We start from the raw sequence: 51,769 nt of genomic DNA, 5'->3' as shown, positions 1-51,769 counted from the left end.
ACGCGACCCCCGCAACTACCTGGCCTTCCTCGGCCTCGCCGCCGCCCTCTGCTGCTACAAGCGACTCGTCCGCCTCACCACGTAGGACACGGTCTTAGAGTCCCGTACGGGGACAACCTGGCAGGAATCGACAAGGTTGGTCGCTACTGAGACGCAAGCGCCACCGTTGTTGCTGTAGCTAGATGTGAACCATCGGGGGGTGTCTATCACGACGTGGCCTCTCGTATCGTTCTGATCATGGTCACAGAGTCGGGCTGCGACAATGAGTCAGCCTGCAATTGATAGTAGGCCCGCAGGAGCGGCGCTACGAACGTGTTGTCCCGGTGCAAGTGCCCTCGGGTGGCAGACTTGGCGTACGCCATGACAGCCCGGTCGGGCATGGTCAGGACGTACAGCGGCAGATCGAAGGTACGCCGAACTCCCATGCTGAACGGTGCCACTTGGAAGACTGTGTTGGGCTGATCGGCGAACTCCACCAACCGATCTAGCTGTGCAGCCCATTCGTTGGCGGTGCCAATCGGGCGTTGGATGCAGCTTTCATCTAGTACCACCATGACAGTCGGGGCGGGTGTGCGGCGCAGCGCTTCCTGCCGTTCCGCAACCACAGTGATCCGTTCACGGGCCTGCTCGGCGGAGATGGTGCCTTGACGAACCGCACTCTGTGCCAGCGTCTCCGCGTACGTCTGAGTCTGAAGCAAGCCCGGGATGATGCCCGTTTCAAAGAGCCGGATCTCCACCGCGCGCCCCTCGCTGCCCACGTACTCGGGGAACCCCTCCAACAGGGCACCGCTCTTGATGCGGTGCACATCGTTGACCAACGTCTCGCTGGTGCCCGTGAGGTTGAGGGCAAGGTCAGCACGTTCCGCAAATTTGATAGTTGGCGAACGCTGCGCGTTTTCCACGCCCGAAATATGTGAGGCGGAATATTCCGTTCGCGCACCCAACTCGTCTAGGGTCCATCCACGTTCCTCGCGCAACCTGCGGAGACGAGCGCCGAAGGCTGCACGGGGGTTCGCTGCGGGCCTCAACTCGTTCCGGTTCAAGCGCCCTTCACCAACTTTCAATCACAGTTTGGACAGTTGAAACCTCTCCGAGCCTAGGCCACGCTGAATCTCCCGACAGCGGGTTCACGGGAAACAGACGTCGGAGCGTAGGCCCCACGTTCGCCCATCGGATCGCCGAACTCGTCACGCCGTTTGGAAGCGCGAGACGCAGGAGGGACCAGTCAATGAGAAGCGCAGCGCGGGCAAGGCTCGCGGACCCCATGGCCGAGCACGGACCGGATGGTATCCACCACATCAAGCCCGCACCGGTCGAGAGCACCGCCGGGGACGACGACCAGGCCGACGAGCCGGCGAGCGTGCTGGACGCCGAGCGCTGCCACGCCCCGCTTGACGTACCGGTGGCGTGCATGGAACTCGCTATCGCCCTGTCTGCCCGTACGGCTAACGCCGGGACCAGCTCTCTCGCCGTCCAGTGCGAGTTCCTGCCGCACTCCGAGGGTGACCATGGGGTTCACGTTCTGTACGTGAACGAGCAGACCGACACCGCTGCATGGGTGTTCTGGCGTGACGGCAAGATCGACGTACAAGTCAACCCCCCCTGTTCGGTGCAGGACTCGCGCGGGAAAACCTGTCTTCTGTGCGTCGACCACCCTGGTGACCATGTGTGGCCCTACGCGCCGACGAGACCGGCGGGTGATCCGGCATGACGCGCCCCCGCTTGCTCGTCGCAGGCACTTTCCGCTGCACGGTCATTGCGCACGGTGCCGTTGAAGGCAAGCCCGTAGAAATCGCACTCGGGGAGCACCAAACACCCTCACCGGTTCTCGCCTGTCAGTGGCTCCGGGACCGTGCCCGGTGGATGGCCGATCGGCTCGACCCGGACCCCGAGACCGGCCCCGTACCGGCGGCGTCGATACACGTAGTCGCCCCCACGGTCCCGGACGCTCCCACCGCCTTACGCGACTGGTGCCGGGACGTCCCGCGGCAAGGGGCCGCCGTGGTCCAGCTCGACCAAGGGCAGGGTGTCCGGTTCATGGCACGCGATGACACGACGATCTACGAACTGTCCGCGGTGCCCGTGGCCGTGCCCGTGAAGGGAGAACCGAGTGTCGCGCGCCGGACGGGACCGGGTCTTGTCGGCTAAGGCAGAGATCCTGCGGAAGTACCGGGAGGGAAGGGGACTGCGTCCTCTTGCGCGGGAGTACGACGTAAGTCACCCGTGGTTGGCAGCCCGGTTCGACGAGTGGGGCGAGCCGCGCCGTTCCAAAGAGGAATCCGACGAACTGAACCGTGCCAGGTGGCGGGGCGACCCCTTCTAGCACACCCCCCTAGACCCTCCGCCCCGGTCTGAGTCCATGGCCCTGACTCACCTACAGGACCGGACGGAGCCAGCACCACTCAGTTGTTCCGACGAGAAGGAGTGAAAGTGACCACTGTTGAACTCCCCCGCATCGAGGATGTGGCCGAGCGTGCGCGGGGCATTCTGACGGCTGTTGCAGCCGACCCCGAGTTTCCCGCGTTCCGGGCCGCGAGCCTCCGTTACGACGAGGACTGGACGTGCTTTTCCGGCGGACCGGTCATCAGCGAGTACGACCAGTCCGAGGACGCTGCCCCGCTGTTCATCGAAGGGCTTCGGGCGCTCTGCCTCAAAGCCGCTGTGTTCGAGATGACCAGCGACGAGCGCGCGGCAGAAATCTCCGTCGCTGTGCCCGTGGACGAGATGACGCACGCCATGATCGCGCAACCGCAGATTCTCGCCCGGATCACGGAACGGGTCGGTGCGCAGATCATCCACCAGACCGACCAGGAACACACCGACTGGTCAACGGGCGACTACACCCACCAGGCATACCGTGCTGCGTGGGGCGAGCCGCCGTCCCGGTACTGGATCACACAGCAGGAGGTGACCCGCCGGCTCGGCGTCCTGCGCGAGAAGTATGAAGCGGCGGGCTTCCACCGCATGGGGCTCTCACACAGCATCACGTTCGAGCCCGTCCCCGCGTGACCCCTAGCTGAGCGCTTGCCGCATCACGGTAAGCGGGTCCAGCTCGGGGAAGCGCTCCCGGACCTGGTGCTGTGCCTGTGAGATCAGCTCGTCAAGCAGCACCGGAGCCGCGCCGTACAGCACGCCATGCAAGTACGGCACCACTTCGGAAGGGTCGGGCGGTAGCACCAGCTCGACAGTCAGCGGCACGTTCTCGCTCTTGTAGCGTCCCGCCGGCAACCCGACCTTTTCGGGGTGGACGCAGACCGGTGTCCCGTCACTCAAGTACCTATGTCCATCTGCCTTGTTGAAAGGACATTCCGCGGTTGGCCGCTCGAACACATCGAAGCTGCCGACGGGATGAAACCGAGATGGGCAGATACCGCACGCGCGGTGGTGAACGTCGCCGTTCACGAAGGGCTCGGGCATGACCGGAGCCTAGCTTCCCCGCACCGCCACAGACGCCCGTTTCAGACCGCACCACCCCCGCCCGGGGGATGACGCGCCGAAGCGGGGAGCAAGACCCGTTGCCGTGCCGCTGGGCGTGTTCAGCAACGGATGAGGGACCCGCCCACGGTGCGCACCGTCCACGGTCCCGCCCGCCCCGCCCGTGAGCTGCCCCCGTGGCGCATGGGCGGGGCGTCCCCATCACCCCCAACCACCGCAAGGACGATTCCGCGTGCCCGTGCCCGTCCCCTACGTCGCTGCCTACAGCAACGAACAAGCGCCATTCGAAAGTGATCTATGCGTGGAATTCCCGCGCAACGGGGTGCCCCACCTCGCCTACCTTCACCCGTCCCCGGCAGATCGGGACGCGCACGGGAATCTGTGGACGCGCATGACTGAACCGCCCGAGGACGAGCGAGGACGCGTCCTCTTTGACTCCATGCACCCCGTGCGGCAGCGCGAATGCATGGAAGCGCTCTTGTGTCAGGTGTGTGCGGAGCCGGCAGAGCGCGCGGACGGAACACTGTTCATCGAGTGGCAGCACGCCGACAAGCCCCCGATTCGCCTGGACCGGATCATCACCGACATGCCGCCGCTCTGCCCGCCGTGCGTCCCGGTATCACTCCGGTACTGCAAGTTTCTGCGGGAAGAGAAGACCGCCGTGGTGCTACTCGTCCGCAAGTCCGTGCCGAGCGGCGTTGTCGGAACCATCTTCCGCGCGGTCGGCAGCCCGCTGCGGTGGAGTCAGGCCGAGAACGATGTGTATTGCAGCTTCAACAAGCCCCGGCAGCCCGGACTACTCGCCCACCGGCTGCACCGGAAGTTGCGGGGTGTGACCGTAGTCGACCCGGACAGCCTGCCGACCCGCTAGCCGCTCTGTGCGTCGCCCTGGTCGTCCTTGGGACGCTCGGCCACGAAGCTGCCCATGCCCGGCGTGGTAGTGATCCAGCCCGCTTCCCGAAGCGCACGTGTCGCCTTCCGGAGGGTGTCCCGGTTCACGCCGAATTCCTCCGCCAACCGAACCTCTGAAAGCTGGTGGTCGGTCGGGTAGTGCCCGCTCGAAATGCGGCGGGTGATCACGGCGGCAATCTGCTGCCACTTCGGCTCTCTCGGGTTGAACTCCACACGCGGAGGTTACCCACCACGCGTACCAGCCGCACAGTGGCGGATATGGGCCCCCAGGGGTGGACAGGGGTGGACAGGCTAACTACCGTCAAAAACGAAAACGCCCCGGCAACCGCGTAGGACCGGTCACCGGGGCTCGCCGAAACAGCTTTCAAGGAGCTGAAACGACATGCGCGACTCTATCGCCCGAATCGTCGTGTGGGTGCTGCGGCTGCTGCTGCCCGCCCACGGACGCCACCAGGCGCACACGCGCCCCGAGCCTGCCCCCATGCCCGCAGAGCCCGCAGTGAGCCCGTGGTCCCGCCCGTGGACCGGACCCACCAAAGAGGAAGCCGCCGCGTACTTCCGGCAGCAAGCCGAGACGACCATGCCTCTCACCCAAGTACAGAAGGAACGGCGTACGGCGCTGGAGTTCGCGGCCCTCGGGCGTGACTACCCGTACAGCTACCCGGGTGCCCCCTTCCCCCGCTCTGCGTTCTCCGGGGCGGTGTCGGCATGACGCGCGAGTGGCTGAACGGGATGCTCCCCGAGCCCACCCCGGCACTCTGCATCGGCTGTGACCGGCTCACTGAAGCCCCCGTAGCCGTCCGGTGGATAGAGAGCATGAGCGGCCCCGGAACGACCCTGTACGCCTGCCCCGACCACGCCGGGAAGTTCACCCCCGGCCCCCTCCCGGGAGAACTCTCGGGGACGTTGCCAAGCCACCCGAACTACGATCGCCCCATGAGTTACGACAGCTCCGGAGAGTACGACCGGGACGCAGATTTCCGGCGACGCGTGGACGACGCGATTGACGCCCTGGACAAGCTCGGGCAGCCCTACGACGCGGAAGACGTGGCGGAGTACGTAGAGGACGAAGCCCCCGCCACGCTGCACCCCACAGCACGGGACGGCAGCCCTCGCGCCGAGTACGTACGGCGTAGGGCTACGGAAGTGCTCGGCTGGAGAGAGCGCACCAGGAACTAGCGCGCAGACAGCAAAACGCCCCGTGCGGCTCAACTGCCGTGCGGGGCTTCTGTGTTCTCTGACATGCGCGTATCCTCAGAACTACGAGTGCGGTTCGTTGGGACACCGGGTGTACACCAGGTACTGGTCCGTCCCCTCCACGGGCCGCAGCAGCTCGAACCACTCGAAGCCGTCGGAGCCCTCCACGGCCCCGGCCCGCGACGCGAACCGCTTCTCCAGCACCTCCCGCTGCTCGGCGGGCACGGTCAGTGCGTTGATCTTCACGATGCTCATGCGTCCCATCCTGCCGTACGGGTCCGACGGGGCGACCGGCGACCGGCGGCCCGGCCGCGCCGGGCGTGTGCCTGGGCCGCTCGTCACCGCTGTTTATTGCGTGGCAGGAGGGGGTGCCGAGGGGCTAGAACGGGGGCTTCGGTTGCCGGAATGTCGTGGGGCGGGAGCGGGCGCGTGGCTGGTCAGGGTGTCGAGGCGTTCTTCAGGGACGGGCGGCTCACGTCCGTACCGCGTAAGCCGGGCCGGCGGGAGGAACTGCTCGCGCACCTGGCGCGGACGCTCTTCGAGGAGGGGCGGGCGTACACGGAGCGCGAGGTCAATGACGTGATCCGCACCGTTCATGAGGACTGCTCGGCGCTGCGGCGGTACTTGGTGGAGGGCGGCTTCCTGTCCCGCACGAAGGACGGCAGCGAGTACCACCGCGTCCCCCGCTGAGGGCTTGCGGCGCCTTGCCGGGGGTGCGGGGAACTGTGCGCCCAGCGACGACGTTCCCGCACGGCGTGCTTCCGGGGGTGCCCCGTTCAGGGGCGCGGGGAACTGCGCGCCCAGCCACGACGCACCCGCACGGAACCGTTCCCCTTGGCCGCGCGGCGAGCCCTTTAGGTGGAGGGCCGGGTCCGGGTCCTCTCTGCCCGAGCAGGGCGGGGCTGACGCGTCCGGCACGGGGCTGGGGTCTCGACCTTGGCGGAGGAGCGTGCCCGGCACAGGCGCTCGGGCAGGGGCGGCACCCGGGTGGGCCGGGAGCGGGAGGGGCCGCCCCCTCGCCCGCCCGTCCCGCCCCCTTGGGGCGGCCCCGTCGCCCAAGGGGGCGGAACGGGCGGGGCGGGCTGCGAAGCCCAGGGGACGGGGGCGGGCCGTGATGCCCAAGGGGGCGGGTCGCGGGGCGGGCTGTGAAGCCCGAGAGGGCGGGGTGAAGTGGGGGAGGGAAAGGGAAGGGCGGAACCGTTCCGCGGAGGGTCAGGACGCCGAGGGGGAAGCCGATTCCCTGCGCGCGTCCGCGCGGATCTGCTCCGCCTCCTCCTCCGTCTCCACCGCCGGCCCCGACCCCGGCAGCGGTCGCCGCGCGCTCTCCGTCATGAAGAACACCGCGATCCCGCCGATCACGGCCGCGCCCATCATGTAGTACGCGGGCATCATCAGGTTGCCCGTCCAGCCGATCAGCGCGGCGACGACCAGCGGCGTCGTACCTCCGAACAGCGACACCGAGACGTTGAAGCCGATCGACAGCGAGCCGTAACGGGTCTTCGTCGGGAACAGCGCCGGCAGCGTCGACGGCATGGCCGAGGTGAAGCAGACCTGGAGCAGGCCGAGCACCAGCAGCCCCGGGACGATCGCCGCCAGGCTGCCCTGCTGGATCAGCAGCAGCGCCGGGACGGACAGCACCAGGAAGCCCGCGCAGCCGACGGCGATGACCGGGCGGCGGCCGAAGCGGTCGCTGAGCAGGCCCGCGAAGGGCTGCACGCACATCATGAAGGCCATCACGCACAGGATGATCAGCAGGCCGTGCGTGGGGTCGTACTCGAGCTGCTCGGTGAGGTACGTCGGCATGTAGGACAGCAGCATGTAGTTGGTGACGTTGAAGACGAGCACCAGGCCGACGCAGAGCAGCATCGTGCGCCACTGGCCGACGACGGTCTCCTTCAGCGACGGCTTCTCCCGCTTCGGCGCGGCCGTGCTCGCGAGCTTCTCGTCCTCGGCGGCCTGCGCCGCGAAGGCGGGAGTCTCCTCCAGCTTCAGCCGCAGGTACAGGCCGATGAGACCCATCGGGCCCGCGACCAGGAACGGAACGCGCCAGCCCCAGGACTCCAGGTCCGACGTGCTGAGCAGGGCCGTCATCAGGGTGACCAGACCGGCGCCGCAGAGGTAGCCGACCAGCGTGCCGAACTCCAGCCAGCTCCCCAGGAAGCCGCGCTTCTTGTCGGGGGAGTACTCGGCGATGAAGGTGGACGCGCCGCCGTACTCGCCGCCGGTCGAGAAGCCCTGGACGAGGCGGGCCAGGAAGAGCAGGGCCGGCGCCCACATGCCGATCGTCGCGAAGGACGGGATCAGGCCGATGCAGAAGGTCGCCGTCGCCATCATGATCATGGTGATGGCGAGGATCTTCTGGCGGCCGACGCGGTCGCCGAGCGGGCCGAAGACCATGCCGCCGATCGGCCGGACCAGGAACGCCGCGGCGAACGCACCGAAGGTCGACAGCATCTGCGCGGTGGGGTTGTCGCTCGGGAAGAAGACCTTGCCGAGGGTCACCGCGATGTAGCTGTAGACGCCGAAGTCGAACCACTCCATGGCGTTGCCGAGGGCGGCGGCCTTCACCGCCCGCTTGACCTGCGCCGGGTCGGTGACGGTGACGGGGGCCTCGTCGGTCTGCCGCTCGGAGTTCTTCGCGACGGACCCGGGCCGGGGTGCGACGGGGACGGACGTCGACACGTGCTCGCTCGCCTGCTCTTTCTGGGGGAAGGTCGGCTTCTGGGGGAGATCGGCGGTCGCATTCCAGGACAACCGGCAAGGGAATGGACAGGGGCCGTCCCATGGTGCGAGACGACCCAAAACCGACCATAAACTTTTAGTTGCCCTCTGCACTTAGCGCAAAGTTGATCACCCGATGGCGCTTATACCCCCTTTCACCTGGTCAAACGGCCCTTCCGAAGGTCCCGCGTCACTCGGCCTCCTGTGAGTTAAATCGCAGGGAACGCGCGGTGCGGACGGACCTCGTCGCCGCGATGTGCCCCGGCAGGGGCACGTCGCCCGGCAGCGCGGAGTCCGGTTGCGGAGCCCCGTGGGCGGTGTGCATCGGGATCACCCCGGCCCACCGGCCGAGCTCCGCGTCCGGCCCCGCGCCGTCCTCCGGCGGCCCCGCGGCCACCTTCACCGAGGCCTCGTCGAGGAGGAGGGCGAGGAGCGGGGTGGCGGCCGGTTCCTTGGGGTCGGGGCGGCGGGCGTGGTCCCACTGGCCGGGGGCGCTCCGCTCACTGAGCACGCGCAGCCCGTGCGGCAGGGCTTCGGGGGCGGAGCGGTGCGTGATCAGGCGCGGGGCGCCGTAGGCCATCGCGGAGCGGTGGTTCAGGCCGTGACCCGCAGCTCCTTGATCCCGTTGATCCACGCCGAGCGCAGCCGCCGCGGGTCGCCCGCGAGCCGCAGCTCCGGCAGCGTGTCCGCCAGGGCGTTGAAGATCAGGTCGATCTCCATCACCGCGAGGGACTTGCCCAGGCAGAAGTGCGGGCCGCCACCGCCGAAGCCGAGGTGGGGGTTGGGGTCGCGGGTGATGTCGAAGGCGCCGGGGTCGGTGAAGACCTCCGGGTCGTGGTTGGCGGAGGAGTAGAAGATGCCGACGCGGTCGCCCGCCCTGATCCGCTGCCCGCCCAGCTCCAGGTCCTGAGTTGCGGTCCGCTGGAAGGACACCACCGGCGTCGCCCAGCGGACGATCTCCTCGGCGGCGGTCTTGGGGCGCTCCCTCTTGTACAGCTCCCACTGCTCGGGATGGGTGAGGAAGGCGTGCATGCCGTGGCTGATGGCGTTGCGGGTGGTCTCGTTGCCGGCCACGGCCAGCAGGATCACGAAGAAGCCGAACTCGTCCGAACCGAGGTTGCCCTCGTCCTCCGCCGCGACCAGTTGCGAGACGATGTCCTTCGCCGGGCACTCCTTGCGCGCCGCGGCCAGGTTCATCGCGTACGAGACCAGCTCCATCGCGGACTCCGCGCCGACCTCCTCGGTGATCGCGTACTCGGGGTCGTCGTACGCCACCATCTTGTTCGACCAGTCGAAGATCCGGCTGCGGTCCTCCTGCGGTACGCCGATCAGCTCGGCGATCGCCTGGAGGGGCAGCTCCACCGCGACGTGCGTGACGAAGTCGAAGGTGCCGTCGCCCTTCCGCGCCGTCGCGGCCGCCGCCTCGACGATCGTGCGCGCCCGGTCCCGCAGGGTGTCCGCCAGGGAGCGGATGGCGCGCGGGGTGAAGCCGCGCTGCACGATCTGCCGGACCCGGGTGTGCTCCGGCGGGTCCATGTTCAGCATGATCAGCTTCTGGGCGTCGATCTGGTCCCGCTGGATGTGCTCGTTGAAGCGGACCACGGCGGTGTTGGTGTTCGAGGAGAACAGCTCGGGGTGCGTGGAGACGTACTTGACGTCCTCGTGCCGCGTCACCGCCCAGTACCCCGCGTCGTCGAACCCGGAGATGCCGTGCCGCTGGGCGCACCACCGCACGGGGGAGGTCCGGCGCAGAAGCGCGAACTCGGGGAGCGGAACGCCGGACTGCAGGACGTCGGGGTCGGTGAAGTCGAAGCCTTCGGGAAGGCCGGTCCCCTCGGGCAGCGCGGGGCAGGTCATCGGCAACTCCTTCTCGCTCACACGTACCTGACGGCCCATCAGAAGGTGTCCGCAAGGTAGTGACGTGTTCTACAAGTGGCAAGACCCTTGCGCAGTCGGGCCGTTGTTCATGAGACTTGCCCAAGAACTAGAACGCGTACTAATTCTGGTGAGAAAACCTGGTGAGAAGAGGACGAGCTCATGGCCGCGGAACCCGTCATCGTCGAAGCCGTACGCACCCCCATCGGCAAACGCGGGGGCGCGCTCGCCAACCTGCACCCCGCCTACCTCCTGGGCGAGACCTACCGCGAGCTGCTCGCCCGCACCGCCATCCCCGCGGACTGCGTCGAGCAGGTGGTCGGCGGCACCGTCACCCACGCCGGCGAGCAGTCCATGAACCCCGCGCGCAGCGCCTGGCTCGCGATGGGCCTGCCGTACGAGACGGCCGCGACCACCGTGGACTGCCAGTGCGGCTCCTCCCAGCAGGCCAATCACATGGTCGCCAACATGATCGCCGCCGGCGTCATCGACATCGGCATCGGCTGCGGCGTCGAGGCGATGAGCCGGGTCCCGCTGGGCAGCGGCTCCAAGCACGGCCCGGGAAAGCCCTTCCCGGACGAGTGGAACGTGGACCTGCCCAACCAGTTCGAGGCCGCCGAGCGCATCGCCCGCAACCGGGGGCTGACGCGGGAGGGGGTCGACGCGCTGGGCCTGCTGTCCCAGGAGCGGGCCCGCACCGCCTGGGCCGAGGAGCGCTTCAAGCGCGAGACCTTCGCCGTGCAGGTGCCGACCAACGAGGAGGAGCAGGCCGCCGGGCAGGGCATGTGGCGGCTCGTCGACCGTGACGAGGGTCTGCGCGACACCTCCATGGAGGCCCTCGGCAGGCTGAAGCCCGTCATGCCGACCGCCGTGCACACCGCGGGGAACTCCTCCCAGATATCCGACGGCGCCTCCGCGATCATGTGGGCCTCCAAGCGGATGGCCCGCGCCCTCAAGTTGAAGGCCAGGGCCCGCGTCGTCGCGCAGGCGCTGGTCGGCTCCGACCCGCACTACCACCTCGACGGCCCCGTCGACGCGACCCGCGCGGTCCTCGGCAAGGCGGGCATGTCGCTCAGGGACATCGACCTGGTCGAGATCAACGAGGCCTTCGCGTCGGTGGTGCTGAGCTGGGGCCAGGTCTTCGAACAGGACCTGGACAAGGTCAACGTCAACGGCGGCGCCATCGCGCTGGGCCACCCCGTCGGCGCCACCGGGGCCCGCCTGATCACCACCGCCCTGCACGAACTGGAGCGCAGGGACAAGGAGTTCGCCCTCATCACGATGTGCGCGGGCGGGGCCCTCGCCACCGGGACGATCATCCAGCGGCTGTGACGGCAGGGGGCCGGGCCCCCGGGAGGACGGCGGAGGCCCTGTGCGGCCGGCCGTGGGAGGCCGGCCGCACAGGGCCTTCGATGCCGGTGTCCGCACCGGCGGCGGGGTCTGGGCCGTGACGGCTCAGTACCAGTGGTTCTGCTGCCAGAAGCTCCAGGCGGCGCACGGGCTGCCGTAGCGGGAGTTCATGTAGGAGAGACCCCACTCGATCTGGGTCTTGGGGTTCTCCTTCCAGTCCGTGCCGGCCGAGGACATCTTCGACGCGGGCAGCGCCTGGACCAGGCCGTACGCCCCGGAGGAGGCGTTGGTCGCGTGGTGGTTCCAGCCGGACTCGTGCGCCACGATGTTGCTGAAGCACTGGAACTGGGCGGCGGGCATCATCCGCCGCGCCGTGTCCTTGGCGGACGACGGCGCAGCCACAGCGCCGGAAGCCGAACCGAGCACCGAGCCCGCGGCGCCCAGCAGGGCGGCGGCGGCGACGGCGGCGGACTTCTGGCGGGCGGAGAAGCGGCTGGCAAGGGCGAACGACACGAAAGAACCTCACGGTCGGGAACAGGGGGCCGCGCTCAAGGACCCGAAGGTCCAAAGCGGGGGAGCCGGGGCCGGCGGCGGCGGGTGCCAAGCCGTCCGGCGTCCTGCGGCTCCACCAATGAAGCAGCCGCCGCCGTGGACGGCAAACACCCCGCCTACTAGCGGCGGTGGTGCTCGGGGCCGCCGCGCTTCCCCGCTCCCGGCGCGGGCGCCCCGCCCGGGACCGCGTTCCGGGGGTCCCCGGGCGCCCCGGGGGCCTACGACCCCCCCTAGTTGAGGACCAAGGTCCTATGGGACGGTTCACAGGACAGGACCCCCCGGGCACACCCAGGGTCGCCGCCCGACTACGGTCCGGTCGGCTCTTTCGGCGCGTTCTCGAAGGCGACCGGTGCCTCGAACGCGGCCCGCCGGGTCGCCCGGCGCAGCGCCTTCAGCAAGGTCGGCCCGACCGTCAGGGTGAGGACCACCGTCAGCACCGCCCGCCCCAGGTCCCAGCCGACCGAGGTGGCCAGGCAGTACGCCAGGAAGCGCACCAGGTTCTCGTGCACGGGGTCGCCCGGCACGAAGGAGACGCCGGTGGAGAGCCCGCCGAGGTAGGTCCAGCCCTGGAGGTTCATCGCGGTGCCGTAGCAGAAGGCGGCGACGGCCCCGTACAGCGCGAGCAGCACCGTCTCGCCGGCCCCGCGCAGCCGCCGCCACCCCGGCAGCAGCCCCGCGCCCATCGTGAACCAGCCCATCGCCAGCATCTGGAACGGCATCCACGGCCCGACCCCGCCCGTGAGCAGCGCCGACGCGAAGATCGTCACCGAGCCCAGCACGAACCCGAAGCCGGGCCCCAGCACCCGCCCGCTCAGCACCATCAGGAAGAACATGGGCTCCAGGCCCGCCGTCCCCGCCCCCAGCGGCCGCAGCGCCGCCCCGACGGCGGCCAGCACCCCGAGCATCGCGACGGCCTTCGCGTCCATCCCCGCGTCGGAGATCGTGGCCACCACCACGGCGACCAGCAGCGGCAGCAGCGCCGCGAACAGCCAGGGCGCGTCCTTGGAGTGCGCGAGCCCGGCCGTCGAGTCGGCGAGCAGCGGCCACCCGAAGGCGATCACCCCGACCAGGCCGACCAGGACCAGCGCGGCCACGGATTTCGGCCCCAGCCGTACGGGCCGGCTCACGAGGGGGCCTCCCCGGTGAGCGCGTCCCGCACCTGCGGCACCGTCAGCCATTTCTGCGGCGCCAGGATCTTCGCCACCTGCGGCGCGAAGGACGGCGAGGAGACGACGACCTCGGCCGTCGGGCCGTCCGCCACGACCTCCCCGTCGGCCAGGATCACCACCCGGTGCGCCAGCTCGGCCGCCAGCTCCACGTCGTGCGTGGCCAGCACCAGCGCGTGCCCCTCGGCCGTCAGCCTCCGCAGCATCGTCACGAGCCGGGCCTTGGCCGCGTAGTCGAGGCCCCGGGTCGGCTCGTCGAGCAGCAGCAGCGGCGGCCTCCCGGTCAGGACCAGCGCCAGCGCCAGCGCGAGCCGCTGCCCCTCCGACAGGTCCCGGGGGTGCGTGTCGTCCGGCACCCCGGGCAGCAGCGCGCTGACCAGCGCCCGGCAGGTCCCGCTCCCGGCCCCCGCGTCGTGGTCGGCGGCCGCGCACTCGGCGGCCACCGTGTCGGCGTACAGCAGGTCCCGCGGCTCCTGCGGTACGAGTCCCACCCGCCGCACCATCTCGCGCGGGGAGGTCTTCGCCGGGGTCCGCCCGCCGACGGTGACCCGCCCGCCGGACGGCGCGTGCATCCCGACCAGGGCATTGAGCAGGGTCGACTTCCCGGCGCCGTTGCGGCCCATCAGGGCGACCGTCTCGCCGGGCCGCACCGCCAGGGACACGTTCCGCAGCGCCTCGACGCGCCCGCGCCGCAGCGACAGGTTCTCGGCCTCGGCGACGGGTGGGGCAGCCGGGGGCTCCGCCGCCACGGCGGGCGCACGGTCCGCCAGTTCGGCCCGCAGCCCGGCGGCCCGGCGGCGCGCGTCCCGTACGGACAGCGGCAGCGGCGACCACCCGGCGAGCCGCCCGAGGGCCACGACGGGCGGATGCACGGGGGAGGCGGCCATGACCTCGGCGGGCTCGCCCAGCACCGGGGCCTGCCCCGGCCCGGGCAGCAGCAGCACCTGGTCCGCGTACTGCACGACCCGCTCCAGCCGGTGCTCGGCCATCAGCACGGTCGTCCCGAGGTCGTGCACCAGCCGCTGGAGCACCGCCAGGACCTCTTCGGCGGCGGCCGGGTCCAGCGCGGACGTCGGCTCGTCCAGCACCAGCACCCTGGGGTGCGTGGTGAGCACCGACCCGATCGCGACCCGCTGCTGCTGCCCGCCGGACAGCGTGGAGATCGCCCGGTCCCGCAGCTCGGCCAGGCCGAGCAGATCGAGGGTCTCCTCGACCCTGCGCCGCATCACGTCAGGGGCGACGCCGAGCGACTCCATCCCGTAGGCGAGTTCGTCCTCGACGGTGTCGGTGACGAAGTGCGACAGCGGGTCCTGCCCGACCGTGCCGACCACGTCGGCCAGCTCGCGCGGCTTGTGCGTACGGGTGTCGCGGCCGTCGACGGTGACCCGGCCGGTGAGCGTCCCCCCGGTGAAGTGCGGCACGAGCCCGGACACGGCCCCCAGCAGGGTCGACTTGCCGACGCCGGACGGCCCGACGAGCAGCACCAGCTCACCCTCGGGGATCGTCAGGTCGACGCCGCTGAGGGTGGGCTGCCGGGCCCCGTCGTACCGGACGGAGACGTTCTCGAACCGGATCACTTCACGTTTCCTTGGCTGGGAGCGGGTCCTTGCGGGGGAGCGGGTGCGACGGCGGGGCGGGCACGGGGGCCACGAACGCGGGCAGCAGGCCGAGCAGGATCGACAGGGCGGGCCAGAGCGGGAACGCGGGGGCGACGAGCGGCAGCACTCCCGGGTGCAGGGCCTGCGCGTCGTAGGAGCCGGCCCAGCCCATCAGCCCCGCGACCGCCGCGCCCGACCCGGCGACCAGCCACGCCCGCGCCCCCCACCGGTCGGGCCGGTACCGGGTGCGCACGCTGCGCCGCCCGCCGAGCCGCAGCCCGGCCATCGCCGCGGCGAGCCCGATCGCCAGCACCGGCAGGCCGTACCCGGCGCCCTCGGCGGCCAGCAGCCCGTACGTTCCCGCGCACACCCCGAGCAGGCCGCCGAGGGTCAGGGCGGTGGTCATGTGCCGTACCGGAGCGGGGACGTGCGCGGTACGGCCGTAACCCCGCGCGTCCATGGAGGCGGCCAGCGCGACCGAGCGCTCCAGCGCGCCCTCCAGCACGGGCAGCCCGATCTGGACGATCGCCCTGATCCCGCCCGTGGGGCGGCCGCGCAGCCGCCGGGCGGTCCGCAGGCGTACGACGTCGGAGACCATGTTCGGCGCGAAGGTCATCGCGACGACGACGGCGACCCCCGCCTCGTACAGCGCGCCCGGCAGCGACTTCAGCAGCCGGGCCGGGTTGGCGAGCGCGTTCGCCGCGCCCACGCAGATCAGCAGGGTGGCCAGCTTCAGCCCGTCGTACAGCGCGAAGACGAGCTGCTCGGCGGTGACCCTCCCGCCGAGCCGCACCCCCTTCGCCCAGTCCGGAAGCGGAACCTCCGGCAGGGTGAACAGCACGTGCTGACCCGGAATCGGCGAGCCCAGGAACACCGAGAACACCAGCCGGATCACCAGCACCGCCAGCCCCAGCTTCACGAACGCGCCGTACGAGCGCGCCCACGGCGCGTCCGTGCGGCGCGCGGCGACGACGTACCCGGCGACCCCCACCAGCAGCCCGAGCAGCAGCGGATTGGTGGTGCGGGACGCGGCGGCGGCGAGCCCGAGGGCCCACAGCCACCAGGCGCCGGCGTGCAGGGCGTTGCTCCGGCCGGCCGCGGGGGCGCGCAGCGACGGGCCGCCGGTGGTCGCGCTCATCCCCGGCGGCGGCGCGCCTGCCACACGGCGGCCCCGCCGAGCAGCAGCACGGCCACGGCCCCGACGACCAGCCCGGCGGAGGGGCCGCCGCCCCCGTCCGCCCCCTGGCCGGAAGCGGAGTCCGTGACGGTGGGGGAGGGGGACTTCGCGCCCGCGTCCGTGCCCGTCCCCGGGTCGGCCACCTGGTCCGCGCAGCCGGACTTCGGGAACCCGGCGATCGCGCACAGCAGCGCGGAGCGGTCGTACCGCAGCGGCGCGGCCACGTCCGCCAGCGCCTCCGCGGTCGTCGCGTCCGTCCCGACCTGCGCGCACACGGTCCTGGGGGCAGGCGGCGTCTCGCCCTCCGGCGCGTCGCCCGGCGTCCCGAAGTCCAGCACCAGGGCGATCCGCTTGGTGCCGTCCTTGGCGGGGGTCTTGGCGCAGGCGGCCTCGAAGTCGGCGGCCCCGCGCGGCTCGGCGGCGTTCTGGGAGTCCTGGCTCACCGCGAAGCGGAATCCCTGGACGGCCCCGTCGGCCGGGCGGGTGGTGCCGGCGCCCTGCTGGGCGTACACCCACCGCGCGCCGTCCCGCTCCCAGAACGACCAGTACCGGTACCCGGTCCCGTCGGCGGCCTGCGCGGCGGGCGACGCGAACGCCCCCAGCACGGCGACGACGGCGGCGAGCACGACGCCGCGCGCGGACCGGCGGCTCACAGCTGCTGCTTGTTCTTGTTGCGTCCGCTGATCAGGAAGCCCGCGCCCATGCTGGCGACGAACGCGACACCGACGATCAGCCAGGTCGTCGTGGACCCGCCCCCGTCGTCGCTCTTCTTCTCCTTCTCCGCGGCCGCGTCGGCGTCCTTCTGCGCCTGCGGGGCGGGTCCGGTCGCGTTGAGCTGCGCGAGGAGGTCGGTCCCGCCGAAGTTCTTCGCGTCCATGCCGGTGGCGTGCGCGGCGAAGACGAGCTGGGCCCAGGCGGCGGGCCCGCTGCTCTTCGCCCAGGCGGCGGAGTTCTTCGCCAGCCAGTCGGCGGACTTCTTCGCGGCCTGCTGGTGCCCGTCCGCGGCGAGCGCCACGACGGCGTCGGCGGTGTTGCCGAAGTCGGGCTGGTCCTCGGCGCCGGGCATGGCGGACTTCAGGAAGCCGCCGTTCTTCTCCAGCGACCTGGCCAGGTAGTCGGAGCCGCCCGCCGCGGCGGCCTTCGGGTCGGCCATGCCCTGCTTGCAGCCCGGCGCGGGCTCGACCGGCCGGTCCTCCCGGGGCGCGTCGACGACGGGCCCGCCGCGCCCGGCCATGGCCGTCACGACGGCGGCGGTGGCGTCGGCGTTGGGGAAGAGCTTGCCGGACTTGTCGGGCTGGAAGGCGAAGGAGCCCTGGTTCTCGGTCTTTCCGTCACAGTTGACCTGGAAGGCGAGCAACGCCTGCAACGGCGTCTTGCCGTCCTTGCCCGTCAGCTCGGCGGGCTTGGCCCCCGTCGCGGTCAGCGCGCCGGTCACGAGCGAGGTGGAGTTGGCGTCGGAGGGGGTGCCGGGCAGGTACGGCCAGCCGCCGTCGGCGTTCTGCACCGACTTCAGCCAGGCGACGCCCTTCTTCACGGCGGCGTCCTGCCCGCCCAGCGCGGCGAGCGCCTGGACGGCGGCGGCGGTCGCGTTGGTGTCGACGGCGGTCCTGGGGTCGCACGGCTTGCCCGCGTCGGCCCGGAAGGCGGGGAACGCGCCGTTGTCGCACTGCTGCCCCACCAGCCAGTCCACGGCCTTGGTCGCGGGCTCCACCCCGAGGCTGTGCTGCGCGGTCAGCGCCAGCGACTGCCGGAAGACCCCGTCGTACGTCGGGTCCCCCTTGCCGTACAGCCCGGACGGAACGGCGACGGGCGTCGGGGTCGGAGCGGCGAGGGCGACCGGTGCGGCGACCGCGCCGACCGCGCAGGCCGTGCCGGTCACGGCACTGACGGCGAGCGCGGCTGCGCCACGACGAAGGTGAAGGGGGATCATGCGGGGCATTCTACCGACGGGTACCCTCCCGGGCGCGGCCCCACCACCCCCGCGCCCTCCCGGGGCGGAGCTACTCCTCGGGCGGGAACACCGCCTCGCCCGAGTCCCGCAGGGCGATCGCGATCGCCTCCACCGGGCAGCCCTCCGCCGCCGCCAGCACGTCCTCGTCGGCGTCCACGGCGGAGACCACCGGGTGCGACTGCCGGGCGGAGTCCAGGCGGAAGGCGGACGGGGCCGTGTTCACGCACATCCCGGAGCCGATGCACACCCCCCGGTCCACCTCGACCCGCCAGCGGTCGCCCATCAGGCGTCCGCCCCGGGCGCGTAGCCGGAGGGGAGGTGGATCATCTTGTGCTCCAGGTACTCCCCGTACCCCTCGGGGCCGAACTCCCGCCCCAGGCCGGAGTTCTTGTAGCCGCCGAACGGGCCCATCATGTCCATGCTGAAGGTGTTCACGGAGTACGTTCCGGTGCGCACCGAGCGCGCGACCTCGATGCCGCGCTCGACGTCCGCCGTCCAGACGCTGCCGCTCAGCCCGTACTCGGAGTCGTTGGCGATGCGGACGGCCTGCGCCTCGTCCTCGTACGGCAGCAGGCAGATCACCGGCCCGAAGATCTCCTCGCGGGCGATCCGCATGGAGTTGTCGACCGCGCCGAAGAGGGTCGGCTCGACGTACCAGCCGCGTTCCCGGCCGGCCGGCCGTCCGCCGCCCGCGAGGATCTTCGCGCCCTCCTCCTGGCCGATGCGGATGTAGTCCAGGGAACGCTGCTGCTGGCGGCGGGCGACCAGCGGGCCGACCTCGGTGGCGGGGTCCATCGGGTCGCCGACCTTGAGGGCGTCCGCCGCCGCCGCGAAGGCCTCCGCGAACTCCTCGTAGCGGGCGGCGGGGGCCAGGATGCGGGTCTGGGCGACGCACGCCTGCCCGTTGAGCATCCAGGAGAAGGGGGCCAGACCCGCGACGGTCGTGGCGAGGTCGGCGTCCGGGAGGATCACGGCGGCCGACTTGCCGCCCAGCTCCAGCGTCACGCGGGTCAGGTTGCGGGAGGCGACCTCCATGACCCGCCGGCCCGCCGCGACGGAGCCGGTGAAGGACACCTTGTCGACGTCCGGGTGCCCGACCAGGTACTCGCTGACCTCCCGGTCCGCCGGGATGATCGACAGCACGCCCTCCGGCAGCCCGGCCTCCGTGCAGATCTCCGCGAGGAGGTACGAGTCGAGGGGCGTCTCCGGCGAGACCTTCAGCACGACCGTGCACCCGGCGAGCAGCGCGGGCGCGAGCTTGGCGGCAGCGGTGAACTGCGGGACGTTCCACGGCACGACCGCCGCGACGACCCCGACGGGCTCGCGCCGGATGAGCAGATTCCCCAGCACCCCCGTCCGTCCCGTCTCGAACGGCACCTCCTGCGCGACCTTGATCGCCGAGTCCCAGACCATCATCGCGGCGAGCGCCTGCATCATGACGCTCGCGGTGTACGGGGTGCCGTTCTCGGCGGAGATGAGCCGGGCGAGCTCCTCGTGCCGCACCGCGATGGCGTCCTTGATGCGGGTGACGACCGCGATCCGCTCGTCCAGCGTCGTACGGGGCCACTCGCCGGTGTCGAAGGCCCTGCGGGCGGCGGCGACCGCGCGGTCCACGTCGGCGCGGTCGGCGTGCGGGACGCGGCCGATCACCTGCTCGGTGTGCGGGGAGACGACCTCGATGACGTCCGTGCCGTGGGGGTCGGTCAACTGCCCTGCGATGTAGAGCTGTTGGTGTTCCACGAGTTCGGTCATGGCTGCTGCCTCCCGCAAGTCCGGCCCGGTGCGCGCCTGTTGCTGACGTCCTATCAGCTTTCCTCCCCGAACTGATACCAGTTCTAGTTCGTACGGGGAAGGGGCGCGGCCCGGCCGCCCGGGGCGAGCGGGGCGAGGGCGATCAGGAAGCACAGGCCGCCCAGCGAAAGGAAGTCGAGGTCGACGGCCATCAGGACGGCGCCGAGGGCGAGGGCGCCGGCCGTGAGGGCCCGCGTCCGCGCCGGGAGCGAGGTGAGGGCGGCCAGGACGGTCAGGCCGAGGAAGAGGAGCGGCGGGACCACCCCGTACACGACGGCCTCCGCCCCCGGGACCGCCTTCACCTCCCGGAAGATCTCGACCATCCCGGCCCGGTCGTCCGCCAGGAGCCCGGCCGCGAGGTCGACGACGGCCTGCACGGCGGTGGCGAGCAGCCCCGCCAGCCCGGCCCCGAGCGCCACGGCGGCCGGGACCCGCCGCCGCTCCGGGACCAGTCTTCGCAGGTGCAGCAGCACCGGAACGAAGAGCAGCACCCCCGCCAGCATGGCGAGATGGCCCGCCGTCCACCCGGCGCCGGGTGTGCCGCGCTCGCTGAACAGCCGGATGAGGCCGTACGCGACCAGGGCGACGGGCCCGGCGACGAGGGCGGCCGCGGTGGGGCGGGAGGGGGCGAGGGCTGCGTACGTCGTGTTCGTCATGCCCCGAATCCTGTCCGTGCACGGACACCCGGCCCATCGGGGACAACCATGCCCCGCCCCCGACAACACCCCCTACCGGCCTCGGGGTTCAGTCCCCGACCCCCGCTGGAACCGGTTCTAGTTATAGTGGCCGCGAGTCAAGTCCTGCACGGCACGGCACAGTTGGGGGAGCCATGACGCAGCGCACGGCCGGGCGGACCGGCGAGGACGCGGCCGCACCCGCCACCATCGACCACGGCGGCGGCGTCTGGAGCATCGAGGTCCCGATCCCCGACAACCCCCTGGGTCACACCCTCGTCCACCTCCTGGACACCGACCGGGGCCCGGTCCTCATCGACACCGGCTGGGACGACCCCGCCTCCTGGGAGGCCCTCACCGCGGGCCTCGCCTCCCTCCATGTGCGCATCGAGGACATCCACGGCGTCCTCGTCACCCACCACCACCCCGACCACCACGGCCTCTCCGGGCAGGTCCGGGAAGCCTCCGGCGCGTGGATCGCGATGCACGCCGCCGACGCGGAGGTGGTCCGCCGCACCCGCGGCGCCGAACCGGGCGTCTGGCTCGACTACCTCACCGCCAAACTCGCCTCCGCCGGCGCCCCGCCCGACCACCTCGCCCCGCTCCGCGCCGCCCGCGACTCGGGCCGCATGCGCACCCTCCCCGGCCTGCACGCGGCCCTCCCCGACCGCGAGATCACCCCCGGCGACCTCCTCCCCCTCGCGGGCCGCGCGCTGCGCGCGATCTGGACCCCCGGCCACACGCCGGGCCACGTCTGCCTCCACCTGGAGGAGACCCACCCGGCCAACCTCCCCGGCCGGGGCCGCCTCTTCTCCGGCGACCACCTGCTCCCCGGCATCTCCCCGCACATCGGCCTCTACGAGGACCCCGAGGACACCACGGTCACCGACCCCCTGGGCGACTACCTCTCCTCCCTCGAACGCGTCGCGCGCCTCGACGCCGCCGAGATCCTCCCCGCCCACCAGCACGCCTTCACGAACCCCCGCGAGCGCGTCACCGAACTCCTCGCCCACCACGAGGCACGCCTCACCGGCCTCCGCGCCCTCCTCGCGACCCCCCTCACCCCCTGGCAGCTCGCCGAACGCATGGAGTGGAACCGCCCCTGGGACCGGATCCCCCACGGCTCCCGCAACATCGCGGTCTCCGAGGCGGAGGCCCACCTGCGCCGCCTGGTGAAACTGGGCCACGCGGAGCCGGTCCCGGGGTCGGACCCGGTGGCGTACGTGGCGGTGTGAGCCGGAGCCCGGACCCTTCCCGGCCGACCGCGCGCCGGGTCCGCGCTATGCGTCGAACTCGTACTCCAGGATGTACGACGCCGCGTCCAGCACCATGTCGTTGACCTCGGCCACGGTGCCGTCGGCGGTGAAGGCGGTGCGGGTGATGAGGATGACCGGGGTGCCGCTCGGGAGGCGGAGTTCGTCCGTCTCCCCGGCCGACGGCATACGGGTGCGGATCTCCTCGCGGAAGCGCACGGGCGCGTGGCCCGCCTCGGCGAGCCGGGCGTACACCCCGCCGGGGCCCGGGTCCGGCGAGACGACCGGCGTGTCCGCCACCAGGTCGGCAGGGAAGTGCGAGGCCGCGCTCATCACGGGCTTGCCGTCGAGGAGGTAGCGGCGGCGACGTACCCAGACCGGGGCACCCGGTTCGACTCCGAGGACTGCGGCGATGCGCTCCGGGACCGGCTCCCGGGCGACCTGCACCCCGTCGACCACCAGTTCCCGGCGATCGTCCACGTCCGCCGACCACACGGACCGCCCTGCGGCCCACCGTTCCGAGGCCAGGCGCTGGATGCCGCGCCGCCGCAGCGGCCGGAAGGCCCGCACGAAGACGCCGGCGCCCTTGCGGGCCTCGACGATGCCTTCGCTGCGCAGCACCGAGAGGGCCTGGCGCACGGTCATCCTGGCCACGCCGTGCAGCGCCATGAGGTCGTTCTCGCCCGGCAAACGGTCCCCGGGGCCGTACTCGCCCGCCTCGATGGCGGAACGCAGTTCCTCCGCGATCCGCTGGTACTTGAGCATTCCGGCTGCGCCGCGCCCCGATCCCAAAGCACTCCTCCCAATCCTCTTCCGGACACCCTAGATCCCCACTTGTGCGGGAACTCCACAAGACTGCCGTGTTCGATTGACATCTCTAGAGCGGAAGGTGCGCACTCTACCTGTCTAGAGATCTCGGCCTGGAAGGACCCCCCGTGGACTACCGTCATTCCTCGCAACACCCTCTTCGCCTCCTGCCCTGGTCCACTCCCGACGGGCGTCCCTGCTACCTGAGCACTGACGGCGCCGGTTACCTCGCCCGCCTCGCGGACCGGATGGAGGCGCTGCAACTCGACACCGGCAGCGAGGTGCTGGGCCACGCACGGGACGTTCTGGGCGGGGCGTCCGTACCGGCCGACGTACTGCGGTTCACGGCGACGCGCCTGGCCGAGTGTCTGTCGGACGCGCTGCGGGTGGCCGAGAGCAGGGGGCGGCGGCTCGGTGCTGATGCGGGGGGTGAGGGTGAGGCCGAACCCTGCGCGGGGGGAGCCGGCTAGCGTCGCGGCCGGGTGGCTGGCTGGTCGCGCAGTTCCCCGCGCCCCTGACATGCCTGCCCTTCGGGCGGCATGTCAGGGGCACGCCAGGTGCTTCAGCCCGTCCGGCGTTTGAGGACGCGCGGCGGAGCCGTGCAGGGGGCGAGGGGCGTAGCCCCGGCGGTGAGCGCACCCCCGCCCTACGGTGAAGGGGCGGGGCTGGGGCAGGCGTCGCACCCGACCCCGGTGCCGGCTGGGGGAGGAAGGGGCCCTGCCCCAGCGGGCCGCTGGTGAGCGGGGTGGTGGGCGCGGTGCAGGCGGGGGGGAGAGACCCCGTGGGGTCAGGGGGTCTTGGGCTCCTCCGCCGTCAGGTCGATCAAGCGGCACACCGTTTCGATGTCGATCTTGACCTGGGCGATGGAGGCGCGGCCCGAGAGCCAGGTGATCAGGGCCGAGTGCCAGGTGTGTTCGATGACGCGGACCGCGGAGAGCTGTTCGGGGGTGGGGCGGTCGGCCGGGGCGTTCAGGCCCATCGCGTCGAGGATGATCGCGGTGGTCTGGCGGGAGACCGTGTCGACCTCGGGGCTCACCGAGCGGTCGGCGAAGGTCAGGGCGCGGACCATCGCGTCCGCGAGGTTCGGTTCGCGTTGCAGGGCGCGGAAGGCGCGCATCAGGGTCTCGGCGACGCGTTCGGAGGGGGAGGAGGTCGCCGGGGGGCGTTTGCGCAGGGTGGTGTGGAGGTGGCTGAGCTGGTCCTGCATGGTGGCGACCAGGAGGTGGATCTTGGAGGGGAAGTAGCGGTAGAGGGTGCCCAGGGCCACTTCGGCGGCTTCGGCCACCTCGCGCATCTGGACCGCTTCGAAGCCGCCCCGGCTCGCCAGCTGGGCGCTCGCGTGCAGGATGCGGCGGCGGCGGGCCTCCTGGCGTTCCGTGAGGGGAGGGGTGCCCGGGGTGACGCCCCGGGGCGAGCCCGTGCCGGTGCCGGTGGGTGTGCTGGCTTCCGCTGTCATCTGACCCCGTGTCCCCGTGTCGTACTCGGTGCGCTCAGTGCGTCGTGGCGCGAATCACCTGATCCGGACCTTACGCCGCTCCGTCCTGCCGGTAGATTCAAAGCTCCGTGTTCGATCAACACTGGAACTTGTTCTAGATTAGCGCCAGCGGATACGCTCCGGCGGAAGTGCGTCAAGAAGGGGGCCGAGAGTGACCGCTGAGGCCGTGACCGCGGGCCCCCGTGCCGGGGTCGACACCGATGCCGGGAGTGCCGGGAGCGACCGGCCGCTGCGCGTCGCGCTCCTCTCGTACAAGGGGAACCCGTTCTGCGGCGGGCAGGGCGTGTACGTGCGCCACCTGTCGCGCGAGCTGGCGCGGCTCGGGCACAGCGTGGAGGTGCTGGGCGCCCAGCCCTATCCGGTGCTGGACGGCGGCGTGCCGCTCACCGAGCTGCCGAGCCTGGACCTGTACCGCAGCCCCGACCCCTTCCGCACCCCCGGGCGGGAGGAGTTCCGGGACTGGGTGGACGCGGTCGAGTTCGCGACCATGCGCACCGGCGGGTTCCCCGAGCCGCTCACCTTCTCGCTGCGGGCCAAGCGCCATCTGGCCGCCAGGAAGGGGGAGTTCGACGTGGTCCACGACAACCAGACCCTCGGGTACGGGCTCCTCGGCGACCTCGGCGCACCGCTCGTGACGACCATCCACCACCCCATCACCGTCGACCGGCAGCTCGACCTCGACGCTGCCGGGACCTGGCTCAAGCGGGCCTCCGTACGCCGCTGGTACGGGTTCACGCGCATGCAGAAGCGGGTCGCCCGGCGGCTGCCGTCCGTGCTGACCGTCTCCGGGTCCTCGCAGGCCGAGATCGTCGAGCACCTCGGGGTGCGGCCCGAGCGGGTCCACGTCGTGCACATCGGGGCGGACACCGAGCTGTGGTCGCCGGACCCGGCCGTGCCGCAGGTGCCGGGGCGCATCGTCACCACCTCCAGCGCCGATGTCCCGCTCAAGGGGCTCGTGCACCTCGTCGAAGCGCTCGCCAAGCTGCGCTCCGAGCGGCCCGACGCCCATCTCGTCGTCGTCGGCAGACGCGCCGAGGACGGACCCGTCGCCCAGGCCATCGAGCGGCACGGACTCGGCCGCGCCGTCGAGTTCGTCAAGGGGATCAGCGACGCGGAGCTGGTCGATCTCGTGCGGGGCGCGCAGGTGGCCTGCGTGCCCTCGCTGTACGAAGGGTTCTCGCTGCCGGCGGCCGAGGCGATGGCCACCGGCACCCCGCTCGTCGCGACGACGGGCGGCGCGATCCCGGAGGTCGCCGGGCCCGACGGGGCGACCTGCCTCGCCGTGCCGCCCGGGGACCCGGACGCCCTCGCCGGGCAGCTCTCGCGGCTGCTGGGCGACGACGGCCTCCGCGCCAGGATCGGGGCCGCCGGCCGCGCCCGCGTGCTGGAGAAGTTCACCTGGCGCCGGGCCGCCATCGGCACCGCCGAACGCTACCGGGCGGCCATCGCCGCCCAGGCCCGCGCACCCAGGCCGTAGGCCCCGACGCGGCTGCCCCGACACGTGGGCGCCGCAAGCCGCTCGACGTACGCAAGACCGTTTCACCCGCCGCCGGACGAAAGCTGAGCACCCGTGCTGACCGTGGACTTCTCCCGCTTCCCGCTCGCCCCGGGCGACCGCGTCCTCGACCTGGGCTGCGGCGCCGGGCGGCACGCCTTCGAGTGCTACCGGCGCGGCGCCCGGGTGGTGGCCCTCGACCGGAACGCCGAGGAGATCCGCGAGGTCGCGAAGTGGTTCGCCGCCATGAAGGAGGCGGGGGAGGCGCCGGAGGGCGCGACGGCCACCGCCATGGAGGGCGACGCGCTCAACCTGCCCTTCCCCGACGCCTCCTTCGACGTCGTGATCATCAGCGAGGTCATGGAGCACATCCCCGACGACAAGGGCGTGCTGGCGGAGATGGTGCGGGTGCTCAAGCCGGGCGGCCGCATCGCCGTCACCGTGCCGCGCTACGGGCCCGAGAAGGTCTGCTGGGCGCTCTCCGACGCGTACCACGAGGTCGAGGGCGGGCACATCCGCATCTACAAGGCGGACGAGCTGCTCGGCAGGATGCGGGAGGCGGGGCTCCGGCCGTACGGGCAGCACCACGCGCACGCCCTGCACTCGCCGTACTGGTGGCTCAAGTGCGCCTTCGGCGTCGACAACGACAAGGCGCTGCCGGTGAAGGCTTACCACAAGCTGCTGGTCTGGGACATCATGAAGAAGCCGCTGCTCACCAAGGTCGCCGAGCAGGCCCTCAACCCCGTCATCGGCAAGAGCTTCGTCGCGTACGCCACCAAGCCGCACCTCCCCGCCGCCGCGACCGGTACGGACGCCAAGTGACGAGCCCCGGATACACCGAACACCTCGTTCTGGACGGTGTCCTGACGGCCTCTCAGGTCGCCGAGACGGTCGCTGGGATACTCGCCGTGCAGCGCCCGGACGGCGCCATTCCGTGGTTCAGGGGCCACCACCTCGACCCGTGGGACCACACCGAGGCCGCCATGGCGCTGGACGCGGCCGGCGAGCACGAGGCGGCGGCCCGGGCGTACGCGTGGCTGGCCAGGCACCAGAACGCGGACGGCTCCTGGTACGCCGCCTACCACGACGGCGACCACGCCCGCCCCACCGACCGCGCCCGCGAGACCAACTTCTGCGCGTACCTCGCGGTGGGCGTCTGGCACCACTACCTCGCCACCGGCGACGACGCCTTCGCCGACCGGATGTGGCCCGCGGTGTACGCGGCGGTGGAGTTCGTGCTCGCCCTCCAGCAGCCCGGCGGCGAGATCGGCTGGAAGCGCGAGGAGGACGGCACCCCCGTCAACGACGCGCTGCTGACCGGGAGTTCGTCCATCCACCAGGCCCTGCGGTGCGCGCTGGCACTCGCCGAGCAGCGCGAGGAGCCGCAGCCCGACTGGGAGCTGGCCCTCGGCGCGCTCCGGCACGCGATCGAGAAGCACCCCGAGCGCTTCCTCGACAAGAACCGCTACTCGATGGACTGGTACTACCCGGTGCTGGCCGGCGCGCTCACCGGGCCCGCCGCCAAGGAGCGCATCGAGGCCCAGTGGGACGACTTCGTCGTGCCGGGCCTCGGCGTGCGCTGCGTGCTGCCCAACCCCTGGGTCACCGGCGGCGAGAGCTGCGAACTGGCCCTGGCGCTGTGGGCGACGGGGGAGTCGGACCGGGCGCTGGAGATCCTCCAGGACGTCCAGCACCTGCGCGCCGACGACGGCAGCGGGCTGTACTGGACGGGGTACGTCTTCGACGACCAGGCGGTCTGGCCCCGCGAGCTCACCACCTGGACGGCGGGCTCCCTGCTGCTCGCCGTGGCCGCGCTCGGCGGCCACGAGCCCACCTGCGCGGTGTTCGGCGGCGAACGGCTGCCGCGGGGTCTGGACCCGGACTGCTGCTGAGGCCGCGCGAGGGGGGCGAGGCGGGTCAGCGGCGGCGTACCGCGCCCGCGACGGCGTGGCCGACGAACAGGTAGACCACGGCGGGCAGACCGTAACCGGCCACCACGCGCGCCCACTCCTCGTCGAAGGTGAACAGGTCGTAGGACCAGCCCGCCAGCCAGTGCGCGGCGTCCTTGACGAAGCCGACCAGCGCGTTCCCCTGGTTGGCGTCCAGTAGGTAGAACAGAATCCACAGGCCCAGGATCAGGGCGGCGATGTCCGCGACGACGGCGATCAGCGTCGCGGCGGGATTTCCGGTGCGCGTGCGTGTCGGCATGCCGAACATGTTGCCGATAAAGAACGCGTCAAACCCGGATGGCCCTGCCCTGGTGGTGGGCGGGCGGGGTGCGGGCGACGCTGCGGGAAAGAGCTGTCCTCGCAACCGGCCCCGGGAGGCCCCGCCGTGCCCCGTAACGCCCTCACCGCCACCCCCGCCCGCCGCGCGCTCGTCGCGGTGCCGCTGACCTGCGCGCTGGTGATGCCGCTGGCGGCCTGCGACGACAAGGACAAGAACGCGAGCCCGGCGAACGCGACGGCGTCGGGCAACCCGAGTGCGTCGCCCTCCGGCGAGTTCGAGAAGCAGAAGCTCTCCAAGACCCGGTTCGTGGCGAACGCGTCGCTGGCCGCCGGGGCGGCCTACCAGTGGATCGTGAAGCCCTACCGGGCGGGCACGTTCAAGAGCGGCGCGGACGGCCGGAAGTTCGCCCTGGTCAAGGCGGGCCTCGCGGGAGCCTTCACGTACAACAGGCTGAAGGCGGCGGTGAACAACGCGAAGGGCGACCCGCTGCTGTCGAAGGCCGTGGCCCCCCTCTCCGAGGGCATCGAGTCCCTCAAGGGCCTCAGCTCCAAGCTGGCGGCGGGCACTGCCGGAGCGGGCGAGGTCGGGCTCTTCGAGAAGGTCATCGGCAATGTGAAGGACGCGGGCAAGGGGGCCGGCGCGGAGGTCACCGACAAGGTGCCGTCGGCCGGCGAGCTGGCCAAGGGCGGCGCGCCGGCGCAGCTTCCCGGCCGGCCGGACCCCCAGCTCGACGGGCGGACCGCGGTCGCCCGGTAGCGCTCAGGCGTTCAGCTCCGCCAGCACCCTCAGCGTGTGCGGGTCCGGCGAGGTGACCAGCAGGTCCGTCACCGGGCCCGCGCGCCACAGCTCCAGGCGCTCCGCGATCCGGGCGCGCGGGCCGACCAGGGAGATCTCGTCGGCGAAGGCGTCCGGGACGGCCAGCACCGCCTCCTGCCTGCGCCCGGCGAGGAAGAGGTCCTGGATGCGGCGGGCCTCCTCCGCGTAGCCCATGCGCGCCATCAGGTCGGCGTGGAAGTTCCTCGCGGCGTGGCCCATGCCGCCGATGTAGAAGCCGAGCATCGCCTTCACCGGGAGCAGGCCCTCGGCGACGTCGTCGCAGACCTGGGCGCGGGCCAGCGGCGCGACCACGAAGCCGCGCGGCAGGGCGGGCAGCCGGTAGACGTCGGGGCGCGCCGGCGACCAGTACAGCGGCAGCCAGCCGTCCGCGATGCGGGTCGTCTGCTCGATGTTCCGGGGGCCCTCCGCCCCGAGCAGGACCGGCAGGCCGGCCCGCAGGGGGTGCACGATCGGCTTCAGCGGCTTGCCGGTCCCGGTGGCGTCCTCGCCCCGGTAGGGAAGCGCGTGGAAACGCCCGGCCAGCTCCACCGGGGCCTCGCGGCGCAGCACCTGGCGGACCACGTCGACGTACTCCCGCGTGGCGGTCAGCGGGCTGCGCGGGAAGGGGCGGCCGTACCAGCCCTCCACCACCTGCGGTCCGGAGAGTCCGAGGCCGAGCATCATCCGGCCGCCGGACAGGTGGTCCAGGGTGAGGGCGTGCATGGCCGTCGCGGTCGGGGAGCGGGCCGCCATCTGCGCGATCGCGGTGCCCAGCCTGATGCGGGAGGTGTGCGCCGCGTACCAGGTCAGCGGGGTGAAGGCGTCCGAGCCCCAGGCCTCGGAGGTCCACACCGAGTCGTAACCCAGCCGTTCCGCCTCCTGCACCAGGGCGAGGTGGCCGGGATCGGGGCCGCGCCCCCAGTAGCCGAGCGCAAGCCCGAGTCGCATGCCGGGACCTCCCGTCGCCACAACTGACGAAGCGTCAGATGTGGGTGACTGTACGGTTCCCGGCCGGGCCCGGACAAGACGGCGGCCCCCGCCCGGTGTCCGGGACGGGGGCCGCCGGAGGCGGGCGCGTGCGTCAGCCGCGCTGGATGCCCGTGGTGTCCTGGAGCAGGCCGCGACGGCCGTCCTGGGTCTGCGCGACCAGGCCCGAACCGCGCTGGTCCACCGCCAAGTACCAGGTGCCGGGGGCCAGTTCGGCGATCGGCGTCGGCGCGCCGTCCTCCGGGTACAGCGGACGTGCCACCGGCACCGCGAACCAGAACGGCGCGAAGCCCGACGCGTCGGTGGCGGCCGGAGCCTGCCCGCCCTGCGCGGCCTGCGGCTGCGCGGCCGTGGCCTGCGGGTCCTGGGCGCCGGCCGGGTAGCCGTAACCGCCGGTGGCGGGCTGGCCGCCGTACGACTGCTGCTGGCCGCCCGGGTAGCCGTAGCCGGCGCCCGGCTGCGCGCCGTAGGGCTGGCCGGGGACGGCCGGCTTCGGGGCGTTCATCAGCGGCGCCTTGAGCGCGGGGACCAGCGGGGCGGCGACCGCGCCCGCCGCCAGCACCAGGGCGCCGACCAGACCGATGATCATGCCCGCGCCGTTGCGGCCGCCGTCGACGATCGTCCAGAACGCCGTCCACGCCGCGAAGATCGCCAGTGCGACCCCGAACTGGCCGAGCTCGATCCCGGCGACCTTGCGCTGCCCCGGCAGGGCGCGGGCGACGACGATCAGCGCCGCGGCGATGATGCCCGCGACGTAGATGCTCATCAGCGTGGCGAGGAGTTCCCAGGCGTTGACGCTGACGCCCGGCGAGCAGTAGTTGCCGACGCAGCGCGCGTCGACGGAGTACTGGTTGAGGAACGAGGCGACGAACAGCACCACCGCTGCTGCGATCACCACCCCATCGCCTCGTGTGAGAGAGCGGATGTTCACGTGAAGTCCTTTGTCAGTCGTCTTCTTCGGGGCTTATCGGGGCGGTTGTCGCGGCGCCGGCGCAACGCGGTTCGCGCGTGGGCCCGGTGCGAAGCTCGGGGGCGGCTGCCCATCGTACGGATGAATGTATCGTCCGGCCGATGGCACCGTCCTCTTCGTTGCCGGTCGGTAACCTGCGCCGGCCGGCGTGCGAAGCCCGTGTGCGAACCGCGTGTTCCCGTGTGGTTCGAGCGCGCTGCCGAGCCCTACCCCTTCAGGAAGGCGGCGATGCCCTCGGCCATGCCCCGGGCGGCCTTCTGCCGCCAGGCGGGGTCGGTCAGCAGGGCGATGTCCTCGCGGTCGCGCATGTTCCCGCACTCGATGAAGACCTTCGGGACGGTCGACAGATTGAGCCCGCCGAGGTCCCGGCGGACCACCAGTCCGTTCGGTGCGCCCAGGTAGTTGGCGGGTGCGTCGCCGGTCTCCCGGACGAAGTTGCCGACGACGGCCTCGCCCAGCACGCGCGAGGGGCCCACGATCGCGGAGGTGTCCGCGGCCCCGGACTTCACCCGCGCGGGCAGGATCACATGGAAGCCGCGGTGGCCGGCCGCGGAGCCGTCCGCGTGGATGGACAGGACGGCGTCGGCCTTCGCCTCGTTGCCGATACGGGCGCGCTCGTCGATGCAGGGACCGAAAGGACGGTCGCCGTTCTGGGTGAATTTGACGGTTGCGCCCTGCTTTTCGAGAAGCGTTTTCAGTCGGCGCGAAACATCGAGGGTGAATTCCGCCTCGGTGTAACCGGCATTGCTCGCCGTACCGGTGGTGTCGCATTCCTTGCTGTTCGTTCCGATGTTCACCTGGCGATTGATTTCGCGGATGTGCCGGAAATTCCCGGGGTTGTGGCCGGGGTCCACGACGACGGTGCGGCCGGTGAGGGGGCCGCCGCCGGGCTTGGGGTCGGGGTCCGGCGCCGCGGAGCTCCGCGCCGGGCCGGCGGGGGTCGAGGGGGCCGTGGCGGAGGGCGGCGCGGGGCTGCCCTGCGCCGAGGCCGCCGCGCTGTGGCTCGGCAGCGGGAGCACCTGTGCGGGCGTTCCGTCCTCCGGGCTGCTCATGGCCTGCCAGACGAGCCATCCCGCCAGGGCGGTGGGCACGAGGGCGGCGGCCACGACGAGCGCGGTGCCGCGTCCTCGGCGCGGGGGCTCCCGGAACTCGGGCTCGGGCGGGTCTGCGTGGGGGAACTGACCGTCGTACGACACAGGGCGATGCTATGCCGGACGTTCACAGACCCGGGCCGGTACGCCGCAGGACGCGCAGCGAGTCGGTCACCGAGACCTCGGTGAAGGCGCCGGACGCCAGGGCCCGCTGGTGCACGCGGTACGGGGCCTGGCCGCCGTCGGCGGGGTCGGGGAAGACGTCGTGGATGACCAGGAGCCCCTCGGGCGCGACGTGCGGGGCCCACCCCTCGTAGTCGCCGGTCGCGTGCTCGTCGGTGTGGCCGCCGTCGATGAAGACGAGGGCGAGCGGGGTGCCCCAGAGGCGGGCGGCCCGGGGGGACCTCCCGACGATCGCGACGACGTGCTCCTCAAGCCCGGCCCGGCGCAGCGTGCGGCGGAAGGTGGGCAGGGTGTCCATGACGCCGACCTCCGGGTCGACGACCGTCGGGTCGTGGTACTCCCAGCCCGGCTGCTGCTCCTCGCTGCCGCGGTGGTGGTCGACGGTGACGGCCGTGACACCGGCCGCGCGGGCGGCGTCGGCGAGGAGGAGGGTGGAGCGCCCGCAGTACGTCCCCACCTCCAGGACCGGAAGCCGCAGCCGCTGCGCCGCCTCGGCCGCCGCCGCGTACAGGGCGAGCCCTTCGCCGACCGGCATGAACCCCTTGGCGGCCTCGAAGGCGGCGAGGGTGTCGGGCGTGGGGGCGGCGGCGGTCATGGCTCTCCTGCGGGGCGGCGGCTGGGCGGGTCGGACTGGGTCATGGTGCCGTACGCGACCACGGGCACGGGGCGCGGCCCCCGGCTACGGCGCGTACGGCCAGCGGGGGTCCTCCCATCGGGCGGGACCGGTGAGCCCCAGCAGCCGGACCCGGTGCAGTAGCGCCTCCGGTGTGCGGACGCGGCGCAGCCGCGGGGGTGCGCAGCGCAGCAGCCAGGCGGTCAGCTCGGCCCGGAGCGCCTCCTCCCGCGCGTCCTCGGCCCAAGTGGACCAGGGCAGTTCGTCGCAGAGGAGGTCGTACGCCCAGTGCTCGACGGCCCGGGCGAGGTGCCGCGCGGGGACCGCGTCGTCCCTGTCCTCCCAGGCGGCGAGCCAGGGGGTGAGGGCGCCGGACGCCTCGGTGCACAGGGCGAGGGTCTCGTGCGGGGGCAGCGTGGGCTCCGGATCGCCGAGGACCTGCTCCCACCAGGCGCACAGGAACTCGCGCACGGCCTCGCGCTGCGGGGAGGGCCACTGCTGCCAGGTGCTGCGGGCGAGGCAGCGGCCGACCTCGTCGTACCAGCCGGGGAACGGTACGGCGGTCTCCCCGGCCAGCGCCCTGCCGAGCTGGGGCAGGATGCGGCGCAGTACGCCGTCGTGGGCGCCGCCCCAGTCACCGGCCTGCCAGGTGCTGCGCAGCAGGTCCGGGTCGAGCTCGACGCCGGGTGTCCTGAGCAGGGCGAGCTCCTCCTCGCTGCCCCAGTGGCAGGTGCACTGGACGGCGTCGTCCGGGGCGGCCGTCCCGCCGAAGACGCGGCCGAGCCGCTCCAGGGCGAGCACGAGCCGTGGCTGTGCCCGGGTGGCGTCCATGCGTCGGGACCTCTCCGGTGCGCCGGGCGGCCTCGTACGGCCGGGGGAGCCTCACGGTACGAGCGGGCGGGGAAACCGCGCCCGGAGTTTTCGGGTGCGGGGTTCAACGGGGGAGCCGGGGGCACCGGGAAGGTCACGGCGGCCGGGAGGGGGAACTCGTGCGGGTGGCGATGGGGTGGGTCTTCGCGGTGCTGGGGGCGGGGTTCGTGCTGTTCGCGCCGCGCCTCATACGAGCGGAGGTCAGGATGGCCCGCTCCTGGCGCAACGAGGAGACCAGCCGCCTCACACAGCGCTTCTACCTGGCGCTTCTCATCGGCAGCGGAGCGCTCCTTTGCGCAGCCGGAATCTGGATCGCGCTCACGTCGGCGGGACAGAGGTGAGCACGGTGAGCGCGGTGACGGTCGTGGCCGCCGGCGGGGCGAGCATGGACAGCTTGGCGGAAGAGGTCACGGCGGGGGCGGTCTTCTTCCTGGCGCTGGGCGTGGCCTGGTGGTTCAAGGTCGGGAAGCGGCGCTGACGGTGCGCCGGGGAAGGGGTGAGGGCGAGATGCGCGTAACGGAATGGGCGGCTCCGGGAGGCGGGCCGGACGGGCCGCCGTGGCTCGGGACGGTCTTCGCGGTGGTGGTGGCGGCCGGGCTCGTGTTCTTCGCGATCAGCTACGTGCGGAGCCGGGGAAAGTGAGAAGCGGAGCGCCTGACGGCGGGGAGCTGCTCGGCGACGCGGACCGGCCGGCGGAGGTCTGGGTCCAGGTGGGCCTCTGGGGCGGTCTGCTGTCCGGTGCGGCCCTCGTTCTCATCGGCGTCTTCACGATGACCGCGGGCTTCGTCGGGCCCGGGGTGTGGATTTCGGCCGTCGGAGCCCTGACGGTTCTCGGGTTCGTGCTGATGCGGCGCTTTCGGGCGCGTTGAGAGAGAGGGCCGGAGATGATGATCCATCTGCTCGCGGTGGAGGGCGGCAGGGGGAGTTGGTGGCCCGAGGGGACGGCCGGGAAGGTTGCCGCCGTGATCCTCTTCGTCGCTCTCGTCGTCCTGTTCGGATGGGGGGCGTGGCGTCAGAGGCGGCGGAGGAAGTGAGCCGGTGACGGCCCAGCGGACCGCGTCCGGTCCTCGGCCGCCTGCTTCGGACGGCCCCGCGTTTCCCCGTACGGCAGGGGGCGCGGGGCCTCGTCACCTCCCGGCTGGGGGCCTCGCCGCCTCCCGGCCCGTGTCCGGTCCCGGCTCCCGAACGGCCCCGACGCGCGTCCGGCCCGGCTCACATCCGACCTCCATCTGACCTTCCGTCAGAATGGAACGTGTTCTACTCTGCACCGCCATGGGCATCGGAATCACGCGCGAGCACCGCGAGTTGGCCGAAGCGGTACGCGGCTGGGTCGGGCGGGCGGCGCCGCCGCAGGACGTACGGAAGATCCTCGACGGGGAGGAAGGGGACGGCGGGCGGCCGGCGTACTGGGACGGGGCCGCCGCCATGGGGCTCCTCGACGTGCATCTGCCGCAGGGCGGCGGGAGCCTCCTCGACCTCGCCGTCGTGCTGGAGGAGACCGGGCGGGCCGCCCTCCCCGGCCCCTTCCTGCCGAGCGTGCTCGCGGCGGACCTGCTGGTCAGGGGCGGGAGGGGCGAACTCGCCGCCGGGCATCCCGTGGCCGCCGCGGCGACCGGCCCCGGCGCCCTGACGGCCGTCTCCGCGGACGGCGGCTTCGTCCTCGACGGCACCGCCCCGCCCGTCCTCGGGGCCGGGCCCGGAACCGAACTCGTCCTGCTCGCCGCCGAGTCCGCCCACGGCGTGGTGTGGCTCGCCGTCGACGCGGACGGGCTGGAGATGCGTACCCACACCAGCGCCGACCCGACCCGGCCCACCGGTGAAGTCGTCGTCCGCGACGTCTTCGTGCCCGCGGAGCGGCAACTCGACCTGACGGATGCCCTGGTGGGCGACCTCACCGCCGTGCTGTACGCGGCCGACGCCTGCGGCACCGCCGGGTGGGCCCTGGACACCGCCACCGCGTACGCGAAGGTGCGCGAGCAGTTCGGGCGGCCCATCGGGCAGTTCCAGGCGGTCAAGCACCTGTGCGCCGACATGCTGGTACGGGTCGAACAGGCGCGGGCGCTGGTGTGGGACGCGGCGAACGCCGTCAACGAGGCGGCGGACGTGCGGGGGCTCACCGCCGCCCTCGCCGCCGCGACCGCGCTCGACGCCGCCTTCTCCTGCGCCAAGGACTGCGTCCAGATCCTGGGCGGGATCGGGTTCACCTGGGAGCACGACGCACATCTGTACCTGCGCCGGGCCCTGGTGGCCCGGCAGTTGGCCGGGACGGGCGACGGCCACCGGCTGCGGGCCGTGCGGCTGGCCGCCGCCGGGGCCCGGCGCGAGCTGCGCATGGACCTGCCGGACGAGGCCGACACGTACCGGGAACGGGCGAGGGAAGTGATCGAGGGGGTGCGCGGGCTCGATCCGGGCGCGGCCCGCCGGGCGCTCGCGCCGACCGGGTACGCGGCCCCGCACCTGCCCGCCCCGTACGGGCTCGGCGCGGGACCGCTCCAACAGCTCGCCGTGCAGCGCGAGTTGGCGGACGCCGGGGTCACCCTCAGCGGGCTCGGGATCTCGACGTGGGTGGTGCCCTCACTCATCGCGTACGGAACCCAGGAGCAGAAGGAGCGTTACGTCCCGCCCACCCTGCGCGGCGAGCTGCTGTGGTGCCAGCTCTTCTCCGAGCCGGAGGCCGGGTCCGACCTCGCCTCGCTGCGCACCCGTGCCGAGCGCACCGAGGACGGCACGGGCTGGCGGATCAACGGGCAGAAGGTGTGGACGTCCGCCGCCCAGTGGGCGGACCACGGCATCCTGCTCGCCCGGACCGACCCGGACGCCCCGAGCAAGCACCAGGGGCTCGGCTACTTCCTGGTCGACATGAAGAACACCCCCGGCATCGACGTCCGCCCGCTGAAGGAGATCACCGGGGACTCCCTCTTCAACGAGGTGTACTTCGACGACGTGGTCCTGCCCGTGGACGCGCTGGTGGGGGAGGAGACCGGCGGCTGGCAGGTCGCCCGCAACACCCTCGGCAACGAGCGCGTCCACATGGCCGACCAGGTCGCCTTCGACACCGGGCTCGAAGCGCTCATCGCCCGCGCCGCCGACCTCGACGGCGCGACGCGGGCCCGCGTCGGGGCCCTCGCCGCCGAGGCGCACGCCCTCGCCTGCATCGGGCTGCGGACCACCCTCCAGCAGGTCGACGGGCTGGAGGCGGGCGCGGGGGCGAGCGTGCGCAAGCTCGTGCAGACCCCGCACCAGCAGAAGATCGCCGAACTCGCGCTCGAACTCCTCGGCCCGCGAGGGGCGCTGCGGGAAGGACCGGGGGAGCGGGCCGTGCACGGGTTCCTGATGTCGCGGTGCCTGACCATCGCGGGCGGCACCACCCAGGTCCAGCTCAACGTCGTCGCCGAGCGCATCCTCGGCCTGCCGCGCGACCACCAGGGGGAGTCAGCATGAAGGCGTACGTCGTCGGCGTCGGAATGACGAAGTTCGAGAAGCCCGAGTCACGGGACTGGCAGTACTGGGACATGGCCAGGGAGGCGGGCCAGGCGGCGCTCGACGACGCCGGGATCGCATACGAGCAGGTCCAGCAGGTGCCCGTCGGACACTGCTTCCAGGCGTCCACGGCCGGTCAACGGGCCGCGTACGAACTGGGGTTGACCGGTGTCCCCGTCTACAACGTCAACAACAACTGCGCCACCGGCTCGACCGCCCTGATGATGGCGCGGCAGTTCGTCCGGGGTGGCCTCGCGGACTGCGTGCTCGCGCTCGGCTTCGAGAAGATGAAGCGCGGCGCGCTCGGCGGCGGAAGCGACGGCGGGGACTTCACGACCTCGCCCGTGGCCCGCCACTACGGCGTCATGGCCGCCCGGCACGGCTTCGAGAGGACGCCGCCCACCGCCCAGATCTTCGGCAACGCCGCCCGCGAGCACATGGAGCGGTACGGCACGACCGAGGCCCAGCTCGCGGCGGTCGGCGCGAAGAACCACCGGCACTCGGTGAACAACCCGTACGCCCAGTTCCGGGACCCGTACACGGTGGACGAGGTCCTCGCGGCGAGGACCGTCCACCGGCCGCTGACCAAGCTCCAGTGCTCGCCGACCTCGGACGGCGCGGCGGCGGCCGTCGTCGTCTCCGAACGCTTCGTCGTGCGGCACGGCCTGCTGGAGAAGGCCGTGGAGATCGCCGGGCAGGCCATGGCCACCGACACCGAGGAGTCCTTCGCCGCCGGCTCCTGCATCGACGTCGTCGGCAGGCCCATGTCGCGGGCCGCCGCCCACCGGGCGTACGAGAGCGCCGGGCTCGGCATCGAGGACGTCGACGTGATCGAACTGCACGACTGCTTCTCCGTGAACGAGCTGCTGACCTACGAGGCGCTGGGCATGTGCCCCGACGGAGCCTCCGGCAAGCTCGTCGAGTCCGGCGCGACGACGTACGGGGGGCGCTGGGTGGTCAATCCGTCCGGCGGGCTGATCTCCAAGGGCCACCCGCTGGGCGCCACCGGCCTCGCCCAGGCCGCCGAGCTGACCTGGCAGCTTCGCGGACAGGCGGGGGCGCGGCAGGTGGCGGGCGCACGGGTGGGGCTCGCGCACAACATCGGGCTCGGCGGGGCGGCGGTGGTGACCCTCCTCCGCAAGCCCTAGGCCCGGCGGCCGGGCGGTGTGCTCCGTATCGCGGATGTACGGGGCACGCACTACCTGCGACCATGACAGGCATGGTCCACCGTTCCCCCGGCGTGTCCGCCGACCCCGCAGCTCCCCGCACAGCCACGACCCCGCCGCGACCCGTCCGCACGTGGGCGGTGGTGCTGGCGGCCTGCGCCGGACAGTTCCTCGTCGTCCTCGACGTGTCCGTCGTGAACGTGGCGCTGCCCTCCATGCGGGCCGACCTCGGCATGACCGCCCAGGGACTCCAGTGGGTGGTCAACGCCTACTCGATCGCCTTCGCGGGGTTCATGCTGCTCGGCGGGCGGGCGGCGGACATCTTCGGGCGGAAGCTGACGTTCCTCATCGGGCTCGGGGTGTTCACGGCCGCCTCGCTGGCGGGCGGGCTCGCCCAGGAGGGCTGGCAACTGCTGGCCGCGCGGGCGGTGCAGGGACTGGGCGCCGCGGTGCTGGCCCCGGCCACGCTGACCATCCTCACCTCCGCGGTGCCGGAGGGTGCGGCCCGCACCCGGGCGATCGGCACCTGGTCGGCGGTGGGCGCGGGCGGCGGCGCGGCGGGCGGCTTCGTCGGCGGACTGCTGACCGACTCCCTCTCCTGGCGCTGGGTGCTCCTGATCAACGTGCCGATCGGCGCGCTGGTCCTGGTGGGGGCCTTCTGCTGGCTCACCGAGAGCCACTCGCGGGCGGGCCGCCGGCTCGACCTGCCGGGAGCGGTGCTGGCCACGGCGGGGCTGGCCACCCTCGCGTACGGCATCGTGCAGACGGAGGCGGAGGGCTGGACGGCCGCCGCCACCCTGGTCCCGCTCACCGGCGGGCTGCTGCTGATCGGCCTCTTCCTCCTGGTCGAGGCCCGGGCGAAGGCGCCCCTGATGCCGCTGAAGCTGTTCCGGGTGCGGTCGGTGTCGGCGGCGAACGCGGCGATGTTCGTCAACGGCTCCGCGATGTTCTGCATGTGGTTCTTCATGACGCTGTACGCCCAGAACGTGCTGGGGTACACGCCGCTCGGGGCGGGGCTCGCCCTGGTCCCCAGCTCCCTGGCCATCGTCACCGGCTCCAAGCTGGCCCCGCGCCTGATGCCGCGCGTGGGCGCGCGGAACCTGGCGGCGCTCGGCACGCTGGTCGCCGCCGCCGGATTCGGCTGGCAGTCGACGATGGGGGCGCACGGCTCGTACGCGACGGCCATCCTGGGCCCGGGCATCCTGATGATGCTGGGCGCGGGCCTGGCCTCCACGCCGCTGGCCTCGCTGGCCACCTCCGGCGCCGCGCCCGGCGACGCGGGTCTGGTCTCCGGCCTGATCAACACCTCCCGCACGATGGGCGGGGCGCTGGGCCTCGCGGTCCTGTCCACGGTCGCGGCCTCGCGGACCGGCGGCGCGACGAGCCCGGAGGCGCTGACCGCCGGGTACGCGCTGGCGTTCCGGACGGGGACGGGGGTGCTGCTGCTGGGGGTGGTGCTGATCCTGGTGTGGCTGCCGAGGGGGCCGAAGAGGGCGGCCGGGGAGCGGGTGGTGTCCCCGGCGCCCGAGGAGGCGGCGGCCGGCGCGGCGAAGTCGGGCTGAGGAGGGGCGCGGGGCCCGGGAGGTTCGAGCGGGCCGGGGGCGGCTCCGGACGCCCGCGCGGGCCCGCTTCCCGGAAACGGCAAGAAAGGTTGCCGGAACGGGGACGGCGCGGTGCAATGGCCCGCATGGAGCACTCGCCCGCCATCAGCCAGGCCCTCGCCGACGTGGGCCCCCGCCTCCAGCGGCTGCGCACCGCCCGCGGCATGACCCTCGCCGCGCTCTCCGAGGCGACGGGCATCTCCACCAGCACCCTCTCCCGGCTGGAGTCCGGCGGGCGCCGCCCCAGTCTGGAACTCCTGCTGCCCATCTCGCAGGCCCACCAGGTCCCGCTGGACGACCTCGTCGGCGCCCCCGAGGTGGGCGACCCCCGGGTCCGCATCAAGCCCCGCCAGGTCCACGGCTCGACCGTGCTCCCGCTCACCCACGGCGCCGGACCCATCCAGGCGTACAAGATGATCCTGCCGGTCACCCGCAGCACCCCCGAGACCCGCACCCACGAGGGCTACGAATGGCTGTACGTCCTCACCGGGCGGCTCCGGCTCGTGCTGGGCGACCGGGACCTGGTGCTCGGACCCGGCGAGGCCGCCGAGTTCGACACCCGGCTGCCGCACTGGTTCGGCAGCACCGGAAAGGCCCCCGTCGAGGTGCTCAGCCTCTTCGGCCGCCAGGGCGAGCGCATGCACGTACGCGCGAAGCCCCGCACCGCCTGAACTGACGGGCCGTCACCTGACGGGTTCACAAGTGGCGTGCCCTGCGCTATACATGGGGGCCATCGGCCTAGAACGCGTTCTAGAAGTGGAGCGCGTCACCGGCCGACCCCGTACGGCCCCGGCGTGTCCGACGGTGCGGACGGCCACGTCGGGGCCTCTCTCCGGAGAGCCAGGAACCCCGAGAGCGTTAGGAGCTCTGCCTCCCATGCCGATCGACGTTGCGAAGGCCCTCGCCGCCGGCCCCCGGACCGGAAGGGCCGTCTGGGGCCACAAGGACGTCCAGCTCTACCACCTGGGCCTCGGCGCGGGCGTCCCCGCCACCGATCCCGCCGAACTGCGCTACACCCTGGAGAGCAGGCTGCACGTCCTGCCGAGCTTCGCCACCGTCGCGGGTGCGGGCATGGCGATGATGGGCGGCCTCGCGGCCCCGGGCATCGAGGTGGACCTCGCCGCCGTCCTGCACGGCGGGCAGACCGTCACGCTGCACCGCCCGATCCCCGTCGAGGGCGACGCGACCCTGACCTCCACCGTCGAGGCCGTGTACGACAAGGGCAAGGCGGCGGTGATCGTGCTGCGCTCCGAGGCCGCCGACGCCGAGGGGCCGCTCTGGACGAACGACTCCGCCGTCTTCGTCCGCGGCGAGGGCGGCTTCGGCGGCGACCGCGGGCCCTCCGTCCGCCTCGACGTACCGGACCGGCGGCCCGAGTTCACCGTGGAACGCCCCGTCCGTGAGGACCAGGCCCTCCTCTACCGCCTGTCCGGCGACTGGAACCCCCTGCACGCCGACCCCGACTTCGCGAAGCTGGCGGGCTTCGAGCGGCCGATCCTGCACGGCCTGTGCACGTACGGCATGACCCTCAAGGCCGTCGTGGACACGGTGCTCGGCGGCGACGTGACCCGGGTGACCTCGTACACCACCCGCTTCGCCGGGGTGGCGCTCCCCGGCGAGACCCTGCGCGTCCGGATGTGGACCGGCGACGGCCGCACCCAGGTGACGGTGACGGCGGTGGAGCGCGACGACGCGCCCGTGCTGGCCGACACGCTCGTCGAACACGCGTGAACCCGCGACGCCTCGAAGCCTCGAAGCCTCGAAGCCCCGGAGCCGTGAACCGGCGCATCCGGAACCGACCGCCCACAGAGGGGAGTTCGTGCCATGCGCGCAGCCGTACTGCACGAGACAGGCCAGGACAAGCTCGAAGTGCTCGACGACGTCGAGGCGGTGGGCTTCGGCCCCGGCAGGGTCAGGATCCGGGTGCGGGCCACCGGCCTGTGCCACTCCGATGTCTCCGCCATGAACGGCGTCCTGCCGCAGCCTGCGCCCTTCGTCCCCGGCCACGAGGGCGCGGGCGAGATCGTGGACGTGGGCGACGGCGTCGAGGGCCTGGCCGCGGGCGACCGGGTCCTGGTCTGCTGGCTCCCGGCCTGCGGCGCCTGCCCGTCCTGCAAACGCGGGCAGACCCACCTGTGCCTCGCGGGGTTCATGAACGCGGGCACCCCCAACTTCAGGCGCCCCGGCGGCGACGTCTTCGGCTTCGCCGGAACCGGCACCTTCACCGAGGAGGTCGTGGTCGCCGCCGGCTGCGCGGTCCCGATCCCCGACGACGTGCCCTTCGAGATCGCCGCGCTGATCGGCTGCGGCGTCACGACGGGCCTCGGCGCGGCCATCAACACCGCCCAGGTGCAGGCGGGTTCGTCGGTCGCGGTGATCGGCTGCGGCGGTGTGGGCATCTCCGCGATCCAGGGCGCCCGGGTGCAGGGCGCGGCGCAGATCGTCGCCGTCGACCCGGTCGCCTCCCGCCGCGAGGCCGCCCTCCGGTTCGGCGCGACCGAGGCCGTGTCCCCGGACGGACTCGACGACGCGAAGCGGCGCGTCACCTCCGGCGAGGGCTTCGACTACGTCTTCGAGGTCGTCGGCAAGTCCGCCACCGCCCGCACCGCCTACGGGGCGACCCGGCGCGGCGGCACGCTCTGCGTCGTCGGCGCGGGCGCGCTGGACGACCACTTCCAGGTCAACATGTTCGAGCTGTTCTTCGACGAGAAGCGGATCCTGCCATCGATGTACGGAGGCGGGGACGTGCTGCGCTCGTACGAGCGGGCCGTCGCGCTGTGGCGGGCCGGCCGCATCGACCTGGAGAACATGATCACGCACCGGGTGCGGCTCACCGAGATCAACGAGGCGCTGGAACAGATGCGGACGGGCGTGGCCCTCCGTACCTCCATATCGCTGTGAAACCGAGCGTCGAGACAAGGGAGCTGCGGGATGTCACTGCCCCTCGAAGGGCTGTCCGCGATCGTCACCGGTGCGGGCCGGGGCCTCGGCCGGGCCGAGGCCGTCGAACTCGCCCGGCTGGGCGCGGGCGTCGTCGTCAACGACTTCGGGCAGCCGGGCAGGGACGGCTCGGGCGCCGCGTCCGCCGGTCCGGCGCAGGAGGTCGCGGCGGAGATCCGGGCGGCGGGCGGCCGGGCCGTCGCGCACCTCGGGGACGTCGCGGACCACGAACAGGCGCGCGGGCTGGTGGAGTTGGCGGTCCGGGAGTTCGGGAAGCTGGACGTCCTGGTCAACAACGCGGGCATCCTCCGGGACCGGATGGTCTTCTCGATGAGCGAGGAGGAGTGGGACTCGGTGATCCGCGTCCACCTCAAGGGCCACTTCAACACCACGCACTTCGCGTCCGTCCACTGGCGGGAGCGGTCGAAGGCGGCGGGCGGCCCGGTGTACGGGCGGATCGTCAACACGTCCTCGGAGGCCTTCCTCGCCGGTTCGGCGGGCCAGCCGAACTACGCGGCGGCGAAGGGAGGCGTGGTCGGGCTGACCACGTCGACGGCGCTGGCGCTGCGGAAGTACGGGGTGACGGCCAACGCGATCTGCCCGCGGGCGCGGACCCGGATGACGGAGGACGTGTTCGCGGGCTTCGGGGAGGCGGCGGCGCCCGGGGAACTCGACTCCCTCGCACCGGAGCACGTGGCACCGCTGGTGGGCTACCTGGCGTCGCCCGCGGCGGGGCGGGTGAACGGGCAGGTGCTCGTGGTGCACGGGGGGATGGTGGCGGTGGTGGAGCGGCCGAGGGTGGCGGCGAAGTTCGACACGGCGAAGGGGGTGTTCTCGTACGAGGAACTGGACGAGGCGCTGTCGGGGTACTTCGCGGGGAGGCCGGAGGGGGAGACGTTCGGGGCGGCGGAGGTGCTGGGGCTGAAGCGGGGATGAGGGGGCGGCCCCGAGGCGCCCCGGGACCGCCGGTCGGCTGTTGCCGCGCGGCACCGGCGGGGTGTGGGCGCCCGGGGCCGGGGTGCGTTTTCGCCCTGCCCGTCCTTGGAAGGGGTGCGGGGGACCGCACGGGCGGCCCGCCACGAGCCGCGCGGCCGAGCGCTTCAGGTGAAGGGCGGAGCCTTCACCTGAAGGGGCGGGGCCGGGGCGCCGCCGCAGGCGACCGAGGTGCCGGGTGCGGCACGGAACAGACGTCCGTCGCAGCCCCCGGCACCGGGCGCGTCGCCGGCGGGTCCGCCGGACCCCGTCAGCCCTGCTGCCCCGCCGGGTCGCGCCGGTGGCGGCCCCGCGCCGCGACGGACGGGTCCTCGTACCGCGCCGGCCCGCCCCGGTGCCTGCCGGCCCCCTGCGCGGGCGCCGTGGTCGTCTCGGTCTGGGCTTCAGCCATGGTCATGGGCATTATGGGAAGTCACCCCGTCACTACGTCGCTGACACGTACACAGAGCCAGCGCCTGCCCCGGGCCCGCGACTCTAATCCTTCCCCGGCGCCCCGCCCAGGGGGCTGACCGGCCCTCCGCCCGGCACCGAGATCAGCGGTGCCGCCACCGCCACCGGCACCCGTACCGGCGTCGCCGTCCGCACCATCGCGGGCGCCGCCGCGTGCACGGACGCCGGCACCGCCGTCCGCACGGCCAGTGGATGGACCGCCTCGGCCCCCGGGGCCGCGCCGGGCGCGCCCAGGGGACGCACCACCCGCGTGATCGGCCCCAGCACCGACGGCACGGCGTCCTCGACGGCAGCCGGCTCCGCCACGGCCTCCGCCGCCACCCCGCCCGCCGGAGCCTCCCGCTTCTCCCGCACCCCCACCCGGTGCATCCGCCCGGCCAGCGAAGCCTGCTGCAACGGCACCGGCCTCCACGACGCCGCGCCCTCCGCCCCGGCACCTCCCTCCGCCCCGGTGCCCCCCTCCGCCGCGCCCCGCGCCACCGGCTCCGCCGCCGGTTCCTCCACCGGCACCACGACCCCCGCCACCCCGCACGGCACCGCCCCCGTGGTGAACGGCAGCCGCAGCACCCCCTCCCGGGTCCACAGCCCGGCCCCGGCCAGCCACCCGGCGGGCGGGGCGAGTTGATGGAGTCTGCGGCCCGCGGGCCGCCACACCCCCACCCAGCTCCCCGGCGCCGGCCCCGCCGGTCCCGGCGCGCGGTCGATCCGTACCGCCACCGCGCACGCCTCCGGCATCAGCACCTGCCCCGGCTGCGCGGCGAACGGCGTCAGCACGCAGCCGTCCAGCCGCAGGCACTCCGGGAAGCGCACCGGCCGGGTGCTCCCCAGCACCCCCCACCCCAGCCGGTCCTCGCCCGGCGCGTCGGAGCGGACGACGATCAGCCCGCTGTCGGCGTCGGCCAGCAGCACCCGGTCATTGCTGTGCTCGGCGATCTGCAGGAGGGGGGTGGCCTCGCCGCCCCGCTCCAGGTCCACCGCGACCGCCTTCACCACCCCGCCCGGCGACTCCCGGTCCAGGGCGAGCATCCGTCCGGTGCCGTCCAGCCACACCCCGCCCGAGCACCGCCCCGGCACCTCGGCCACGTGCTCGGGCCCGAAGGCCCCGCCCGCCACCAGCCAGAGGGCCGTCGACTGCGGCCCGACCGCCAGCGCGTACGCGCGAGCACCGCCGGGGGCGGGCGGCAGCAGCCGCAGCGGGCCCCCGCACTCCACCGCCCCCAGGGCCAACTCACCGGTCCGCGGGCCCGTCGGGTACAGCAGGGAGAAGACGTGCCGCCCGGCCGCCTCCCGGTGGATGAGCACCCGCCCGTCCGCCAGCGGCAGCACCTCCGTGCCCGGCTCCTCCGGCTGGTCGGCGGGCAGCGGCACCGCGTACGGCTCGGGGCCGTCCAGCGTCCAGCGCTCCGGGAACCAGGCGTCCCCGCCCCCGGCCAGCCGTGCGGCGTACGAACCGTCCGCGGCGATCACGAACCCGCCGCGGTGCGCCGCGCCGCCCCGGGCGGCGGTCTCGATGGCCAACGCTGTCATGGGCTCCGTCTCCTCCGTCCCCGCCGCGGTCTTCGGCGGGCTCCGTCGGCGACGCTAGTTTTCGGATTTCCCACCGGACAACACGAGTCACCTCTCTTCACACATACGGGTGGCCGTCCGGTCGTTCGACCGGTATCCCCCGGAGCGGTGTGCTCCCGGCGGGGGAGAACCGGACGCCCGGCGGACGGGGCACGTACGGCAGGTAGCCTTGTGGCGTGCCCCGTCTGTCTGAAGTCATCGCCGCGCTCGACGCCCTCTGGCCCCCCGAGCGGGCCGAGAGCTGGGACGCCGTCGGCACGGTCTGTGGCGATCCCGACACCGAGGTGAACCGGGTCCTGTTCGCCGTCGACCCCGTCCAGGAGATCGCCGACGAGGCCCTGCGCATCGGCGCGGACCTGGTCGTCACCCACCACCCGCTCTATCTGCGCGGTACGACGACGGTCGCCGCCGGCCACTTCAAGGGCCGCGTGGTGCACACGCTCATCAGGAACGACATCGCCCTGCACGTCGCGCACACCAACGCCGACACCGCCGACCCCGGCGTGTCGGACGCCCTCGCCGCCGCCCTCGACCTGCGGGTCACCGGCCCCCTCGTACCGGACCGGGACGATCCGCACGGGCGCCGCGGCCTGGGCCGGCTCTGCGAACTGGACCGCCCGATGACCGTGCGCGAGTTCGCCGCGCACGCCGCGAAGTCGCTGCCCGCCACCGCGCAGGGCATCCGCTGCGCGGGCGACCCGGACGCCACGGTCCGCACGGTCGCCGTTTCCGGCGGTTCGGGCGACAGCCTCTTCGCGCAGGTCAGGGCGGCGGGCGTGGACGCGTTCCTGACCGCCGACCTGCGCCACCACCCCGTCTCCGAAGCACGCGGGACGGCCGCGACCCCCGCGCTGTTCGACGCCGCGCACTGGGCCACCGAGTGGCCCTGGTGCGAGCAGGCCGCCGCACAGCTCGAAGCGATCTCCGACCGTGCGGGATGGCACCTGCGGGTGCACGTCTCCACGACGGTCACCGACCCCTGGACATCCCACTTCTCTTCTCCTGGAGCCCCCAACTGAACGCCGCGCCCGCCGACCAGATCCGACTTCTCGACGTCCAGGCCCTCGACGTACGGCTGTCGCAGCTCGCCCACAAGCGCAAGTCGCTGCCCGAGCACGCCGAGATCGAGTCCCTCACCAAGGACCTCACCCAGCTCCGCGACCTGCTGGTGGCCGCCACCACCGAGGAGAGCGACACCGCCCGCGAGCAGACCAAGGCCGAGCAGGACGTCGACCAGGTCCGTCAGCGCGCCACCCGCAACCAGGAGCGCCTGGACTCCGGCGCGGTCTCCTCGCCCAAGGACCTGGAGAACCTCCAGAAGGAGATCGTCTCGCTGGCCAAGCGCCAGGGCGACCTGGAGGACGTCGTCCTGGAGGTCATGGAGCGCCGGGAGTCCGCGCAGGAGCGCGCCGCCGAGCTGACCGAGCGCGTGGGCGCCGTGCAGGGCAAGGTCGACGACGCCACCGCGCGCTGCGAGGCCGCCTTCACTGAGATCGACGGCGAGGTCGCCAAGGTCGCCAAGGAGCGCGAGGTCGTCGTCGCGTCCATCCCCGCCGACCTGGTCAAGCTGTACGAGAAGCTGCGCACCCAGTCCGGCGGCGTCGGCGCGGCCCGCCTCTACCAGCGGCGCTGCGAGGGCTGCCAGTTGGAGCTGAACATCACCGAGGTCATGGAGGTCCGCGCCGCGGCCCCCGACGCGGTGCTGCGCTGCGAGAACTGCCGCCGCATCCTGGTCCGTACGCCGGACTCGGGGATCTAGGGCCGATGGCGCGCACTGTCGTCGTCGAGGCCGACGGGGGCTCCCGGGGCAATCCGGGGCCCGCCGGGTACGGCGCGGTCGTCCTCGACCCGCAGACCGGCGAGACGCTGGCCGAGGCCGCCGAGTACATCGGCGTCGCCACCAACAACGTCGCCGAGTACAAGGGCCTGATCGCGGGGCTCAAGGCCGCCCGGGACCTCTTCCCGGACGTCCGGGTGCACGTCCGCATGGACTCCAAGCTCGTCGTCGAGCAGATGTCGGGCCGCTGGAAGATCAAGCACCCGGACATGAAGCCGCTGGCCGCCGAGGCCGCGGCGATCCTGCCGCGCTCGCAGGTCCGGTACGAGTGGATCCCGCGCGAGAAGAACAAGCACGCGGACCGGCTGGCCAACGAGGCCATGGACGCGGGCAAGAAGGGCAAGCAGTGGGAGCCGTCGGCCTCCACCGCCGCCCTGGACGCGCCCGCCGGGCCGCGCGTGGCCGGCGACGCCGCCGCCGGTGCGGCGAAGGCGCGGGCGGCCCTCGCGGGCGCCCGCAGGCCCGCCTCCGACGGCCCGTCCGACGGCCTGTTCGAGCTGCCGGGCGAAGTCCCCGAGGAAGCCGTGGAGGCGCAGGCCCCCGCCGTCGGCTGGGGCCCCTCCGCCGACCTCGGCGAGCCCGCGACCCTCGTCCTGCTCCGCCACGGCGAGACGCTGCTCACCCCCGAGAAGCGCTTCTCCGGCAGCGGCGGCTCCGACCCCGAGCTGTCGGCGGTCGGCCGCAGGCAGGCGGAGGCGGTCGCCGCCTCGCTGGCCGCGCACGGCCGGATCCAGGCGGTCGTCAGCTCCCCGCTGTCCCGCTGCCGCGAGACGGCGGAGGCGGTGGCCGTCCGGCTGGGCCTTCCCGTACGCGTCGAGAAGGACCTGCGCGAGACGGACTTCGGCGCCTGGGAGGGCCTGACGTTCGCCGAGGTCAGGCAGCGGTACGCGGAGGACCTGGACGACTGGCTGGCGTCCCCGGACGCCGCGCCGACCGGCGGCGGCGAGAGCTTCACGGCCGTGGCCGAGCGGGTCGGGGCGGCCCGCGACCGGCTGGTCAAGGAGTACGCGGGCCGCACGGTCCTCGTGGTCACCCACGTCACCCCGGTCAAGACCCTGGTCCGCCTGGCGCTGGGCGCGCCCCCGGAGTCCCTCTTCAGGATGGAGCTCTCGGCGGCCTCGCTGTCGGCGGTGGCGTACTACGCGGACGGCAACGCGTCCGTGCGGCTGCTGAACGACACCTCGCACCTGCGCTGATCCGTACGCACGGAGGGGCCCCCGGCGCGGTGAGCGCCGGGGGCCCCTCCGTGCTCAGCGGAGGGCGGCCGCCTCGCGGGCGAGGGCCTCGACCCGGCCCCAGTCCCCGTCCCGGAGCGCGTCGGCCGGAAGCATCCACGTCCCGCCCACGCAGCCGACGTTGGGCAGGGCGAGGTAGGCGGGGGCGGAGGCCGGGGAGATCCCGCCGGTCGGGCAGAACCGGGCCCGGGGGAGGGGCGCGGAGAGCGACTTCAGGTACGGGACGCCGCCGGCGGCCTCGGCCGGGAAGAACTTCATCTCGGTGACGCCGCGTTCGAGGAGGGCCACGACCTCGGAGGTGGTGGAGACACCGGGAAGGAACGGCAGCCCGGCCCCCCGCATGGCCTCCAGGAGCGTGTCCGTCCACCCCGGGCTGACCAGGAACCGGGCCCCGGCCGCGACGGAATCGGCCACGTGGGCGGGGCTCAGCACGGTCCCGGCCCCGACCACGGCGTCCGGCACCCCGTCGGCGATCGCCCGTATCGCGTCGAGCGCGGCGGGCGTGCGCAGGGTGACCTCGATGGCGGGCAGCCCCCCGGCGACGAGGGCACGGGCGAGCGGAACGGCGTCGGACGCGTCGTCCAGGACGACGACGGGAACGACGGGGGCGAGATCGAGCACGGAGGAGGCCATGGGGGCATCCTGCCGGGGGTGGGGTGAAGTGTGCAACGGTCGTTGCGGAGGGTGCAATGCCGGTACGTCGCCGCGCGCTAGGCGGCGATGAGCAGGGCCTCCGCGCCCACCGGGCGGTAGCCCGCCGCCTGGAAGGCGCGCACGCTGCGGGCGTTGCCCGGCGCCTGCTGGGACCAGACGACCTCGCCCAGCGGGATCATGTGCCGCGCCGACTCCGCCAGCGCCCGGCCCAGGCCCCGGTGCCGGGACTCCTCGTCCACCTCGATCGCCGTCTCCCAGCGCCCGGCCAGGCCCCGGCCGAGCACCAGGATGCCGCCGCCGTCGGCGGACCAGACCCGCACGTCGTCGCGGTAGGCGCGGGCGCGGGCGACGCGGGGGTGGTCCGGGTCCTCGATCTCCGTCAGCTCCAGCGGGGGCGGGCCCGGCAGGGCGGGGGCCAGCGTCAGCGAGCCCACCGTGTCCATCCGGCGGCCCGTCCGCGCCATCAGCGCGGCCAGGAACGCCGGGTGCAGGGACGCCGAGAAGGGGTCGGGGCAGGACTGCTCCAGGGTCTCGCGTATCCACTCCGGGTCCTGGTCCGAGAAGATCACCGAGTGCGCGGTGAAGGCGAGCACGCCCGCGTCGCGGGGGCTCGGCTGGGGGACCACGACGGTCCGGCCGTCGGGAGCCGGGTACTGCCCCTGCGAAACGGAGGTCAGGATGTCGCGCAAAGAGCTGGGCACGGGGTTCTCCGGAAGGGGGTCGGAATGTTTCTGGCGTATTGCAACCTGTCTACTCTACGCGCATCGACCCTGTGCTCCGAAGGGTCCGACCCCCCTTTGTCCTTGCCTTCAGTGGATCTGGCGGACCGCCACGTCCAGGGCCCACGGCTTCCCGGCCTTCGCGGGGGCCGTCGCCTCGACGACGTGGCCGAGGTCACGCAGGGCCGTCACCAGTTCGGCGGGGTCCGCGGGGGCGGCGCCCGCCACGAGCAGGTCCCGCACGATCCGGCCCTTCGTGGCCTTGTTGAAGTGGCTGACGACGGAGCGCTTCTCGACGCCGTCGACCACCTGCGCGTGCAGGACGCGCACGGTCGCGGTGCGGCCCGCCACCTCGCCCTGCGGCTTCCACGCGGCGGCGTACGCGGACGAGCGCAGGTCCAGGACCAGGCCGCTGCCCGCCGCCTCCGGCATCACCTCGGCCATCGCGGGCCGCCAGTACGCGCCCAGCGCCCCGAGGGCGGGGAGCCTGACCCCCATGGAGCAGCGGTAGGAGGGGATGCGGTCGCCGACGCCGACCGCGCCCCACAGCCCCGAGAACACCAGCAGCCACTGCCGGGCCCGCTCGCGGGCGGCGGCGTCCAGGGTGGCCAGCCCGAGGGCGTCGTACAGCACGCCGGTGTAGATCTCCCCGGCCGGGCGGGCGCCGGCGGTGGGCAGCTCGGCGTTCTTGGCGACCTCGCCGCGCAGGCCCTCACTGAGGCCGAGGACCTCGCGGGCCTTCTCCTCGTCGCCCCGGCACAGCTCGACGAGCTCCTCCAGCACAGTGGCCCTGGCCGGGGCCAGGCCGGGAAGCGACAGCGTGCCGGGCCGGAGCGGGGCACCGCGTCCCGAGGCGGCTTTGCCTTCGGAGGGCGGGAGGAGGACGAGCACGGGGTCTCCTTCGGAGGGGGTGTCGGGTGATGCGGCGCGAGCCCGTCAACGGTAGTGGGTCCGGGCCCACGGCCCGGCCGGGCGGGGGGCGGTGCGGTACGAAGGCGACGTCCGCGCCCCGTCAGGGGCGCGGGGCCGTGTCGGTGTACGGCTCCGCCACGCGGGCGCGACCAGCCGCGACGCACCCGCACGATCCCCCTCACAGCCCCGCGGGGTCACGGGAAGGGGCGGGCGGGGGAAAATCCCACCCCGGCCCCGACCCCGGCCGACGACGAACCGCCCCGCGCCCCGGTGCCCCGCGCCCGGCACCGGCCGCCGACGCCTATCCGCCCTGCGCCCAGCGGCCCGCGCCCGGCACCGGCCGCCGTCCTCCACCCCGCACCGCGCCCCAGCGGCCCGTGGCCCGTCGTCCGCCCAGGTGCCGTCCCCCCGCCCCCGCCCTACCCTCGATCCATGCCCCGCCGCCAACTGCACGTGCCCGGCACCGCCGAAGCCGCCCCCCTCCGTGCCGCCTTCCGCGAGGTGAGGGCGGGTCTGGGCGTACCCCTGGACCCGGCGGAATTCCCCGCCGACGTCCTCGCCGAGGCCGAGCGGGCCGCCCGCGCGCCCGCCCTGCCCCCGGACCCGTACGACGCCACCGACCTGCCCCTGTTCACCATCGACCCGGCCGCCTCCACCGACCTCGACCAGGCCATGCACCTGGCCAGGAGGGACGGCGGCGGGTTCCGCGTGCACTACGCGATCGCGGACGTGGCCGCGTTCGTCGCCCCCGGCGGCGCGCTCGACGCCGAGGCCCACCGCCGGGTGACCACCCTCTACTTCCCCGACGAGAAGGTTCCGCTGCACCCGCGGGTCCTCTCCGAGGGGGCCGCCAGCCTCCTGCCCGACCAGACCTGCCCCGCCCTGCTGTGGCGGATCGACCTCGACGCCGACGGCGCGACGGTCGCCGCCGACGTGCGCCGCGCCCTCGTCCGCAGCCGCGCCAAGCTGGACTACGCACACGTCCAGCGGCGGATCGACAGCGGCACG

At 73.1% G+C, this 51,769-nt stretch carries 55 protein-coding genes and 3 pseudogenes (1 of these 58 only partly in view); 28 read left to right on the top strand and 30 right to left on the bottom strand.

All coding sequences use genetic code 11. The annotated features are described in order from the left end of the window. Window positions 1-84: 84 nt before the first annotated feature. Together ACZ56L_RS19450 and ACZ56L_RS19445 are read right to left on the bottom strand one after the other, a co-directional pair. Window positions 85-210: pseudogene (locus ACZ56L_RS19450) on the bottom strand (DUF397 domain-containing protein); the annotation flags it as partial. Beyond that, a complete protein-coding gene (locus ACZ56L_RS19445; RefSeq protein ID WP_471065208.1) occupies window positions 207-1,043 on the bottom strand; it encodes a helix-turn-helix domain-containing protein in 837 nt (278 codons plus the stop codon). The gene ACZ56L_RS19445 and the pseudogene ACZ56L_RS19450, both read right to left, overlap by 4 nt. A 221-nt stretch (window positions 1,044-1,264) precedes the next feature. On the opposite strand from ACZ56L_RS19445, the gene ACZ56L_RS19440 reads away from it, so the two are divergent. Further along, the gene (locus ACZ56L_RS19440; RefSeq protein ID WP_471065206.1) at window positions 1,265-1,711 is read left to right on the top strand and encodes a hypothetical protein; all 447 of its coding nucleotides are present in this window, start codon (window positions 1,265-1,267) and stop codon (window positions 1,709-1,711) included. Window positions 1,712-2,430: 719 nt separating this feature from the next. Beyond that, entirely contained in the window at window positions 2,431-3,009 is a 579-nt protein-coding gene (locus tag ACZ56L_RS19435) for a hypothetical protein (RefSeq protein ID WP_471065204.1), read from the top strand. Window positions 3,010-3,012: 3 nt separating this feature from the next. Here ACZ56L_RS19435 and ACZ56L_RS19430 read toward each other — a convergent pair whose 3' ends face one another. Further along, complete coding sequence (locus tag ACZ56L_RS19430; protein ID WP_471065202.1) at window positions 3,013-3,417, bottom strand: hypothetical protein; 405 nt, start codon at window positions 3,415-3,417, stop codon at window positions 3,013-3,015. Between the two features lie 250 nt (window positions 3,418-3,667). On the opposite strand from ACZ56L_RS19430, the gene ACZ56L_RS19425 reads away from it, so the two are divergent. Next, on the top strand, window positions 3,668-4,306 hold the full coding sequence (locus tag ACZ56L_RS19425) for a hypothetical protein (RefSeq protein ID WP_471065200.1): 639 nt from the start codon (window positions 3,668-3,670) through the stop codon (window positions 4,304-4,306). On the opposite strand, the gene ACZ56L_RS19420 is transcribed toward ACZ56L_RS19425, so the two are convergent. After that, the gene (locus tag ACZ56L_RS19420) at window positions 4,303-4,560 is read right to left on the bottom strand and encodes a GntR family transcriptional regulator (RefSeq protein WP_471065198.1); all 258 of its coding nucleotides are present in this window, start codon (window positions 4,558-4,560) and stop codon (window positions 4,303-4,305) included. The genes ACZ56L_RS19425 and ACZ56L_RS19420 overlap by 4 nt on opposite strands. Before the next feature lie 169 nt (window positions 4,561-4,729). Here ACZ56L_RS19420 and ACZ56L_RS19415 point away from each other — a divergent pair, with 169 nt between their 5' ends. After that, entirely contained in the window at window positions 4,730-5,059 is a 330-nt protein-coding gene (locus ACZ56L_RS19415) for a hypothetical protein (RefSeq protein WP_468688393.1), read from the top strand. Then, window positions 5,056-5,526 (top strand): hypothetical protein, encoded by a 471-nt coding sequence (locus ACZ56L_RS19410; RefSeq protein ID WP_471065196.1) that lies wholly within the window; start codon window positions 5,056-5,058, stop codon window positions 5,524-5,526. The genes ACZ56L_RS19415 and ACZ56L_RS19410 overlap by 4 nt, the downstream gene beginning before the upstream one ends. A 93-nt stretch (window positions 5,527-5,619) precedes the next feature. Here the strand turns inward: ACZ56L_RS19410 and ACZ56L_RS19405 are convergent. Then, a pseudogene (locus ACZ56L_RS19405) lies at window positions 5,620-5,799 on the bottom strand (antibiotic biosynthesis monooxygenase family protein); the annotation flags it as partial. Window positions 5,800-5,949: 150 nt separating this feature from the next. Between ACZ56L_RS19405 and ACZ56L_RS19400 the strand changes: the two are divergent. After that, window positions 5,950-6,234 carry a DUF2087 domain-containing protein gene (locus ACZ56L_RS19400; RefSeq protein ID WP_471065194.1) on the top strand — a complete coding sequence of 95 codons (285 nt, stop codon included), beginning with the start codon at window positions 5,950-5,952 and terminating at the stop codon, window positions 6,232-6,234. A 522-nt stretch (window positions 6,235-6,756) separates the two neighbouring features. Here the strand turns inward: ACZ56L_RS19400 and proP are convergent. From proP to ACZ56L_RS19385, 3 genes are all read right to left on the bottom strand, one after another. Further along, window positions 6,757-8,226 carry a glycine betaine/L-proline transporter ProP gene (proP, locus tag ACZ56L_RS19395; RefSeq protein WP_471065236.1) on the bottom strand — a complete coding sequence of 490 codons (1,470 nt, stop codon included), beginning with the start codon at window positions 8,224-8,226 and terminating at the stop codon, window positions 6,757-6,759. A gap of 229 nt (window positions 8,227-8,455) precedes the next feature. Next, a complete protein-coding gene (locus tag ACZ56L_RS19390; protein WP_471065192.1) occupies window positions 8,456-8,845 on the bottom strand; it encodes a hypothetical protein in 390 nt (129 codons plus the stop codon). A gap of 14 nt (window positions 8,846-8,859) precedes the next feature. Then, window positions 8,860-10,122, bottom strand: a complete 1,263-nt coding sequence (locus ACZ56L_RS19385; protein WP_345223333.1) for a cytochrome P450 — start codon at window positions 10,120-10,122, stop codon at window positions 8,860-8,862. Between the two features lie 180 nt (window positions 10,123-10,302). On the opposite strand from ACZ56L_RS19385, the gene ACZ56L_RS19380 reads away from it, so the two are divergent. After that, window positions 10,303-11,472, top strand: a complete 1,170-nt coding sequence (locus ACZ56L_RS19380; protein ID WP_345223341.1) for a steroid 3-ketoacyl-CoA thiolase — start codon at window positions 10,303-10,305, stop codon at window positions 11,470-11,472. Window positions 11,473-11,595: 123 nt separating this feature from the next. On the opposite strand, the gene ACZ56L_RS19375 is transcribed toward ACZ56L_RS19380, so the two are convergent. From ACZ56L_RS19375 to ACZ56L_RS19335, 9 genes are all read right to left on the bottom strand, one after another. After that, complete coding sequence (locus tag ACZ56L_RS19375) at window positions 11,596-12,003, bottom strand: aggregation-promoting factor C-terminal-like domain-containing protein (protein ID WP_345223343.1); 408 nt, start codon at window positions 12,001-12,003, stop codon at window positions 11,596-11,598. A gap of 344 nt (window positions 12,004-12,347) precedes the next feature. Further along, window positions 12,348-13,220, bottom strand: a complete 873-nt coding sequence (locus ACZ56L_RS19370) for an ECF transporter S component (RefSeq protein WP_471065189.1) — start codon at window positions 13,218-13,220, stop codon at window positions 12,348-12,350. Further along, window positions 13,166-14,785, bottom strand: a complete 1,620-nt coding sequence (locus tag ACZ56L_RS19365) for an ABC transporter ATP-binding protein (protein WP_471065187.1) — start codon at window positions 14,783-14,785, stop codon at window positions 13,166-13,168. The genes ACZ56L_RS19370 and ACZ56L_RS19365 overlap by 55 nt, the downstream gene beginning before the upstream one ends. 1 nt (window position 14,786) lies before the next feature. After that, complete coding sequence (locus ACZ56L_RS19360) at window positions 14,787-15,944, bottom strand: energy-coupling factor transporter transmembrane component T (RefSeq protein WP_401757308.1); 1,158 nt, start codon at window positions 15,942-15,944, stop codon at window positions 14,787-14,789. Beyond that, window positions 15,941-16,636, bottom strand: a complete 696-nt coding sequence (locus ACZ56L_RS19355; protein ID WP_471065185.1) for an SCO2322 family protein — start codon at window positions 16,634-16,636, stop codon at window positions 15,941-15,943. Before ACZ56L_RS19355 ends, ACZ56L_RS19360 begins: the two co-directional genes overlap by 4 nt. Beyond that, window positions 16,633-17,913 (bottom strand): prenyltransferase/squalene oxidase repeat-containing protein, encoded by a 1,281-nt coding sequence (locus ACZ56L_RS19350; RefSeq protein ID WP_471065183.1) that lies wholly within the window; start codon window positions 17,911-17,913, stop codon window positions 16,633-16,635. The genes ACZ56L_RS19355 and ACZ56L_RS19350 overlap by 4 nt, the downstream gene beginning before the upstream one ends. Window positions 17,914-17,983: 70 nt before the next feature. Further along, window positions 17,984-18,217, bottom strand: coding sequence for a ferredoxin (locus ACZ56L_RS19345; protein ID WP_345223354.1), 234 nt, complete (start codon window positions 18,215-18,217; stop codon window positions 17,984-17,986). After that, a complete protein-coding gene (locus ACZ56L_RS19340; protein WP_401757314.1) occupies window positions 18,217-19,686 on the bottom strand; it encodes an aldehyde dehydrogenase in 1,470 nt (489 codons plus the stop codon). The genes ACZ56L_RS19345 and ACZ56L_RS19340 overlap by 1 nt, the downstream gene beginning before the upstream one ends. Before the next feature lie 83 nt (window positions 19,687-19,769). Continuing rightward, a complete protein-coding gene (locus tag ACZ56L_RS19335) occupies window positions 19,770-20,381 on the bottom strand; it encodes a hypothetical protein (RefSeq protein ID WP_471065179.1) in 612 nt (203 codons plus the stop codon). Window positions 20,382-20,554: 173 nt separating this feature from the next. Here ACZ56L_RS19335 and ACZ56L_RS19330 point away from each other — a divergent pair, with 173 nt between their 5' ends. Further along, on the top strand, window positions 20,555-21,634 hold the full coding sequence (locus ACZ56L_RS19330; RefSeq protein WP_471065176.1) for an MBL fold metallo-hydrolase: 1,080 nt from the start codon (window positions 20,555-20,557) through the stop codon (window positions 21,632-21,634). 45 nt (window positions 21,635-21,679) lie between these two features. On the opposite strand, the gene ACZ56L_RS19325 is transcribed toward ACZ56L_RS19330, so the two are convergent. Further along, window positions 21,680-22,417, bottom strand: coding sequence for a GntR family transcriptional regulator (locus ACZ56L_RS19325; protein ID WP_471065174.1), 738 nt, complete (start codon window positions 22,415-22,417; stop codon window positions 21,680-21,682). Window positions 22,418-22,587: 170 nt separating this feature from the next. Here ACZ56L_RS19325 and ACZ56L_RS19320 point away from each other — a divergent pair, with 170 nt between their 5' ends. Beyond that, a complete protein-coding gene (locus ACZ56L_RS19320; RefSeq protein WP_471065172.1) occupies window positions 22,588-22,929 on the top strand; it encodes a hypothetical protein in 342 nt (113 codons plus the stop codon). A 317-nt stretch (window positions 22,930-23,246) separates the two neighbouring features. On the opposite strand, the gene ACZ56L_RS19315 is transcribed toward ACZ56L_RS19320, so the two are convergent. After that, a complete protein-coding gene (locus ACZ56L_RS19315) occupies window positions 23,247-23,915 on the bottom strand; it encodes a TetR family transcriptional regulator (RefSeq protein ID WP_471065170.1) in 669 nt (222 codons plus the stop codon). 190 nt (window positions 23,916-24,105) lie between these two features. Between ACZ56L_RS19315 and ACZ56L_RS19310 the strand changes: the two genes are divergently transcribed. The 3 genes from ACZ56L_RS19310 to ACZ56L_RS19300 all read left to right on the top strand — a co-directional run bounded on the left by ACZ56L_RS19310 (window position 24,106) and on the right by ACZ56L_RS19300 (window position 27,341). After that, window positions 24,106-25,431 (top strand): glycosyltransferase family 4 protein, encoded by a 1,326-nt coding sequence (locus tag ACZ56L_RS19310; RefSeq protein WP_471065168.1) that lies wholly within the window; start codon window positions 24,106-24,108, stop codon window positions 25,429-25,431. 93 nt (window positions 25,432-25,524) lie between these two features. Continuing rightward, a complete protein-coding gene (locus tag ACZ56L_RS19305; RefSeq protein ID WP_345223375.1) occupies window positions 25,525-26,271 on the top strand; it encodes a class I SAM-dependent methyltransferase in 747 nt (248 codons plus the stop codon). Beyond that, the gene (locus tag ACZ56L_RS19300; RefSeq protein WP_471065166.1) at window positions 26,268-27,341 is read left to right on the top strand and encodes a prenyltransferase; all 1,074 of its coding nucleotides are present in this window, start codon (window positions 26,268-26,270) and stop codon (window positions 27,339-27,341) included. Before ACZ56L_RS19305 ends, ACZ56L_RS19300 begins: the two co-directional genes overlap by 4 nt. Window positions 27,342-27,366: 25 nt before the next feature. Here the strand turns inward: ACZ56L_RS19300 and ACZ56L_RS19295 are convergent, their stop codons facing one another. Continuing rightward, window positions 27,367-27,657, bottom strand: coding sequence for a hypothetical protein (locus ACZ56L_RS19295; protein WP_345223377.1), 291 nt, complete (start codon window positions 27,655-27,657; stop codon window positions 27,367-27,369). Between the two features lie 201 nt (window positions 27,658-27,858). On the opposite strand from ACZ56L_RS19295, the gene ACZ56L_RS19290 reads away from it, so the two are divergent. Continuing rightward, window positions 27,859-28,434 (top strand): hypothetical protein, encoded by a 576-nt coding sequence (locus ACZ56L_RS19290; protein ID WP_345226501.1) that lies wholly within the window; start codon window positions 27,859-27,861, stop codon window positions 28,432-28,434. A 3-nt stretch (window positions 28,435-28,437) separates the two neighbouring features. On the opposite strand, the gene ACZ56L_RS19285 is transcribed toward ACZ56L_RS19290, so the two are convergent. The 5 genes from ACZ56L_RS19285 to ACZ56L_RS19265 form a co-directional block, all read right to left on the bottom strand. Next, a complete protein-coding gene (locus ACZ56L_RS19285) occupies window positions 28,438-29,442 on the bottom strand; it encodes an LLM class F420-dependent oxidoreductase (RefSeq protein WP_471065163.1) in 1,005 nt (334 codons plus the stop codon). 133 nt (window positions 29,443-29,575) lie between these two features. Next, window positions 29,576-30,412 carry a hypothetical protein gene (locus ACZ56L_RS19280; RefSeq protein ID WP_471065161.1) on the bottom strand — a complete coding sequence of 279 codons (837 nt, stop codon included), beginning with the start codon at window positions 30,410-30,412 and terminating at the stop codon, window positions 29,576-29,578. Window positions 30,413-30,657: 245 nt separating this feature from the next. Beyond that, complete coding sequence (locus ACZ56L_RS19275; protein WP_401757325.1) at window positions 30,658-31,647, bottom strand: N-acetylmuramoyl-L-alanine amidase; 990 nt, start codon at window positions 31,645-31,647, stop codon at window positions 30,658-30,660. 22 nt (window positions 31,648-31,669) lie between these two features. Beyond that, window positions 31,670-32,320, bottom strand: a complete 651-nt coding sequence (locus ACZ56L_RS19270) for a class I SAM-dependent methyltransferase (RefSeq protein WP_345223385.1) — start codon at window positions 32,318-32,320, stop codon at window positions 31,670-31,672. An 84-nt stretch (window positions 32,321-32,404) separates the two neighbouring features. After that, window positions 32,405-33,169, bottom strand: coding sequence for a hypothetical protein (locus tag ACZ56L_RS19265; RefSeq protein WP_471065159.1), 765 nt, complete (start codon window positions 33,167-33,169; stop codon window positions 32,405-32,407). A 158-nt stretch (window positions 33,170-33,327) separates the two neighbouring features. Between ACZ56L_RS19265 and ACZ56L_RS19260 the strand changes: the two genes are divergently transcribed. From ACZ56L_RS19260 to ACZ56L_RS19210, 11 genes are all read left to right on the top strand, one after another. Then, entirely contained in the window at window positions 33,328-33,549 is a 222-nt protein-coding gene (locus tag ACZ56L_RS19260) for a hypothetical protein (RefSeq protein ID WP_471065157.1), read from the top strand. Between the two features lie 5 nt (window positions 33,550-33,554). Then, the gene (locus ACZ56L_RS19255; protein ID WP_471065155.1) at window positions 33,555-33,686 is read left to right on the top strand and encodes a hypothetical protein; all 132 of its coding nucleotides are present in this window, start codon (window positions 33,555-33,557) and stop codon (window positions 33,684-33,686) included. Between the two features lie 29 nt (window positions 33,687-33,715). Beyond that, window positions 33,716-33,850 (top strand): hypothetical protein, encoded by a 135-nt coding sequence (locus tag ACZ56L_RS19250; RefSeq protein WP_468688439.1) that lies wholly within the window; start codon window positions 33,716-33,718, stop codon window positions 33,848-33,850. After that, window positions 33,847-34,077, top strand: a complete 231-nt coding sequence (locus ACZ56L_RS19245) for a hypothetical protein (protein WP_471065153.1) — start codon at window positions 33,847-33,849, stop codon at window positions 34,075-34,077. The genes ACZ56L_RS19250 and ACZ56L_RS19245 overlap by 4 nt, the downstream gene beginning before the upstream one ends. Window positions 34,078-34,480: 403 nt before the next feature. Beyond that, complete coding sequence (locus ACZ56L_RS19240) at window positions 34,481-36,649, top strand: acyl-CoA dehydrogenase (protein WP_471065151.1); 2,169 nt, start codon at window positions 34,481-34,483, stop codon at window positions 36,647-36,649. Further along, a complete protein-coding gene (locus tag ACZ56L_RS19235; RefSeq protein WP_345223399.1) occupies window positions 36,646-37,836 on the top strand; it encodes a lipid-transfer protein in 1,191 nt (396 codons plus the stop codon). Before ACZ56L_RS19240 ends, ACZ56L_RS19235 begins: the two co-directional genes overlap by 4 nt. A gap of 62 nt (window positions 37,837-37,898) precedes the next feature. Beyond that, a complete protein-coding gene (locus ACZ56L_RS19230) occupies window positions 37,899-39,416 on the top strand; it encodes an MFS transporter (RefSeq protein ID WP_468688449.1) in 1,518 nt (505 codons plus the stop codon). A 125-nt stretch (window positions 39,417-39,541) separates the two neighbouring features. Further along, on the top strand, window positions 39,542-40,126 hold the full coding sequence (locus ACZ56L_RS19225; protein WP_345223404.1) for a helix-turn-helix domain-containing protein: 585 nt from the start codon (window positions 39,542-39,544) through the stop codon (window positions 40,124-40,126). A 205-nt stretch (window positions 40,127-40,331) separates the two neighbouring features. After that, window positions 40,332-41,186, top strand: a complete 855-nt coding sequence (locus ACZ56L_RS19220) for a MaoC/PaaZ C-terminal domain-containing protein (RefSeq protein ID WP_471065148.1) — start codon at window positions 40,332-40,334, stop codon at window positions 41,184-41,186. Window positions 41,187-41,279: 93 nt separating this feature from the next. Continuing rightward, the gene (locus ACZ56L_RS19215) at window positions 41,280-42,356 is read left to right on the top strand and encodes a Zn-dependent alcohol dehydrogenase (protein WP_471065145.1); all 1,077 of its coding nucleotides are present in this window, start codon (window positions 41,280-41,282) and stop codon (window positions 42,354-42,356) included. A gap of 30 nt (window positions 42,357-42,386) precedes the next feature. Then, window positions 42,387-43,331 (top strand): 3-oxoacyl-ACP reductase, encoded by a 945-nt coding sequence (locus ACZ56L_RS19210; RefSeq protein WP_468688455.1) that lies wholly within the window; start codon window positions 42,387-42,389, stop codon window positions 43,329-43,331. Between the two features lie 307 nt (window positions 43,332-43,638). Here the strand turns inward: ACZ56L_RS19210 and ACZ56L_RS19205 are convergent, their stop codons facing one another. Next, the gene (locus tag ACZ56L_RS19205) at window positions 43,639-43,785 is read right to left on the bottom strand and encodes a hypothetical protein (protein ID WP_468688457.1); all 147 of its coding nucleotides are present in this window, start codon (window positions 43,783-43,785) and stop codon (window positions 43,639-43,641) included. Between the two features lie 419 nt (window positions 43,786-44,204). Continuing rightward, window positions 44,205-45,365 (bottom strand): annotated as a pseudogene (locus ACZ56L_RS19200) (hypothetical protein); the annotation flags it as partial. Between the two features lie 215 nt (window positions 45,366-45,580). Between ACZ56L_RS19200 and ACZ56L_RS19195 the strand changes: the two are divergent. Genes ACZ56L_RS19195 through ACZ56L_RS19185 form a run of 3 tightly spaced genes read left to right on the top strand, consistent with a single transcriptional unit; the run spans window position 45,581 to window position 48,437 of the window. Continuing rightward, on the top strand, window positions 45,581-46,423 hold the full coding sequence (locus ACZ56L_RS19195; protein ID WP_401757346.1) for a Nif3-like dinuclear metal center hexameric protein: 843 nt from the start codon (window positions 45,581-45,583) through the stop codon (window positions 46,421-46,423). After that, window positions 46,420-47,163 carry a zinc ribbon domain-containing protein gene (locus ACZ56L_RS19190; RefSeq protein ID WP_471065234.1) on the top strand — a complete coding sequence of 248 codons (744 nt, stop codon included), beginning with the start codon at window positions 46,420-46,422 and terminating at the stop codon, window positions 47,161-47,163. The genes ACZ56L_RS19195 and ACZ56L_RS19190 overlap by 4 nt, the downstream gene beginning before the upstream one ends. Before the next feature lie 5 nt (window positions 47,164-47,168). Next, window positions 47,169-48,437 carry a bifunctional RNase H/acid phosphatase gene (locus ACZ56L_RS19185; protein WP_401757348.1) on the top strand — a complete coding sequence of 423 codons (1,269 nt, stop codon included), beginning with the start codon at window positions 47,169-47,171 and terminating at the stop codon, window positions 48,435-48,437. Window positions 48,438-48,491: 54 nt separating this feature from the next. On the opposite strand, the gene eda is transcribed toward ACZ56L_RS19185, so the two are convergent. From eda to yaaA, 3 genes are all read right to left on the bottom strand, one after another. Continuing rightward, on the bottom strand, window positions 48,492-49,109 hold the full coding sequence (eda, locus tag ACZ56L_RS19180) for a bifunctional 4-hydroxy-2-oxoglutarate aldolase/2-dehydro-3-deoxy-phosphogluconate aldolase (RefSeq protein ID WP_401757350.1): 618 nt from the start codon (window positions 49,107-49,109) through the stop codon (window positions 48,492-48,494). Between the two features lie 77 nt (window positions 49,110-49,186). After that, window positions 49,187-49,831, bottom strand: a complete 645-nt coding sequence (locus ACZ56L_RS19175) for a GNAT family N-acetyltransferase (RefSeq protein WP_345223423.1) — start codon at window positions 49,829-49,831, stop codon at window positions 49,187-49,189. Between the two features lie 108 nt (window positions 49,832-49,939). Beyond that, window positions 49,940-50,740 carry a peroxide stress protein YaaA gene (yaaA, locus tag ACZ56L_RS19170; RefSeq protein ID WP_471065141.1) on the bottom strand — a complete coding sequence of 267 codons (801 nt, stop codon included), beginning with the start codon at window positions 50,738-50,740 and terminating at the stop codon, window positions 49,940-49,942. A gap of 453 nt (window positions 50,741-51,193) precedes the next feature. Between yaaA and ACZ56L_RS19165 the strand changes: the two genes are divergently transcribed. Then, a protein-coding gene (locus ACZ56L_RS19165; protein WP_471065139.1) for an RNB domain-containing ribonuclease crosses the window boundary here: on the top strand, window positions 51,194-51,769 show its 5' portion. 888 nt of this gene lie beyond the right edge of the window; only the first 576 of its 1,464 coding nucleotides appear in the window; its start codon is at window positions 51,194-51,196; the stop codon falls past the right edge of the window.

Source organism: Streptomyces sp. NPDC039736, assembly GCF_055596485.1.
The sequence above is the reverse complement of the archived record's forward strand: the minus strand, read 5'-3'. Positions and strand labels throughout refer to the sequence as shown.

Bases quoted from the DNA above. Each gene is read 5' to 3' on its own strand.
- ACZ56L_RS19185 (WP_401757348.1), top strand. From the start codon at position 47,169: ATGGCGCGCACTGTCGTCGTCGAGGCCGACGGGGGCTCCCGGGGCAAT.
- ACZ56L_RS19410 (WP_471065196.1), top strand. From the start codon at position 5,056: ATGACGCGCGAGTGGCTGAACGGGATGCTCCCCGAGCCCACCCCGGCA.
- ACZ56L_RS19270 (WP_345223385.1), bottom strand. From the start codon at position 32,320: ATGACCGCCGCCGCCCCCACGCCCGACACCCTCGCCGCCTTCGAGGCC.
- ACZ56L_RS19440 (WP_471065206.1), top strand. From the start codon at position 1,265: ATGGCCGAGCACGGACCGGATGGTATCCACCACATCAAGCCCGCACCG.
- ACZ56L_RS19215 (WP_471065145.1), top strand. From the start codon at position 41,280: ATGCGCGCAGCCGTACTGCACGAGACAGGCCAGGACAAGCTCGAAGTG.
- ACZ56L_RS19350 (WP_471065183.1), bottom strand. From the start codon at position 17,913: ATGATCCCCCTTCACCTTCGTCGTGGCGCAGCCGCGCTCGCCGTCAGT.
- ACZ56L_RS19235 (WP_345223399.1), top strand. From the start codon at position 36,646: ATGAAGGCGTACGTCGTCGGCGTCGGAATGACGAAGTTCGAGAAGCCC.
- ACZ56L_RS19315 (WP_471065170.1), bottom strand. From the start codon at position 23,915: ATGACAGCGGAAGCCAGCACACCCACCGGCACCGGCACGGGCTCGCCC.
- ACZ56L_RS19250 (WP_468688439.1), top strand. From the start codon at position 33,716: ATGCGCGTAACGGAATGGGCGGCTCCGGGAGGCGGGCCGGACGGGCCG.
- ACZ56L_RS19210 (WP_468688455.1), top strand. From the start codon at position 42,387: ATGTCACTGCCCCTCGAAGGGCTGTCCGCGATCGTCACCGGTGCGGGC.
- ACZ56L_RS19400 (WP_471065194.1), top strand. From the start codon at position 5,950: ATGTCGTGGGGCGGGAGCGGGCGCGTGGCTGGTCAGGGTGTCGAGGCG.
- eda (WP_401757350.1), bottom strand. From the start codon at position 49,109: ATGGCCTCCTCCGTGCTCGATCTCGCCCCCGTCGTTCCCGTCGTCGTC.
- ACZ56L_RS19230 (WP_468688449.1), top strand. From the start codon at position 37,899: ATGACAGGCATGGTCCACCGTTCCCCCGGCGTGTCCGCCGACCCCGCA.
- ACZ56L_RS19345 (WP_345223354.1), bottom strand. From the start codon at position 18,217: ATGGGCGACCGCTGGCGGGTCGAGGTGGACCGGGGGGTGTGCATCGGC.
- ACZ56L_RS19430 (WP_471065202.1), bottom strand. From the start codon at position 3,417: ATGCCCGAGCCCTTCGTGAACGGCGACGTTCACCACCGCGCGTGCGGT.
- ACZ56L_RS19380 (WP_345223341.1), top strand. From the start codon at position 10,303: ATGGCCGCGGAACCCGTCATCGTCGAAGCCGTACGCACCCCCATCGGC.
- ACZ56L_RS19370 (WP_471065189.1), bottom strand. From the start codon at position 13,220: ATGGCTGACGGTGCCGCAGGTGCGGGACGCGCTCACCGGGGAGGCCCC.
- ACZ56L_RS19265 (WP_471065159.1), bottom strand. From the start codon at position 33,169: ATGGACGCCACCCGGGCACAGCCACGGCTCGTGCTCGCCCTGGAGCGG.
- ACZ56L_RS19340 (WP_401757314.1), bottom strand. From the start codon at position 19,686: ATGACCGAACTCGTGGAACACCAACAGCTCTACATCGCAGGGCAGTTG.
- ACZ56L_RS19385 (WP_345223333.1), bottom strand. From the start codon at position 10,122: ATGACCTGCCCCGCGCTGCCCGAGGGGACCGGCCTTCCCGAAGGCTTC.
- ACZ56L_RS19290 (WP_345226501.1), top strand. From the start codon at position 27,859: ATGCCGCTGGCGGCCTGCGACGACAAGGACAAGAACGCGAGCCCGGCG.
- ACZ56L_RS19325 (WP_471065174.1), bottom strand. From the start codon at position 22,417: ATGCTCAAGTACCAGCGGATCGCGGAGGAACTGCGTTCCGCCATCGAG.
- ACZ56L_RS19295 (WP_345223377.1), bottom strand. From the start codon at position 27,657: ATGCCGACACGCACGCGCACCGGAAATCCCGCCGCGACGCTGATCGCC.
- ACZ56L_RS19390 (WP_471065192.1), bottom strand. From the start codon at position 8,845: ATGGCCTACGGCGCCCCGCGCCTGATCACGCACCGCTCCGCCCCCGAA.
- ACZ56L_RS19220 (WP_471065148.1), top strand. From the start codon at position 40,332: ATGCCGATCGACGTTGCGAAGGCCCTCGCCGCCGGCCCCCGGACCGGA.
- ACZ56L_RS19330 (WP_471065176.1), top strand. From the start codon at position 20,555: ATGACGCAGCGCACGGCCGGGCGGACCGGCGAGGACGCGGCCGCACCC.
- ACZ56L_RS19335 (WP_471065179.1), bottom strand. From the start codon at position 20,381: ATGACGAACACGACGTACGCAGCCCTCGCCCCCTCCCGCCCCACCGCG.
- ACZ56L_RS19415 (WP_468688393.1), top strand. From the start codon at position 4,730: ATGCGCGACTCTATCGCCCGAATCGTCGTGTGGGTGCTGCGGCTGCTG.
- ACZ56L_RS19360 (WP_401757308.1), bottom strand. From the start codon at position 15,944: ATGAGCGCGACCACCGGCGGCCCGTCGCTGCGCGCCCCCGCGGCCGGC.
- ACZ56L_RS19285 (WP_471065163.1), bottom strand. From the start codon at position 29,442: ATGCGACTCGGGCTTGCGCTCGGCTACTGGGGGCGCGGCCCCGATCCC.
- ACZ56L_RS19240 (WP_471065151.1), top strand. From the start codon at position 34,481: ATGGGCATCGGAATCACGCGCGAGCACCGCGAGTTGGCCGAAGCGGTA.
- ACZ56L_RS19225 (WP_345223404.1), top strand. From the start codon at position 39,542: ATGGAGCACTCGCCCGCCATCAGCCAGGCCCTCGCCGACGTGGGCCCC.
- ACZ56L_RS19205 (WP_468688457.1), bottom strand. From the start codon at position 43,785: ATGACCATGGCTGAAGCCCAGACCGAGACGACCACGGCGCCCGCGCAG.